Below are 57,671 nucleotides of genomic sequence, written 5' to 3'. Positions count from 1 at the left end.
TCCCCCTTCCCGCCAGGCCGTCACGAGCCCGTCCGCGTAAGTTTTTCGCCCCTGTACGGGGGCGAATCATTTGCTAATGAGTGTTGATCAAGGATAATAAAGAGCATTGCTTATCAGTCATATGCCCCCATAGTGTGGTGTATACCCAAAAGAGATCCTGACAACCGAATGCCTGAACAACAACGTTATACTCTGCCGACGAAAGCCGGCGATCAGCGCCAGTTGGGTGAGCTTACCGGCGCTGCTTGCGCCACACAGGTCGCGGAGATTGCCGAGCGCCACGCGGGCCCCATCGTGCTCATTGCGCCGGATATGCAGAATGCCCTGCGCCTGCATGATGAAATTAGCCAGTTCACCGATCAGATGGTGATGAATCTGGCAGACTGGGAAACGCTCCCCTACGACAGTTTTTCGCCGCACCAGGAGATCATCTCCTCGCGTCTCTCCACGCTGTATCAGCTCCCGTCGATGCAACGCGGTGTATTGATTGTGCCGGTCAATACCCTGATGCAGCGCGTCTGCCCACACAATTATCTGCATGGTCACGCGCTGGTGATGAAAAAAGGCCAGCAGTTGTCGCGCGATGCCTTACGCGCGCAGCTGGAGAGCGCCGGGTATCGTCATGTTGATCAGGTTATGGAGCACGGAGAATACGCCACCCGCGGCGCGTTACTGGATCTGTTCCCGATGGGCAGCGAGCAGCCTTACCGTCTCGATTTCTTTGATGATGAGATTGACAGCCTGCGTCTGTTCGACAGCGACACCCAACGTACGCTGGAAGAAGTTGCGGCGATTAACCTGTTGCCTGCGCACGAATTCCCGACGGACAAAGCGGCCATTGAGTTGTTCCGTAGCCAGTGGCGCGACACCTTTGAGGTGAAGCGCGACCCTGAACATATTTATCAGCAGGTCAGCAAAGGCACGTTACCGGCGGGAATCGAATACTGGCAGCCGCTGTTTTTCAGCGAGCCGCTGCCGCCGTTGTTTAGCTACTTTCCGGCGAATACGCTACTGGTGAACACCGGGAACCTGGAAAACAGCGCCGAGCGCTTCCAGGCCGATACCCTGTCACGTTTCGAAAATCGCGGCGTTGACCCCATGCGTCCGCTTTTGCCGCCGGAATCGCTCTGGCTACGCGTTGATGAACTCTTTTCCGAGCTTAAACGTTGGCCCCGGGTACAACTCAAAACCGAACATCTGCCGGAAAAAGCCGCCAATACCAATCTGGGTTTCCAGAAACTTCCCGACCTGGCGGTGCAGGCGCAGCACAAAGCCCCGCTGGATGCCCTGCGTAAGTTTCTGGAAGCCTTTACCGGTCCGGTCATTTTCTCCGTAGAAAGCGAAGGTCGCCGGGAAGCCCTCGGTGAACTGCTTGCCCGCATCAAGATTGCGCCTAAGCGAATTTTACGTCTGGATGAAGCGAGCGATTCAGGTCGCTACCTGATGATTGGCGCGGCGGAACATGGATTTGTCGACACCCAGCGTAATCTGGCGCTGATCTGCGAAAGCGATCTGCTCGGCGAGCGCGTCGCGCGGCGTCGCCAGGATACCCGCCGGACTATCAACCCGGATACGCTGATCCGCAACCTGGCGGAGTTGCATCCGGGTCAGCCTGTCGTCCACCTTGAGCATGGCGTCGGTCGCTATGCCGGTATGACCACGCTGGAAGCTGGCGGCATCACCGCTGAATATCTGATGCTCACCTACGCCAATGACGCCAAATTGTATGTTCCGGTGTCGTCGTTGCACCTGATCAGCCGTTACGCAGGCGGTGCGGAAGACAATGCGCCGCTGCATAAACTGGGCGGTGACGCGTGGTCGCGCGCCAGGCAGAAAGCGGCGGAAAAAGTACGCGATGTGGCGGCAGAGTTGCTGGATATTTATGCCCAACGCGCCGCTAAAGAGGGCTTCGCCTTTAAGCACGATCGTGAGCAATACCAGTTATTCTGCGACAGCTTCCCGTTTGAAACCACGCCTGACCAGGCGCAAGCCATCAACGCGGTCCTCAGTGATATGTGCCAGCCGCTGGCGATGGACCGTTTAGTCTGCGGTGATGTCGGTTTTGGTAAAACCGAAGTGGCCATGCGCGCTGCGTTTCTGGCGGTGGAAAACCACAAACAGGTGGCGGTACTGGTCCCCACCACCCTGCTTGCCCAGCAGCATTTCGACAACTTCCGCGATCGCTTTGCCAACTGGCCGGTGCGTATTGAAATGCTCTCTCGCTTCCGTAGCGCCAAAGAGCAGACGCAAATCCTTGAGCAGGTCGCCGAAGGTAAGATCGATATTTTGATCGGCACCCACAAACTGCTGCAAAGCGATGTAAAACTGAAAGATTTAGGCCTGTTGATTGTCGACGAAGAGCACCGTTTTGGTGTCCGTCACAAAGAGCGCATTAAGGCCATGCGCGCCGATGTAGACATTCTGACGCTGACGGCAACGCCGATCCCACGTACGCTGAATATGGCGATGAGCGGTATGCGCGATCTCTCTATCATTGCCACCCCGCCCGCCCGTCGTCTGGCGGTCAAAACCTTTGTCCGTGAATACGACAATCTGGTGGTGCGTGAGGCGATCCTGCGTGAGGTGTTGCGTGGAGGCCAGGTGTATTACCTGTTCAACGATGTGGAAAATATTCAGAAAACGGCGGACCGGCTGGCGGAACTGGTGCCCGAAGCGCGTATCGCGATTGGGCACGGACAGATGCGCGAACGTGAACTGGAACGCGTGATGAATGACTTCCACCATCAGCGCTTTAACGTCCTGGTCTGTACCACGATTATCGAAACCGGGATCGACATTCCCACCGCCAACACCATCATTATCGAACGCGCCGATCACTTCGGTCTGGCGCAATTACACCAGTTGCGTGGCCGTGTTGGTCGCTCGCACCATCAGGCGTACGCCTGGCTGCTGACGCCGCATCCAAAAGCCATGACCACCGATGCGCAAAAACGCCTTGAGGCCATCGCGTCGCTTGAGGATCTGGGGGCGGGCTTCGCGCTGGCAACGCATGATCTCGAAATTCGTGGCGCGGGGGAATTACTCGGCGAAGACCAGAGCGGCTCGATGGAAACCATCGGTTTCTCGCTGTATATGGAACTGCTGGAAAACGCCGTCGATGCACTGAAAGCCGGGCGCGAACCGTCGCTGGAAGACCTTACCAGCCAACAGACAGAAGTCGAACTGCGTATGCCGTCGCTGTTGCCGGATGATTTTATCCCGGATGTGAACACCCGTCTCTCGTTCTACAAGCGTATCGCCAGTGCGAAAAGCGAAAACGAACTGGAAGAGATAAAAGTCGAACTGATCGACCGCTTTGGGCTGTTGCCTGATCCCGCCCGCACGCTGCTGGAGATTGCCCGTCTGCGCCAGCAGGCGCAAAAACTCGGCATTAAAAAGCTGGAAGGCAACGAGAAAGGCGGCATCATCGAGTTCGCTGAGAAAAACCACGTCAACCCGGTCTGGCTTATCGGTCTGTTGCAGAAACAACCGCAGCACTTCCGTCTGGACGGGCCAACCCGACTGAAGTTTATTCAGGAACTGGGAGAACGTAAAACCCGCATCGAATGGGTACGTCAGTTCATGCGGCAACTGGAAGAAAACGCCGTCGCGTAATCACTGTGCCGGGTGAGGTCAATCTTCACCCGGCGCAGGATTTACAAACTCTTTGCATTTCCCTGCACTTCCCGACATAGCCAGCCGTCATAATCCTCGTTTACGTTATCGCAACAATAACCCTGTGATTTACATGGATTTATAGTGATGAGATTACACATGCGTTTTTCTCGCTGGCTGGCATTTTGTGCCCTCGCCGCGACCGAGGCGGTTGCGCTGCCTGCCAAAGCGAACACCTGGCCACTGCCTCCGGCGGGCAGCAAGCTGGTGGGCGAAAACAAATATCACGTCGTTGAAAACAACGGCGGCTCGCTGGAATCGATCGCGAAGAAATACAACGTCGGTTTTCTGGCGTTGCTACAGGCCAACCCAGGCGTTGATCCTTATGTTCCACGCGCGGGCAGCGTACTGACTATTCCGTTGCAAACCCTCCTGCCAGACGCGCCGCGCGAAGGGATCGTTATCAACCTGGCAGAGTTACGTCTGTACTATTACCCGCCGGGGAAAAACGTGGTCACCGTCTACCCGATCGGTATCGGTCAGTTAGGCGGCGATACGCTGACGCCAACGATGGTGACAACCATCTCTGACAAACGCGCCAATCCTACCTGGACTCCGACGGCGAATATTCGCGCCCGTTACAAAGCGCAAGGGGTTGACCTCCCTGCCGTGGTCCCTGCCGGACCGGATAATCCTATGGGGCATCATGCGATTCGCTTAGCTGCCTACGGCGGGGTTTATCTGCTGCATGGCACCAATGCCGATTTTGGTATCGGCATGCGCGTCAGCTCAGGGTGTATTCGCTTACGTGACGGTGATATTGAGACATTATTCCGCCAGGTCACGCCTGGGACAAAAGTGAATATCATCAATACGCCAATCAAAGCCTCTGTAGAACCAGGCGGTGTGCGTCTGGTGGAAGTGCATCAGCCGTTGTCGAAGAATCTGAACGATGACCCGCAGGTATTGCCCATTAACCTGAACAGCGCCATGCAGGCATTTAAAGCCTCAGCGCAGACCGATGCGGCGGTCATGGAACATGTTATGGAAGTGCGTTCCGGTATGCCGGTGGATGTCACCCGCCATCAGGATGCCACACCACAGGCGATGTAGAGACTCAGCATATAAAAAACCCCGCAAACATCGCGGGGTTTTTTGTGGCAATTAAACAGGCATTGATGAGGGAGTCATGCTTATTTGTAAATAACCGCCGTTCCGTGAAGAGTGTTAGGACCGGTAACGGAAGTAATACGGAAGGATTTCGCCCCCATCTCATCCGCTTTCTGCGCCAGTTGATCTTCCAGAGAACCCAGGTTAGTCCCTGCATTCGCAGAGATGGTGCCCACTTTTTGTTGACCGGCAGGCGTAGCCTGAACTTCAACGGCCGCAAAGCTGGCGAAAGAAAGTGAGCTCAGAACAGCGGCAGCGATAAGGGTTTTTACGTTTTTCATGATAGTGACCTGTAGCAGATGAATGATGTCGTTAGCATTAACTTAACGATCGATAGGTAAATCATAGATGTGATCCAGGTCACACGTCAATGTATTTTTATAATGGTCGTTACTTTAATTATAAATGCCTTATTTTTCAGCACCGTAAGATTAATTTATTTTTATCCTGAATACGCTGGAGACTGAGCGGGTTTATTTTTATAATGGTTGTTCAATAAACCCAACCTGGTACAACGGCACCATGACAACTACCCCGACAAGTTGCGCAAAAAAAAGCCGTGGCCGACCAAAAGTGTTCGACAGGGAAGCCGCGCTTGATAAGGCCATGACACTCTTCTGGCAACATGGCTATGAAGCGACATCGCTCTCCGACCTCGTAGAAGCAACCGGGGCGAAAGCGCCGACGCTGTATGCGGAATTTACCAATAAGGAAGGGTTATTTCGCGCCGTGCTGGATCGCTACATTAGCCGCTTTGCGGCAAAGCACGAGGCGCAGCTCTTCTGCGAAGAGAAAAGTGTTGAATCGGCACTCGAAGATTATTTCACCGCCGTTGCGACCTGCTTCACCAGTAAAGAGACCCCCGCCGGATGCTTTATGATTAATACCTCCGCGACGCTGGCAGCCTCTTCTCGTGATATTGCGCATACGGTCAAATCACGCCATGCGATGCAGGAACAGACACTGACCCAATTTCTGCGTCAACGACAAGAGCGCGGCGAAATTCCAGCGCACTGTGATCCGCAGAGTTTGGCGGAGTTTCTGAACTGTATATTGCAGGGGATGTCGATAAGCGCCCGCGAAGGTGCAACATTCGAGAAGCTGATGTTGATCACCCACACCACGCTAAAACTGTGGCCTGAGCTGCTGAAATAGTTTGTCGGACCTGGGCGTATCGTGATGCCGATAGAGTATCGGACTCACTCGCCCGCTCCTGATAGTCATCGCAGACATAAAAAAGCCCCTCAGCCTGAGCGAATGAGGGGCAAGTGTGCAGAGTAGAGCTATTTTTACGCTTTGTTAGTCAAAATGAGCTGGCCGTTGTTATCCAGAGGGATCTGCGCACCGGGATCTTTATCCATGCGAATCTTGCCCTGCTGGTCGCCAATTTTGTAAGTGACATCATAACCCAGCATTTTTTCAGACTTGTCATACACCGTTTTGCAACGCTGCTGGGTTGAGGTGTAGGTGTCATTGTTCTGCATTGAGCCCTGGATCTGGTTGCCGGCATAACCGCCACCCAACGCACCCACGACCGTGGCCACATCTTTACCGCGTCCACCGCCAAACTGATGACCAATAACCCCACCGGCAACCGCGCCAAGTACGGAACCGGCGATACGGTTTTCATCCTGGACGGGTTTACGGTGCGTGACCGTGACGTTATGGCACTCCTGACGCGGAGTTTTAACCGTTTCCTTAATCGGTGTTGCAGAAACAACCTGAGCATACTGCGGGCCACGCTCTAAGACATTAAGACCGGCGACAGCCGCGACGCCCAGCGCAGCCGCTACGCCAATCCCGATACCCGCCAACATTGATTTATTCACGGGAACTCCTCCTTTTTTGCTATTAGTAACAATTTTGCAACGGGTGGGGAAGTAAGCAAATCAGACAACGGATGAAAAGTAGGGGTTTGAGTGGCGAAACAGGAGGATTCGGAGTACTCCGAAGCGCATAGCCAGGACTGACGGGATAACGCCGTTAGTTTAAAACCGAGATATCCGGGGAAACACCGGGTTTGGCGTCCCTCCGGGAACCCAATCCCGGTGTTTCCCCTCAGTCATTAGCTTAAATGGCCGGTGTTAACTGATGGGAGGATTTTCTGTAAAAAACTCACCGGCACGAATGGCCGGTGAGTAAAGAGTTTATTAATGCAGTTTCAGACGTGGGCGAATCACACGGTTAATGCTGCCAACCAGCATCATCAACCCGGTTTTGAAGTAGCCGTGCAACGCAATCTGGTGCATACGGTACAGCGAAACATAAACGAAGCGGGCGATACGCCCTTCCACCATCATTGATCCGCGCGTCAGATTCCCCATCAGACTCCCCACGGTAGAGAAGTTGGAGAGAGACACCAGAGAGCCGTGATCTTTGTACTGGTACGCTTTCAGCGGTTTGCCGTTCATCTGCGCCAGGATATTGTTCATCGCGCAGGTTGCCATCTGGTGTGCCGCCTGAGCACGCGGCGGTACAAAGCCCCCTTCCGGACGCGCACAGGACGCACAGTCGCCAATGGCATACACGTCAGGGTCACGGGAGGTTTGCAGGGTCGGTTCCACCACCAGTTGATTGATACGGTTAGTTTCCAGACCGCCGATATCTTTCATAAAGTCTGGCGCTTTAATACCTGCCGCCCACACCATCAGATCGGCTTCGATATATTCGCCATCTTTGGTGTGAAGTCCGCCGGCATCAGCACTGGTCACCATCGTCTGCGTCAACACCCGCACGCCCAGTTTGGTCAATTCGCTATGCGCTGCGCCAGAAATACGCGGCGGCAATGCTGGCAGAATACGTTCACCGGCCTCGACCAGCGTCACATTCAGCGCTTCGTTGGTCAGCCCTTTGTAACCGTAACTGTGCAGTTGTTTCACTGCATTATGCAGTTCTGCCGAGAGCTCAACGCCCGTTGCGCCCCCGCCCACAATCGCGATGTTAACCTTACCGTTCGCTCCCAGGTTAGCGGAGTATTTCAAAAACAGGTTCAACATTTCGTGATGGAAACGGCGCGCCTGATGTGGGTTATCGAGGAAAATGCAGTGCTCTTTCACGCCTGGCGTATTGAAATCATTGGAGGTACTTCCCAGCGCCATCACCAGCGTGTCATAGGCGATTTTACGCTCCGGCACCAACAGCTCCCCTTTTTCATCACGCAGTTCGGCAATGGTTATCGTTTTTGCTTCACGATCGATATCCATCACAGACCCAAGCTGAAACTGGAAGCCATGATTGCGCGCATGCGCCAGGTAGCTCAGCGCATCCACACCTTCATCCAGCGAACCGGTCGCCACTTCGTGCAACAGCGGTTTCCACAGATGGCTGTGGTTTCTGTCCACCAGCGTGATTTTCGCTTTTTTCTTGCGGCCCAGTTTTTTGCCCAACTGCGTCGCCATTTCCAGCCCGCCAGCACCACCGCCGACAATCACGATTTTTTTCAATGGTGTAGTCAAGGTGACCCCCTTAAATTTATTAACCAATTGTTAATTAAACGTTATAGGCATAGCCTTTAATTAACAACAAGTTACGACAATGAAAAGCGACTTCGAGAGTGAGAATAACACGAACGGTGCATTGGTCATACCAAAATTGATGTGCATCAAGTTTTCTCGCTGAAAAGTTAGACAACACTGGCAATATGCATAAAAAAACCAGCCCGAAGGCTGGTCTTACAAAACAGTCTGACCCTGTTAACCCAGGGTTTTAAAGGCTTTAATTCGCTGCAAATGAGACGAGATATTCTTGAACTTATGGGTTTGCTCCTCATCCCACACAATTTCGTAGAAATGGTGCAACTCTTCTGACGAACGTTGGCTGTTCAAGGCTTCATCATGGCGAGAAAGGATCACCAGGCAACGATCGCGGTTCTTTTCCCGAAAGTTGGTAACGCACTTGGTGGCGATATCGGCGTACTCTTCCGGACGGTCGATTTTGCCTTCCATGTTCTCATAAGGGAACAGATTCGGATTAAACACCACCTGGCGAATGTCACAGAGAAAACCGATTCGTTCCGCCCAGTAGCCGCCAAGACCCACACCACAAATCAACGGGCGTTCGTCCACGTTGAGCTGCAACATTTTGTCCACTTCTTTCAGCAGATGCTGCATATCATGTTTAGGATGCCTCGTGCTGTAGCTGATCAGCCTGACATCCGGGTCAATAAATTGCAGTTGCAGCACTTTCTCGTGGTTACCCGGACTGTTAGAGTCAAAACCGTGTAAATAGATAATCATCGCATCCTCACCAAAACCCGACTCCCCTGACGGGAGTGTTATTGACCTGCTTTCTCTTCCTGCCAGCGTTCATGCAGTTGGATAAGCTGGGCGCTGACGGTTTTCCAGCGCTCAGAATCCATGAGTTCCTGGCGCGAAAATGAACCTTTATGATACAAACGTGTAACACGTTCTGCATTGATCGGCGACAGATTATCTAACACGCTGACCGCACCTTTACGATTATTGCAGACCAGGATCATATCGCAACCTGCATCCAGTGAAGCCTGACCACGTTCTGCGTAGCTGCCCATAATCGCCGCGCCTTCCATCGACAAATCGTCAGAGAAAATCACGCCGTCAAACCCCAGCTCACCGCGCAGTACTGTTTTCAGCCAGTGCGCAGAACCGCTCGCCGGACGCGGATCCACATCGCTGTAAATCACATGCGCAGGCATAATGGCGTCGAGCTTGTTCCCGGTGATCAACGCCTGGAAAACAGACATGTCTTTGGCGCGGATTTCCGCTTGTGGACGCGGGTCGCGAGGCGTTTCTTTGTGTGAGTCCGCCGTAACCGCCCCGTGGCCCGGGAAGTGTTTGCCAGTGGTTTTCATGCCCGCGGCATGCATACCGTCAATGAAGCGCGTGGCCATGATCAGCGCTTTTTGCGGATCGGCATGATAAGAACGCTCGCCAATGGCCGCGCTGATATGCCCGACATCAAGAACCGGCGCAAAGCTGATATCGATATCCATGGCGATCATTTCACTGGCCATCAGCCAGCCCGCCTCCTGAGCCAGCTTTCCGCCCTCTTCCAGCCCCTTCAGCGCAGCAAAAGATTGCGCGGCCGGTAAGCGAGTAAAGCCTTCGCGAAAACGTTGTACGCGTCCGCCTTCCTGATCGACCGCCACCACCAGATGATTACGCGACGCCGCCCGAATTTGGCGTACCAGTTCACGCAACTGCTCCGGATCATGGTAATTACGGGTGAAGAGAATGAGACCGCCTACCTGCGGATGCGCCAGAATCTCGCGCTCTTCGGCATCCAGTTCAAATCCTTCAACATCCAACATTACTGGGCCCACACTGCTCTCCTTATTTTTTCGTTGTTAGCTGACGCCAGGTTTCATCGGCCAGCCTGATAAATTGTTGTTCGCCGGTCTGCTGCCAGCGGTACTCAAACCATCCCGCTTTCAGCATCATCACCCAGGGATGCCATAACCGGACCTGTCGCCAGAGGCGTCGGGGATCGATATGCGCACGCTTAGCGTAGGCGGAGATCAACTGCTGATGCTGTGACGCATCATCCACCCACACCGCCGCCAGTTCCAGAGCAATATCGCCGTCTCCGGCATATTCCCAGTCAATCAATCGTAACCCTGACGCCGTGTGCACCAGATTGCCGCCATGAACATCCATATGCAAAGGCCCGAGACGCAGAGGGCGAGGTTCACGCACTGTTCGCAGCCGTTTTAACCGTCGTAACCAGTCCGGCGTGCGACGAGCAGGATCGCAACACTGCCAGTATTGCTCCAGCAACGGCAGCAGCGTGACCCGCCAGCCAAAGCACGGTTGCTGATGCAGATGATACAGCAAGCCCGCCAGCGCGTCGGCGTCCGGTAATCCGGATTTTACGTCGCCCGCTAAATAGTCCACGGCCATCCAGCCTGGCGTATAGAATCGGGGACGGGTCACAAGCGTGTCGGGCAAGTGTGAGAGCGCCCGGTACTGCCGCAAAAATTGCGACTCCGGCGCCTGAGGATCATGATGACAACGAAGAACCAGACGATGGGTCGCATTTTCAATGATGACGCTCCCGCCGCTTAATCCGTGGTTGTTCGCGGCGACGGGATGATATTGCGGGAAATAGCGCGACAACACGTCGTCGCGCGTCAGTCGGTTATTTTTGCTGGACTGCACCTTTACCCGACCAGATTATCTCGCCAGTTTGTACCAGCATGAGCTGCATTTGCAGCGTAGGGGCATTGACGTTACCCGTCGCACTGGAATAGAGCACATATTGCGCGCCCACGTTACGGGCGATCCCGATGGCTTTACTGCGGGTTCCCAGACTGTCTTGCGGAGACAACCCTAACTGTTGTTTTGCCAGCGACAACTGCTGCACCGACACCAGCGTAAATTTGCCGTTATTCGCCAGCGCATTGCGTAACGTATCCGTCGCTTCACCCGCATTGAGGGAGCCATTGGTACGGTTGTTTACGCTGTCGACCAGCAGGACATTCCCTGCCGCAATCCCCCCCGCCTGCAACATTTTTCCGACCATCGGTTGCATGGCGCCGTTCCAGTCATAGTGACGGACGCGCGGTGCGGGTTGCGCAGTCTGATCTTCATGCTCAATGGGACCCGGTTGCTGAGGAACCGTCGGCACCGTCGGTACGACAGGCACTGGTTGCTCCGGCTGAACAGGCTGTTCAGGTGTCGGTTTCGCTTCATCGACCGGCGCGGGTTGTTCTCGTTGGGTCACACATCCCGAGAGGAATATCGCCAGCGCGGCTACCAGTGCGTAGCGATGTATTTTAGTTATCAAGATTCACCTCTTACAAATAAAGATAAAGTCTAACTTTGTGCGCCCCCAGATAATTGGCGCTTCCGTATAACGTAACCGACGAGTGCGCCGGAATTGTTACGCTACGCGGCTTCTCCAGAGGGTGCATTTCCAGTCCTCTGGCGTCATACCAATAAAAGCGATAATGAACGGTAACGGGTTCTTGTCTTTCGTTATAGAGTCGCGAGGAGGCAGAAGTCTGAATATCGGACGTCGTCAATGCCGGAGGCTCAGCGGTGATCCCCGCCGCCAGTAGCGTTGATTCCATGACCAGCGTCTGCTCATCACTCACCGGTATTTCAGGATGTGAACGGCAGCCAACGAGCAACAGCACCGCCAACGACAGCGCAACGCATCCTCTCGTCATCATCAAAGACCTTTATGCGCAAGCATTGGACCCAGTGCGCGACCGCCTAACAGGTGCATATGGATGTGATACACCTCTTGTCCGCCATGGCGATTGGTATTCATAATTAAACGATAACCGTCAGCAGCAATACCTTCCTGTTCGGCGATTTTCGCCGCCACTGTGATCATCCGACCCAGCGCCTGCTCGTGCTCAGCCGTCACGTCATTGACGGTGGGGATCAGAATATTAGGAATAATGAGGATATGTGTCGGCGCCTGGGGAGAGATATCACGAAATGCAGTGACCAGATCGTCCTGATAAACGATATCCGAGGGAATTTCACGACGGATGATTTTGCTGAAAATAGTTTCTTCTGCCACGACGTTTTCCTTTTTCATAATTAGCTCTTACGTTTCACCATGCTACGCTGAGCCGCATTGCGAGTATAGAGTATGAGCGAGTTACTCACGCTCTTTCAACTTTAACCCGCGATTTATTCAGTAAAAGCTTATCTGGTGCTGCGCTTATCGCCATTTCCCCCTCCCGAAGCAAGCCTATCGTTTCGGGTGAGCGCCTTACAGAAACAAAAAAGCCGGTACACATTGTGTACCGGCTTTAGAGGAACATGCTAAACGGGTTAGTCGAAGCGCAACTGCGGCAGGACGTCTTTCACCTGGGCCAGGTAATCACGGCGATCCGATCCGGTCAGCCCTTCCGTACGCGGCAGTTTCGCCGTCAACGGGTTCACCGCCTGTTGGTTGACCCACACTTCATAGTGCAGATGCGGACCGGTTGATCTTCCGGTATTCCCTGAAAGCGCGATGCGATCGCCACGTTTCACTTTTTGCCCCGGTTTCACTAACAGTTTACGCAAGTGCATATAACGGGTGGTGTAGGTGCGTCCATGACGGATCGCGACGTAGTAACCCGCCGCACCGCTGCGTTTTGCGACCACCACTTCACCGTCACCTACCGACAGTACCGGCGTACCTTGCGGCATGGCGAAATCGACGCCTTTATGCGGCGCAACACGTCCCGTAACCGGGTTCAGGCGACGAGGGTTAAAGTTGGACGAAATGCGGAACTGTTTCGCCGTCGGGAAACGCATAAATCCTTTGGCAAGTCCGGTACCATTGCGATCGTAGAACTTACCGTCCTCAGCGCGAATCGCGTAGTAGTCTTTACCGTCAGAACGTAACCGCACGCCCAACAACTGGCTTTGTTCGCGTTTGCCATCCAGCATCTCACGTGACATCAATACCGAGAATTCATCGCCTTTTTTCAGTTTGCGGAAGTCCATCTGCCACTGCATGGCTTTGATCACGGCGCTGATTTCCGCGCTGGTGAGTCCGGCCTCTTTCGCACTGGAGACAAAACTGCCGCCGACGGTGCCTTTCATCAGGCTGTTAACCCAGTCACCTTGCTGCATCTCGCTGCTCATCTTGAAGCCATTGGCAGCCGTGCGATCGTAAGTGCGGGTTTCGCGGCGGGAAACTTCCCAGGTCAGACGTTGTAAATCGCCGTCGGCAGTCAGCGTCCAGGAGAGTTGCTGACCAATTTTCAGATTACGCAGTTCTTTGTCTGCGGCGGCAAGCTGGCTGATATCGCCCATCTCAATGCCGTACTGATTCAGGATGCTGCTCAGTGTATCTCCGGTAGAGACAACATATTCGTGGACACCCACCTCACCTGAGGTTTTGTCATCCAGTTCATCCTGAGGAATCTCTTCATCTTCCTGCGCAGCCTGATCGATAGGTTCGCTCGCCTCAGGTAACAGCGACCGAATCTCACTTTTTTCCAGTTCGATGGTTTTGACGATCGGCGCGGACTCTGGGTGATAAACGTATGGGCGCCACACCGCGACAGCAAGTGTCAGAACAGTAAGGGACCCCAGCATGACGCGATGGGGTCTGGGCAGATTATTAAATGCCAGAGCGACAGAGCGGGCTATCTGTTGCACGTATTCACTTCCTCGTTAATCTCCTTTCAGGCAGCTCGCATACTGGTTCGCTAATTGAGTCAGAAACGCTGAATAGCTCGTTTTACCCAGTGCAATATGCGTTCCGAGGGGATCCAACGTTCCCATTCGAACGGATGTCCCTCTCGCAACGGCTTCAACGACCGCTGGCCTGAACTGTGGCTCAGCAAAAACGCAGGTTGCTTTTTGCTCAACCAACTGTGTTCTTATTTCATGTAAACGCTGCGCACCAGGTTGAATCTCAGGGTTGACGGTGAAGTGACCAAGCGGCGTCAGTCCGAAGTGTTTTTCGTAGTAACCATAAGCGTCATGAAAAACGAAGTACCCTTTCCCCTTGAGCGGTGCGAGCTCGTTACCGACCTGTTTATCGACCTGGGCTAATTGTGCCTCAAAATCCTTCAGGTTGGCGTCAAGTTTGGCTCGACTTTGCGGCATAAGTTCCACTAATTTATCATGGATTGCAACCGCTGAAGACCGCGCTATCTCTGGGGAAAGCCAAAGATGCATGTTGTAGTCGCCGTGATGGTGATGGTCGTCACCTTTTTCATCATGAGCAGGGTCGTGATCATGCCCGTCATCGTCGTCGTCCCCCCCTTTCATGAGCAACGGTTTCACCGACGGAAGCTGCGCAATCGTTACCTGTTTTGATTCTGGAATGTTCTTTACTGACTTTTCCATGAACGCTTCCATCTCTGGACCAATCCAGACAACTAAGTCCGCGCCCTGTAAGCGTTTTACGTCGGAAGGACGCAGTGAGTAATCATGTTCCGAGGCGCCATCCGGCAATAAAACCTCGGTCTCTGTTACACCATCAGCAATCGCGGAAGCAATGAACCCCAGGGGCTTAAGGGAGGCAACGACAGCGGCATTTGCGGCGTGTGTTGCACTCCCCCAAAGAGCAGCGGATAATGCTGCGAAAAGAAGCGTATTTTTATGTAACATAATGCAACGAATCATCGTAATGAATGTGTGAAATGTGATATTATAACATTCTATAACTTCTGCAAGCCTAAAATTGACATGACGACTTTGGTTTCACTGGAAAATGTCTCGGTCTCTTATGGTCAACGCCGCGTCCTTTCTGACGTGTCGCTTGAACTCAGACCCGGAAAAATTTTGACTCTCCTTGGCCCTAACGGTGCCGGGAAGTCCACCCTGGTACGTGTGGTATTAGGGCTCGTAACACCTGATGAAGGCGTTATCAAGCGTAACGGCCAGCTACGCGTCGGCTATGTCCCGCAGAAACTGTATCTCGATACCACGCTCCCACTCACCGTAAACCGTTTTTTACGCTTACGTCCTGGCACGCATAAATCAGACATTCTGCCTGCTCTTAAACGCGTTCAGGCTGGCCATCTGATTAACGCGCCCATGCAAAAGTTATCCGGCGGGGAAACGCAGCGTGTGCTGTTGGCGCGCGCGTTATTAAATCAACCGCAGTTGCTGGTGCTGGATGAGCCAACGCAGGGCGTCGATGTCAACGGTCAGGTGGCGCTTTACGATCTCATCGACCAGTTGCGTCGCGAACTCGACTGCGCGGTGTTGATGGTGTCGCATGACCTGCATCTGGTGATGGCCAAAACAGACGAAGTGCTGTGTCTGAATCACCACATTTGCTGCTCCGGTACGCCGGAGATTGTCTCAATGCACCCGGAGTTTATCTCCATGTTTGGGCCGCGCGGCGCTGAGCAGTTAGGCATTTATCGCCATCATCATAATCACCGCCATGATTTACAGGGCCGTATTGTATTGCGCCGGGGAAATGGTCACTCATGATTGAATTTTTGTTACCCGGCTGGTTCGCCGGGATCATGCTGGCCTGCGCTGCAGGTCCGCTGGGCTCGTTCGTGGTCTGGCGTCGGATGTCCTATTTTGGCGATACGCTGGCGCACGCTTCGCTGTTAGGCGTGGCATTTGGTTTACTGCTGGATGTCAATCCGTTTTACGCGGTCATCGCCGTCACGCTGGTGCTGGCGGCAGGTCTGGTGTGGCTTGAGAAACGCCCTCACCTGGCGATCGATACTCTGCTGGGCATTATGGCACACAGCGCCCTGTCGCTGGGTCTGGTGGTGGTCAGTCTGATGTCGAACATCCGTGTCGATTTGATGGCCTATCTGTTTGGCGATTTACTGGCAGTCACGCCTGAAGATCTGATCTCCATCGCCATTGGCGTCGTCATTGTTCTGGCGATTTTGTTCTGGCAGTGGCGCAATTTGCTGTCCATGACCATCAGCCCGGACCTGGCGTTTGTTGATGGGGTGAAAATTCAGCGCGTGAAACTTCTGCTGATGCTGGTGACGGCGTTAACGATCGGGGTGGCAATGAAGTTTGTCGGCGCGCTGATCATCACCTCATTGCTGATAATCCCGGCAGCCACGGCGCGTCGTTTTGCCCGTACGCCAGAGCAGATGGCAGGTGTTGCGGTGATTGTAGGAATGGTAGCGGTTACAGGTGGGCTGACCTTTTCGGCATTTTACGACACGCCAGCCGGCCCTTCGGTCGTTCTGTGCGCTGCGCTGCTGTTTATCCTTACCATGATGAAAAAACAGGCCAGTTGAGGCCTGTTTTTTTACCGGATCGCACTGTCTTCCCTGGCCGGATAAGATGCGCTCGCATCGCTATCCGGCGCTACGCTCAGGGCATTTCCGGCGGAGTGATCCCAAAGTGATTCCACGCACGCACCGTTGCCATACGACCACGCGGGGTACGCTGTAAAAAACCCTGCTGAATCAGATACGGTTCCAGCACGTCCTCAATCGTTTCGCGCTCTTCGCCGATAGCCGCAGCCAGGTTATCTAACCCAACAGGCCCACCAAAGAACTTATCGATCACCGCCAGCAACAGTTTGCGGTCCATATAGTCGAACCCTTCCGCATCGACATTAAGCATATCCAGCGCCTGAGCGGCAATATCCGCCGAGATAGTGCCGTCGTGCTTCACTTCGGCAAAGTCACGCACGCGGCGCAGCAGACGGTTGGCGATACGTGGCGTGCCACGCGCGCGACGGGCGACTTCCAGGGCGCCTTCATCGCTCATCTCCAGTCCCATATAACGTGCGCTGCGCCCGACGATATGCTGTAGATCGGCAACCTGATAAAACTCCAGACGCTGAACGATGCCAAAACGGTCGCGCAACGGCGAGGTTAATGAGCCCGCGCGGGTGGTTGCGCCAATCAGCGTAAAGGGCGGCAGATCGATTTTTATCGAGCGCGCTGCCGGACCTTCACCAATCATGATATCGAGCTGATAGTCCTCCATCGCCGGGTACAATACTTCTTCAACCACCGGAGACAGGCGATGAATTTCGTCGATAAACAGAACGTCGTGCGGCTCGAGGTTAGTGAGCATCGCCGCCAGATCCCCTGCTTTCTCCAGCACCGGACCGGAGGTGGTGCGCAGGTTCACTCCCATTTCATTGGCGACAATATTCGCCAGCGTGGTTTTACCCAGACCCGGCGGGCCGAAAATCAGCAGGTGGTCAAGCGCATCACCGCGCAGTTTCGCCGCCTGGATAAAAATCTCCATCTGCGAGCGCACCTGCGGCTGACCAACGTACTCCGCCAGCAGTTTGGGACGAATCGCCCGGTCTGCCACATCTTCTGGCAACGTGCTTTCTGCTGAAATCAGGCGGTCTGCTTCTATCATCCTCTACCTCACAGCGCGGCGCGGAGCGCTTCGCGGATCAATGTTTCGCTGCTGGCATCCGGGCGGGCAATTTTGCTGACCATCCGGCTGGCTTCCTGAGGTTTATAGCCTAGCGCCACCAGCGCAGCAACCGCTTCCTGTTCAGCATCATCCGTTGCCGGGCTGGCCGGTGAGGTCAGCACCAGATCGGCGGCAGGGGTAAACAGATCGCCATGCAACCCTTTGAAGCGATCTTTCATTTCAACAATCAGACGTTCGGCGGTTTTCTTACCAATGCCCGGTAGTTTCACCAGGGCGGCGGGATCTTCACGCTCGACAGCATTAACAAACTGCGGTGCCGACATGCCGGAGAGGATCGCCAGCGCCAGCTTCGGGCCGACGCCATTCGTCTTAATCAATTCTTTAAACAGGGTACGTTCCTGTTTGTTGTTAAAGCCATACAGCAGTTGGGCATCTTCACGCACCACAAAATGGGTGAAGATAATTGCCTCCTGCCCCGCTTCCGGCAGCTCATAGAAGCAGGTCATCGGCATATGCACTTCATAGCCGACGCCGCCCGTCTCCAGCAGTACCAACGGGGGTTGTTTTTCGAGAATAATGCCTCTGAGTCTGCCTATCACATGACGCTCCTGCGTTAATGGCTCTTGATACAAAGGTGTATCATAAAAAAATGCTGGATAGATATCCAGCGGGGATGAAATTAAAATCCAGAGTTCGCACAGCGTGCTAACGGAGCAGGGCTGCGACAAGCCGTTATCTTCAGGACGCGCGTTTTCCATGGCGATGCTTTTCTGCCGTGGAGAGTGAATGCTTCGACATCCGGCGTAATTTAAACCTGTGCAAAGCCAGGGTAAGAAAAGCGAATGCGCTTATCGCCCAAATGGAGATCAGCACCGGCAAAGGACTGACGTTAAAAAACACATTTTCGCAAGGTTTGCCGACCGCAGGTTTCTTTTTAACGATATTTACGCACATTGTGCTGGCGGGTTCTGTACGCGCGCCCTCGACATGGTAAGTCCAGGCTTTGTATGCCCCCCACCCGCTCAGGTCATAATCATATAATGCAGAACAATCTGTTCTGCCACCCCGGAGGTGGCTACAGGTGTTGGTTGTCCGACGTTCAAAACTGCTGGTGTAGCGCACGGCAGAAACGTTGGCTGTGGTGGTGATGCTATTGCGATGGTAATAGTATTCCATGAATGCCGCATAACCCGTATACAGTAGCAATAGCGTATAAAAGAACGCGATCGGTTTTCTGTACCGTTGGTAGTGCGTAATGAGGGCCCAGCAGGCAAATAGCAGTACCAGTGCATAAATAATTGGCATGAGGGTCTGGTTATCCATGTTGAAATGACTCTTCCGTGTCGCTTAACACGCGCGCATAACTACAAAACATAGTTTCCTTCAACGCTAATTGCACGCTATTTACCAGACTGATTCGTCATAAAGACCATACCTTCACCTGGCGAGTTGCATGCGTTTTTGCTCATCGCTGCCGCGACCAGACTTTACCCAATCTGCATACTTTTCATCTAAAGACGCCCAAGGAGATACATCTCTTTCCATTATTAATTACAGCCAAATAATATTTTTGTTTTATATCATGGTGGCGTCTGCCCATCATTAATTCGTTGCTAAACCCGCGTTATTATCAATTTCAACCGAAACCTGGTTAGCGTAAATTGGGTATTCATTATAATCATTTCTATCGAGGGAACTCGGTAATTCAAAGCATCGCATAAAACATTCCTTGTCATTATTTAAATACAATGCTAGTTCTTTATCAGGATGAAAAAAGACGTTGTTCCACATATCAATAATGGATTAGAACCGTGAAAATTAATTACCCTGCCAAATACGAGACCGGCGATATCGTATTTACCTGCATAGGTGCTCGTCTGTTTGGGCAGATCTCCGCGGCATCACAGTGCTGGTGTAATCATGTAGGGATTATTGTGGGACATAATGGCGATGATTATCTGGTGGCGGAAAGTCGCGTGCCGCTCTCGACGGTCACCACGATGTCGCGTTTTATTCAGCGCTCTACCGATCAACGTTATGCCGTCCGTCGTCTGGCTGGCGGATTAACGACAGAACAGAAACTTTCGCTGGTCGAAAAGGTCCCTGGCCGCCTGCATAAACTCTATCACACCGGCTTTAAATACGACTCTGCACGTCAGTTCTGCTCCAAATTCGTCTTCGATATTTATAAAGAGGCATTATGCATTTCGGTCGGGGAAATAGAGACATTTGAAAATCTTTTGCGCAGCAACCCGAACGCAAAACTTGCCTTCTGGAAGTTCTGGTTTTTAGGTTCAATTCCGTGGGAACGTAAAACCGTAACGCCTGCCAGCCTGTGGCATCATCCGAATTTAGTACTGATTGATGCGAGTGGGATAGAAACGTCTCAGCCAGCAGAGGCTGAGACGGTATAACTAGCGCAGTCGTCCACGCGCCAGATTGAGTCTGGAGTCGCTCATTTGCATCGCGTTTTGGCTTACATGGCAATGGGTGATGGCAATCGCCAGCGCATCGGCGGCATCCGCCTGCGGGTTAGCGGGGAGTTTAAGCAAGGTACGCACCATATGCTGAACCTGACTTTTCTCCGCGCTGCCTATCCCGACGACGGTCTGCTTGACCTGACGTGCCGCATATTCAAACACCGGCAGATCCTGATTTACGGCAGCGACAATCGCCACACCACGCGCCTGACCCAGTTTGAGCGCGGAATCCGCGTTCTTCGCCATAAAAACCTGCTCAATGGCAAAGTAGTCCGGCTGAAACTGGGTAATGATTTCCGACACGCCCGCATAAATCAGCTTCAGGCGCGACGGTAAATCATCCACTTTGGTACGAATACATCCGCTGCCCAGGTAGGTCAGTTGCCGACCGACCTGGCGGATCACGCCATAACCGGTGATGCGTGAGCCCGGGTCAATGCCGAGAATAATGGACATCACGCATCTCCTGTTATGTTATCGCTTAACCACGTCATTCTAAGGTAGCGGCAACCTCATCGGAGATTTCACCGTTGTGGTAAACTTCCTGCACATCATCACAATCTTCCAGCAGGTCGATCAGACGCATCAGTTTAGGTGCGGTTTCCGCATCCATATCCGCTTTGGTCGACGGGATCATTGAGACTTCAGCGCTGTCGGCTTTCAGACCGGCGGCTTCCAGTGCATCACGCACTTTGCCCATCTCTTCCCATGCGGTATAGACATCAATCGCGCCGTCGTCAAAGGTCACAACGTCTTCAGCACCGGCTTCCAGCGCCGCTTCCATGATGGTGTCTTCGTCGCCCTTTTCAAAGGAGATAACGCCTTTTTTGCTGAACAGATACGCCACGGAACCGTCGGTACCGAGGTTGCCGCCAGTTTTGCTGAATGCGTGACGCACTTCCGCTACCGTACGGTTACGGTTGTCGGACAGACATTCAATCATCACCGCGGTGCCGCCAGGACCATAACCTTCATAGATGATGGTTTCCATGTTCGCGTCATCATCACCGCCCACGCCACGCGCGATTGCACGGTTCAGCGTGTCACGCGTCATGTTGTTTGACAGTGCTTTATCTATAGCTGCACGCAGACGCGGGTTAGCGTCCGGATCGCCGCCACCCAGTTTGGCCGCCGTCACCAGCTCACGAATGATCTTGGTGAAAATTTTGCCGCGCTTAGAATCCTGCGCTGCTTTGCGATGTCTGGTGTTGGCCCATTTACTATGACCTGCCATAAATAGTATCTCCAAAAAGCGCGCCTTCTCAGGCGACGTTAATAACAAATTCTTCGATCGCCTGCCGATTACTCCACGACTTGGTTAACTGTGCAGCCTCAGCCGCATTAACCCAACGATAGGTCAGATGTTCGGTGAACACGATCTCTCGTTCTGAGGGAAGTGCCAGGCAAAACCAGGATTCGGTATTACGTTCGATTCCCGGCGCATAGCGATGACGTAAATGGCGAAAAATCTCAAACTCCACCGTGCGCTGGCAGTCAATTAAGGTCAGTTGCTCTGTCGCAACATCAATGGTGACCTCTTCCTTTACTTCGCGCATGGCGGCTTGCGACGCGGTTTCACCCTCTTCCAGACTGCCGGTAACCGACTGCCAGAAATCGGGATCGTCGCGTCGCTGTAACATCAGCACCCGCTTCGTATCTTGGGCAAAAATAACGACCAGAACCGAAACGGGACGCTTATACACTTTATCCTTCACGCTGCCTCTTTGTTGGCTGCCATCGTTCATCCCATTCACATAGTTCTCTATGCTCATGGGTATTCACTCAGTTGCCGCCGCGATGCAACGCGAATGATTTCGTGTACAGCAGCCATATCAGTTATTCTCGGCCTTCTTCACAACCTGAATGCTCAGTTCTGCCAGCGCAGCTTCATTAGCAAAGCTTGGCGCTTCAGTCATCAGGCAGGCAGCAGCCGTGGTTTTCGGGAAGGCAATAACGTCACGAATGTTATCAGTTCCGGTCAGCAGCATGGTCAGACGATCCAGACCAAACGCCAGGCCTGCGTGCGGCGGCGTGCCATATTTCAGCGCATCCAGCAGGAAGCCGAACTTCTCACGCTGCTCTTGTTCGTTGATGCCCAGAATACCAAACACGGTTTGCTGCATTTCGCCGTTGTGGATACGAACGGAACCGCCGCCCACTTCGTAGCCGTTGATCACCATATCGTACGCGTTGGCAACAGCATTTTCAGGCGCAGCCTGAAGCTCAGCAGCAGTCATGTCTTTCGGTGCAGTAAACGGATGGTGCATCGCCGTCAGGCCACCTTCACCATCGTCTTCAAACATCGGGAAGTCGATAACCCACAACGGCGCCCATTTGGTTTCGTCGGTCAGGCTCAGATCTTTACCCAGTTTGAGGCGCAGTGCGCCCATAGAGTCGGCAACCACTTTCTTGCTGTCAGCGCCGAAGAAAATCATATCGCCGTCTTGCGCAGCGGTACGATCCAGAATGGCTTCCACGATTTCAGCATTGAGGAACTTGGCAACAGGGCTGGTGATCCCTTCCAGACCTTTCGCACGCTCGGTGACTTTAATGTAAGCCAAACCTTTCGCACCGTAGATCTTAATAAAGTTACCGTAGTCGTCGATTTGCTTACGACTTAAGCTGGCACCACCCGGCACACGCAGAGCAGCCACGCGGCCTTTCGGATCGTTCGCCGGACCGGAGAATACGGCAAAATCGACGGATTTCAACAGATCGGCAACATCCACCAGTTCCATCGGGTTACGCAGATCCGGCTTATCGGAACCGTAACGACGCTCAGCTTCGGCGAAAGTCATGATCGGGAAATCACCCAGATCCACCCCTTTCACTTCCTGCCACAGATTACGCACCAGCGCTTCCATCACTTCACGCACCTGCGGTGCCGTCATGAAGGAGGTCTCCACGTCGACCTGGGTAAATTCAGGCTGGCGGTCGGCACGTAAGTCTTCGTCGCGGAAGCATTTTACAATCTGATAATAGCGATCAAAGCCAGACATCATCAGCAGCTGTTTGAACAGCTGTGGAGACTGCGGCAGCGCGTAAAATTTACCTTTGTGAACGCGTGAAGGCACCAGATAGTCACGCGCACCTTCTGGCGTGGCTTTGGTCAGCATCGGGGTTTCGATGTCGAGGAAACCGTGGTCATCCATAAAGCGACGCACCAGGCTGGTAATTTTGGCGCGTGTTTTCAGACGCTGCGCCATTTCCGGACGACGCAGGTCCAGGTAGCGATACTTCAGACGCGCTTCTTCGGTATTAACGTGGTTAGAGTCCAGCGGCAGTGATTCTGAACGGTTGATGATGGTCAGATCGGACGCCAGTACTTCAATTTCGCCCGTCGCCATATCGGCGTTAACGTTTTTCGCGTCACGCGCGCGTACGGTACCCGTAACCTGGATGCAGAACTCATTACGCAGTTCGGAGGCCAGCTTTAATGCGTCCGCACGGTCCGGGTCGAAAAATACCTGCACGATACCTTCGCGGTCGCGCATATCGATAAAGATCAGGCTACCAAGATCACGACGACGGTTGACCCAACCACACAGAGTCACCTGCTGCCCCTCGTGGGACAGACGTAGCTGCCCGCAATATTCTGTACGCATGAGATATCCCTTAACTTTGCCGCAGGCGGAATGTCGCCTGCCTCGCAGGTGACCAAGTCGCAGCGTTAGCTGAATGTCACAACTGAATGAAAAAAGGCGGCTATTATACTGGAAATTCTGCCGCACGATAAGAGTCTATCCCATCAAGGTTCGATTACTTACCACTTTGAACCAGAACAGACTCCGAACCAGACACTGACTGTACGCATGTTTACGCCGCAGGTATTGCGTATACGCAAAAAAAAGACAAAATTTGTTGCCCCTCGCCTCCAGGACCGCGACTAAGATAGAGCGAAATAGCGTTGAAAATACGGGAGTCTTTATGCTGGAACTGAACGCCTCAACCACCGCGCTGGTGGTCATTGATTTGCAGGAGGGCATTTTACCCTTCGCCGCAGGCCCACATTCCGCACCAGACGTTGTGGATCGCGCTGCACGTCTGGCGGAAAAATTCCGTGTTCACGGTTCACCGGTGGTGATGGTGCGTGTCGGCTGGTCGCCGGATTACGCAGAAGCACTAAAACAGCCTGTCGATGCCCCATCCCCTGCAAAAGCATTGCCAGAAAACTGGTGGAATTACCCGGCGGCATTGGGCAAAGCCGACAGCGATCTTGAGGTCACTAAACGCCAGTGGGGGGCGTTCTACGGCACTGACCTGGAACTGCAACTGCGCCGTCGCGGCATTGACACGCTCGTCCTGTGCGGGATCTCCACCAACATCGGCGTGGAATCCACGGCCCGCAACGCCTGGGAACTGGGCTTTCGGCTGATCATTGCCGAAGATGCCTGTAGCGCGGCAAGTACCGAGCAACACCAGAGCAGCGTCACGCACATTTTCCCGCGCATCGCCCGCGTGCGTCGCGTGGAAGAAATCCTGAAAGCGCTATGATTTACATCGGCTTACCGCAATGGTCGCACCCAAAGTGGGTGCGTCTGGGGATAACCAGCCTTGAAGAATATGCCCGCCACTTCAATTGTGTGGAGGGCAATACCACCTTGTACGCGCTTCCTAAAGCCGAGGTGGTTGAACGCTGGCACGCGCAGACGACCGATGATTTTCGCTTCTGTTTTAAGTTTCCGGCGACCATCACGCATCAAGCCGCGCTGAAAAACTGTGACGATTTAGTGCTGGAGTTTTTGACCCGCATGTCGCCGCTTGAGGGGCGCATTGGTCAATACTGGCTCCAGCTTCCCGCCACATTTTCACCTCGCGAACTTCCGGCATTGTGGCAATTTCTTGATGCCCTGCCCGGGCGCTTCACGTACGGTGTTGAAGTCCGGCATCCGGGATTCTTTGCAAAAGGCGAAGAGGAACAACAGCTCAATCGTGGCTTACACGAGAGAGGCGTCAACCGGGTCATTCTCGACAGCCGTCCAGTCCATGCCGCCCGCCCTCACAATGAGGCGATACGCGAGGCGCAGCGCAAGAAACCCAGAGTCCCTGTACATGCGGTTGTCACTGCCGGTCACCCGATGGTGCGATTCATCGGCAGCGATGACATGATACAAAATCGTGATTTTTTCACCGCCTGGTTAAACAAATTACCGCTCTGGGAACAGTCCACGACGCCCTACCTTTTTTTACACACGCCCGATATCGCGCAGGCTCCGGAGTTAGTAGACGCCATCTGGCAGGATTTACATGCCGTTATTCCTGGTATTGGCGCCGCACCGTCTATTCCACAGCAATCTTCTCTTTTCTGAAAATGCCACCTATCATAGACAATGCCATCAGCCATTTTAAAGGGAGTTTGTATGGTAAGCGCGCTATATGCCGTATTGGGTGCGTTATTGTTGATGAAGTTCTCCTTTGACGTTGTTCGTCTACGGATGCAGTACCGCGTTGCCTATGGTGACGGCGGTTTTAGCGAGCTACAAAGTGCGATTCGTATTCATGGCAATGCGGTGGAATATATTCCTGTTGCGCTGGTACTGCTGCTGTTTATGGAGATGAACGGTGCGGAAACATGGATGGTGCACATCTGCGGCCTGATTCTCATTGCCGGTCGGCTCATGCATTATTACGGGTTCTATCACCGGCTGTTTCGCTGGCGGCGTTCCGGTATGAGCGCAACCTGGTGCGCCCTGTTGCTGATGGTGCTGGCAAATCTCTGGTATATGCCCTGGGAGTTGGTTTTCTCCCTGCATTAGCGCACAATACGCCCCTTTATTTTTCCCGGACTTTTACGTTATGTCTCACCGCGACACGCTTTTTTCTGCGCCTATCGCCAGCCTGGGTGACTGGACCTTTGATGAACGGGTAGCTGAAGTCTTCCCGGATATGATCCAGCGTTCCGTTCCCGGCTACTCCAACATTATCTCGATGATTGGCATGCTGGCTGAACGTTTTGTTAAACCCAACACACAGGTCTACGATTTGGGTTGTTCTCTGGGCGCGGCGACGCTCTCGGTGCGTCGCAACATCCATCATGACAATTGCAAGATAATCGCCGTCGACAACTCACCAGCAATGATTGAACGCTGCCGCCGCCACATCGATGCTTACAAAGCCCCGACGCCCGTTGAGATTGTGGAAGGCGATATTCGTCATATCGCTATCGAAAACGCCTCGATGGTGGTGCTGAATTTTACCCTGCAATTCCTTGAGCCGCCCGAGCGCCAGGCATTGCTGGATAAGATTTATCAGGGGTTGAATCCGGGCGGCGCGCTGGTGCTGTCAGAGAAGTTCAGTTTTGAAGATGTGCAGGTCGGCGAATTGCTGTTCAACATGCATCATGACTTCAAACGTGCCAACGGCTACAGCGAACTGGAAATCAGCCAGAAGCGCAGCATGCTGGAAAACGTCATGCTGACCGATTCCGTCGAAACTCATAAAACGCGTCTGCGTCAGGCCGGATTCGAGCACAGCGAACTGTGGTTCCAGTGCTTCAACTTTGGTTCTCTGGTGGCGCTAAAAGCTGAGGTTTCCGCATGATTGAGTTCGGAAATTTTTATCAGCTAATTGCCAAAAATCACCTTTCCCACTGGCTTGAAACCCTGCCCGCGCAAATTGCGGCCTGGCAGCGCGATCAGCATGGTCTGTTTAAACAGTGGTCGAACGCGGTTGAATTTCTGCCAGAGTTAACGCCGCACCGTCTGGATCTGCTGCACAGCGTCACTGCCGAAAGCGAAACACCGCTGAGCGAAGGCCAGCTTAAACGTATCGATACCCTGATGCGCAACCTGATGCCGTGGCGTAAAGGCCCGTACTCGTTGTACGGCGTCAATATTGATACCGAATGGCGTTCTGACTGGAAGTGGGATCGCGTATTGCCGCATCTGTCCGATCTTACCGGGCGCACAATTCTGGATGTGGGCTGCGGCAGCGGCTATCACATGTGGCGCATGATTGGCGCTGGCGCACATCTCGCCGTCGGGATCGACCCAACGCAGCTGTTTTTGTGCCAGTTTGAAGCGGTGCGGAAATTGTTAGGTAACGATCAGCGTGCGCATCTGCTGCCGCTGGGGATCGAACAACTGCCCGCGCTGAATGCGTTTGATACCGTATTTTCGATGGGCGTGCTTTATCATCGCCGCTCGCCGCTGGAGCATCTATGGCAGTTAAAGGATCAACTGGTCAAAGACGGTGAACTGGTGCTTGAGACGCTGGTCGTCGAGGGCGATGAAAATACCGTTCTGGTGCCGGGCGATCGCTACGCGCAGATGCGTAACGTCTACTTTATTCCTTCCGCGCTGGCGTTAAAAAACTGGCTGGAGAAATGCGGTTTTGTCGATGTGCGTATCGCGGACGTTTGTGTAACGTCAACCGAAGAGCAGCGCCGTACCGAATGGATGGTGACCGAGTCGCTGGCCGATTTCCTTGACCCGAACGACAGCAGCAAAACGGTCGAAGGCTACCCCGCCCCTCTGCGTGCGGTGTTGATTGCGCGTAAACCCTGATGAATTTCCCGGTGGCGCTATGCTTACCGGGCCTACAACGCTAATGAAAATTACGCACACTTCGAAAAAGATAAAAAAAGGCCCCTGTTGAAATTGCAGGGGCCTGGTACGAGCAAGCATCATATTGGGCGACATGATGCAACGGTAAAAATCAGTTGGCCTGATGACGAACAATGATTCCTTTCATCTCTGCAACCGCCGCCCCGTCAACCACACTGCGGGAATATTCATCCGCTTGCGTATCCGCTGACATCGACAGTCCCTGATTGCGATAACGCATTGGCGAGGCAACCTGGGTTCCGGCAGAACTGTGTACTTCCCTGACACCTGCATTCAGGAAATCCTGCAAATTTTTTGCACGAACCCCTGCTCCGGCCATAATTATTGGAGCACCGGCCTGTGCAATTAGTTCCATAATTATTGGTAAACCTTGCAGTGCGTCAGATTTTTGCCCGGATGTCAGCACTCTCGCAACACCCAAATCTGCCAGATTCTTAAGCGCATTTAATGGATTAGCGCACATATCGAAGGCACGATGAAACGTCACGGCTAACGGCCCGGCAGCGGCCATTATTTTTTCCATTCGCGGCATATCCACGTTACCGTCCACGTCCAGAATGCCCACCACCAGTCCGGGAAAACCCAATTCCCTGACCGTGCGCACATCGTCCAGCATGGCGGCAAATTCACCGTCGGTATAACAAAAATCACCGCCGCGGGGGCGAATAATCGGATGCACGGGAATCGTTACGTGTTGACGAACCGAACGCAGCACACCCAGCGAAGGCGTCAATCCGCCCTCTTTCGGTGCTGAACACAACTCGATCCGATCGGCACCGTTTTGCTGCGCGGTTAACGCGCACTCCATGCTGTAACAACAAATCTCGAGCAATGCCATACTCACTCCTTTTTCTGAATCGTATATCATGCCATGTCGGTTTGCGCTAAACGTCGCAGACGCTCACAAACTCATTGCCCTGACTGTTCGCTTGCCACAATGGCTTCAATCGACCACGGGTGAAACTTGATGGTGACCTTACCATCCGTCACCGCCAGCGTCGGGTTCGGCAGACGTTCGTGCTCGCCTTTAGGCGAACTGGTTTTCACAAAAATCCCCGGCTGGCTTAAACCATCGTCAGAGAGCAGCGCCAGCGCCCGGGCGTTCAACGTTTCCGGCTCGCCAGGCAACACAATTTCAATATGTTCCCAGCCTTCGTGCGGGTAGCGCTTTTCGCCCGGCCACGGCAATTCCACAACGCTGAATTGCCAGTGTTCAACACAAACAGGTTCTTTCAATTTGAACAGACAGATCGGTCTGCCATTGATGATATTTTCCGACAGGAGTTCGCCGCACTGCTCAAAGCCACGGCGCCACCGTTCTGCGGTCGCATTCTGATGGCAGCGAAGAGAGATATGGTCGGCCTCAAGGGGGGCCAGATCCAGACCGAGGCGAGTAGAAAGCGCCGTTAACGCCAGCGCAAAACGCGGCAAATCCGCGGAAATATCATGCAGTTCGTCAATAGATTGCCAGTTCGCCATTTTGGATACTCTTCTTCATCTTCAAAGCCGCTAATTTACTCTGTTGCGGGGCGGCAACCAACCGCTGATTGTGGTCAACGCGCCGTGAACAGTGATGCCTCATTCTATTGAGGCGATTTCAGAGCAGCGACGACATGCGCCAGTGCTGACGCAAACGGGCATTTGCAGTATACTCCCGCCCTAAATTCTTAAACTGGTGCGGGCACAGTCAACTCGCGTCTTAAACGTAAGGTATTCCGGTGAATATTCAGGCTCTTCTCTCAGAAAAAGTCCGTCAGGCCATGATTGCTGCAGGCGCGCCTGCAGATTGCGAACCTCAGGTTCGTCAGTCAGCAAAAGTACAGTTCGGCGACTATCAGGCTAACGGCATGATGGCAGTTGCTAAAAAACTGGGTATGGCGCCGCGACAACTTGCAGAGCAGGTGCTGACTCATCTGGATCTCAACGGCATCGCCAGCAAGGTTGAAATTGCCGGTCCGGGCTTTATCAATATTTTCCTCGATGCGGCGTTTCTCGCCCAAAACGTACAGCAGGCGCTGACCAGTGACCGTCTGGGTGTCGCTCTCCCAGAAAAGCAGACAGTTGTTGTGGATTACTCTGCGCCTAACGTCGCTAAAGAGATGCACGTCGGCCACCTGCGTTCGACCATTATCGGTGACGCGGCCGTGCGTACCCTGGAGTTTCTGGGCCACCACGTTATTCGCGCCAACCACGTCGGCGACTGGGGCACACAGTTTGGTATGCTGATCGCCTGGCTGGAAAAACAGCAGCAGGAAAACGCCGGTGAAATGGCGCTGGCTGACCTGGAAGGATTCTATCGTGATGCGAAGAAGCACTACGATGAAGATGAAGTGTTTGCCGAGCGCGCACGTAATTACGTGGTGAAACTGCAAGGCGGCGATGCGTACTTCCGCGAAATGTGGCGCAAACTGGTCGACATCACCATGACGCAGAACCAGTTAACCTACGATCGCCTGAATGTGACGCTGACGCGTGACGACGTGATGGGCGAGAGCCTGTACAACCCGATGCTGCCGGGTATCGTCGCCGATCTGAAAGCCAAAGGCCTGGCCGTTGAAAGCGAAGGCGCGACGGTGGTGTTCCTTGATGAGTACAAAAACAAGGAAGGCGACCCGATGGGCGTCATCATTCAGAAGAAAGATGGCGGCTACCTCTATACCACCACTGACATCGCCTGCGCCAAATACCGCTATGAAACGCTGCATGCCGATCGCGTGCTGTACTACATCGATTCCCGCCAGCACCAACACCTGATGCAGGCATGGACTATCGTGCGTAAAGCGGGCTATGTGCCGGACTCCGTACCGCTGGAACACCATATGTTCGGCATGATGCTGGGTAAAGACGGTAAACCGTTCAAAACCCGCGCGGGCGGCACGGTGAAACTGGCTGACCTGCTGGACGAAGCGCTTGAACGCGCACGCCGTCTGGTGGCAGAGAAGAATCCTGACATGCCTGCCGATGAGCTGGAAAAACTGGCAAATGCCGTCGGCATCGGCGCGGTGAAATATGCGGATCTCTCCAAAAACCGCACCACCGACTACATCTTCGACTGGGACAACATGCTGGCGTTTGAAGGCAACACAGCGCCTTACATGCAGTATGCATACACCCGTGTCCTGTCCGTATTCCGTAAAGCAGAAATCGATGAAGACGCGCTGGCGGCGGCACCGGTTATCATCAGCGAAGATCGCGAAGCGCAGTTAGCCGCTCGCCTGTTGCAGTTTGAAGAGACGCTGACAGTGGTCGCGCGTGAAGGTACGCCGCACGTCATGTGCGCCTATCTGTACGATCTCGCCGGTCTGTTCTCCGGTTTCTATGAGCACTGCCCGATCCTGAGCGCAGAAAGCGAAACCGTGCGTAACAGCCGTCTGAAACTGGCGTTGTTGACGGCCAAAACGCTGAAACTGGGTCTGGATACGCTGGGTATCGAAACCGTAGAACGTATGTAAGCCCGTACGCTTAACATTCAGGCCTGAGTTCGCTTGCGGACTCAGGCCTTTTTTATGTCCGGCGTTCGCACTCTGTAACATGCCACAAGGAATGACACATTTCTCTGGAGGGATGGTACATTTTTTGTCTGTCATCGCGTTGACCTCTCCGTATCATTAGGCGGCTAATTAATCAGGTACGGGTCAATGACGTTTAAAGATTTCGCAGCAGAAGAGAAACTCTTTCTGAGACGGGTAGTGGTGGCGTTCGGCCTGGTGGTTATCTGCTTTGGGATCCTTCTCTTCAATCTCTACAATTTACAAATTCGCCAGCATCAGTACTACGCGACCCGCTCGAATGAGAACGACATTAAAATGCTGCCGGTCGCACCTACCCGGGGCATGATCTATGACCGCAACGGCATCCCGCTGGTACGCAACGTGACCTGGTACGATATCGCGGTTACGCCCTACAAAATCAGCAATATGGATACGCTAATCCAGCAGTTGACGCCCATCGTTGACCTGACTCAGGAGGATATCGATGCCTTTCGCCATGCGCTGAAATCAGGCAGTCGCTATCGACCGGTGGTGCTTAAAAATGCCCTGACCGAAGTCGAGATTGCGCGCTTCTCAGTGAACCAGTTTCGTTTCAGCGGCGTCACCGTCAACAGCTACGAAGATCGGGAATATCCCTACGGTGCGGAACTGGCGCACGTGCTTGGCTATGTCTCAAAAATTAACGATAGCGATCTAAAAACACTCAGCAAAGAAGGGATTGCGGAAAACTACGCCGCCGACCATAACATCGGCAAACAGGGTATTGAACGCTACTACGAAAACGAACTGCACGGCAAAACCGGCTATCAGGAAGTGGAGGTGGATAATCATGGACGGATTGTCCGTCTGCTGAAGGATGTCCCCCCCGTCGCCGGGAAAAATATCCACCTGACGCTGGATCTCCACCTGCAGGAATATATTGAGAGTCTGGTTGCCGGACAACGCGCAGCGGTACTGGTTGAAGATCCGCATGACGGCGCGGTACTGGCGATGGTCTCGAATCCCAGCTATGACCCCAATCCCTTTGTGAAAGGCATCAGCTATCAGGCGTACGATAAACTGCTGAAGGATAAAGATCTGCCGTTGATTAATCGCGTCACCCAAGGGCTGTATCCACCGGCATCCACGGTAAAACCGTATATGGCGATGTCGGCGCTGTTAAACGGCGTGATTACACCGCAGACCAGCTTCTTTGGCGCGCCAACATGGACGCTCCCCGGCACCGAACGCCGCTACCGCGACTGGAAGAAAACCGGCCACGGCATGCTGAATGTCACCAAAGCGATTGAAGAGTCGGCTGACACTTTTTTCTATCAGGTCGCTTTTATGATGGGTATCGACAGGATCGACAGCATGTTGTCGCAGTTTGGCTACGGTAAACCGACCGGTATCGACCTTAACGAAGAGTACAACGGCCTGCTGCCGAGCCGCGACTGGAAACAGCGGGTACATAAAAAGACCTGGTATCAGGGAGATACCATCTCGGTCGGCATCGGCCAGGGGTACTGGATCGCCACGCCGATTCAGATGGTGAAAGCAATGGTGGCCCTGCTCAACAATGGGAAAGTGATCGCCCCTCACCTGTTGCAGGAAGAAGATAACGGCAAAACCCGGATTCCTTACCACGCCGCCACGCCACCGACACAAATCGCCAACGCCGCATCACCGTATTGGGGACTGGTGCGCCAGGCGATGTTCGGTATGGCCAATTCCCCTAACGGTACCGGCTATAAGTTCTTCCACACCGCACCTTACGGTATTGCCGCCAAGAGTGGTACGTCTCAGGTGTTCAGCCTGAAAGAGAACCAGACCTACAATGCGAAAATGATCCCGATTCGCCTGCGCGACCACGTGTTCTACACCGCGTTTGCGCCCTATAACAACCCAAAAGTCGCCATCGCATTGATTCTGGAAAACGGTGGCAGCGACGGTGTGACCGCCGCGCCGGTGATGCGTCAAATACTTGATCATCTGTTTGTGTCGCAAAACGCCGTTGCCCAGCCCGTTCACCGCCAGGCGGAAGGCGCGTCCCCGGTAGCGAAACCGACACCGGGGAGCGTTTGAGTGGATTAGAAGTACTTACGCAGATACTCGGTGAGGCACAGCATCGCCATCGCCTGGCCGTACGGCATCGATGTCAGCGGGATCTCGCGATAGAAATCAAGGTCATGGCCCATGCCGGTACCAAAGGACGTTTGCAGCAACTCACCTTGCGGTGAAATGTGCGCTACGATGCCTTTAATGGCCTTCTCGGCAACCACCGCATACTCCTGACCAACATAGCGTTTACGTACCGCTTTCAGAATACCGTAGGCAAATCCCGCCGTGGCCGACGCTTCCAGGTATGATTGCGGATCGTCCAGTAAGGTATGCCACAACCCGCTCTCATCCTGACAATTCGCCAGTGCAGCTATTTGCGCATTCAGCACCTGCACAAGATAACGGCGGACGGCGTTGTTTTCAGGCAGATCCAGTAGTTCCAGAAAATCCGGGATCACGATGGTCAGCCAGCTGTTGCCACGCGCCCAGCGGGCATTGGCAAAGTTATGGTGCCCATCATAGTTCCAGCCGTGGAACCACAGCCCCGTCTCTTTATCCATCAGATTCTGCACATGCAGCAGGAACTGATAGGTCGCTTCTTCTACATACGCCGGACGATTGAGGAGTTTGCCAATTTTCGCCAGCGGCAACACCGTCATCATCAGCGTGTCGTCCCACATCTGCTGATGGTTTTCTTCCGCCAGCGTGATGTGTTGCATACCGCCGTGATCGGTGCGTGGCATCTCATTCATCGCCCACTCCGCCCAGCTATCAAGCCACGGCAGATACGCCGGGTTGCGGGTTTCTTCGTAGCGGTAGGCCAGCGTTAAAAACGGTGCCATCGTATTGACGTTTTTGGTGGTTGCGCCCTCGGCGAAACGGTCGGCAAACCAGCTGTCGATGGTGTCGCGCGTCGCCTCATCGCCGGTCTGCTGGTAGTACTGGTACATCCCGTACAAGCCGACGCCGTGGGTCCACTCCCATCCGGCCCAACCTTTGGTGTCAATTACCCGGCCATCATCCAGTCGTAGCAGAAATTGACCTGTCTCATCCTTGATATCCACCAGGTTTTTAGTCACCGTCTGAATCAAGTCTTTCAGCGCTTCCCGTGAGATAAAACGCTCCGGTTGACGTAATAATGGGCTGTGTTTGACGGGCCAAACTTTCATATCTTAACCTCTATTGTATGTCGAATTCATTGCCGCGCCTTGCTTAAGAGACGGCGCAGCCGGTTTATTACGGTTCAGGTAACCAATATTGTTGTTACCCCAAAGTGATTCGTACGGTATGCCTGCAAGCATCTCGACGGTGGCGCGTGCCTGCGGCGTAATCTCTTCTGGCAGTGCCCGGCCCGAGTTACGCATTTTGGCGGTCTCTTCACGCAGAACACTGTGCGTTTGCAGATTCAGCTTGAAGCGCAGGGAAACCAGGAAGCCCAGCGCCAGTACGATTAGCGTGCCGCAGCTCAGAATCAACAGAATAGTGTGGCTGACGGCTTCAGGCTGCGTACTCTGCCCTGACACAAAGCCCGACAGCTGCATCACAATCCCCACCAGCATCACCGCTCCCGCCTGAGACGCTTTACGGGTCAGCGTCATAATGCCTGCGAAGATCCCTTCACGACGCTGTCCGGTAATGACTTCATCGACATCGGCAATGTAGGTATAGGTGTTCCAGGGTACATAGTTGATACCGCCGCGTCCCAGACCCGCAATCGCAGAAACCAGCAGTAACAGCGTGTACACATCGCTCATACCGGCATAATAGAGAACGGCATACGACAGCGAACTCAGGCCAAACAGGACGACCACCATCCGGTAAGACGGTGCAGGTCCAAAACGGATGCACAGCGGGATCATCCCGATAACCGCAATGAACTGGAATATCGCCATCGTACCCAGCAGATTCGACGCCATTGAGGCTTCCTGCATGAGAACGAAGACCACGTAGTAGGTAAAGACCGCGTTAAAGACGTCCTGGGCGATGTATCCGCCAAGGTACATCCCCAAATGCTGACGGAAAATTTTGATGCGCAGCGTCGAACTCAGTTCAACGAACAGACGACTCATGCTCTGGCGGAAGTTCAGATTCTTCTTCTCTTCCTCGGCACGCAGAGCCGCTTCCGTCCACTCTTCACGTGGACGCTCCCAGGTAAAGAACCATACAAACGTCAGCATCAGCGCGCACAGTACCGAGAACACCATGCTGGCATAGAAAAAGGAGACCGGGTTGTCTTTACCAAAGGTCGTCAGAAGAATGCCCGGCAGGAAGGAGGCCAGAATGGCGGACATTTGCGCCATTGCAATACGCGCCCCGGAGAACTTGGTCTTCTGCTTGAAGTCATCGGTCATCTCCGGCACCAGCGTCTCGTAAGGCACCAGGATCATGGTGTAAACGACATCAAAGATCAGATAGGTCAGCAGGTAGTACCAGAAACTCATGTCGCCAACCCACATCAGTGAGTAGCTGAATACGCAAGGGATCCCGAGCAGAATAAAGAACTTACGACGGCCAAAACGTTTACCGAGCCACGTAGAGCCGAAGTTATCGGTTAAAAAGCCCATCAGCGGGCTCACAACGGCATCAAGTACCCTTGCAGCAGCAAAAATGAACGTCGCCTCGATCGGCGTTAACCCGCAAAACGTCGTATAGAAGTAAAGAAGCCAGGCAGCTGTTAGCGCGGTCGTTCCGGCACCTAAAAAGTCACCAGCCCCATAAGCAAAATAATTCACCAATCCAATTTTACGTGTATTCATTGCCGTTAACCCTGCAAAGATGAAGAGATCGCCAACGCTGGACCTCACCAGCCCCACCAGACGAACGGAGGAGTAAGTGAAAAACCAGGGGGAGTTCATACACGGCTACAATAGAAGCTTACAGGAAGTGATACCTTTTTGTTTCTGCCACCGCATTTCGTGTAGTGGCAGAAACACAAAGAGTCCGGCAACACGTGTCACCGATTTATAAAACAGCGTTTCCTACAAATCAAAAAAGAGGTCGAATAATTGCGAAGCGGTTTGCATTTTCACCTGCCAACCGCCTGAAATAGAGACAATTGACAATTAGCGGTAGTTAACAATCACCTGGTTACTCTGGACCTTAAGCGCCGGGATCAGGCGTCCTCCACCCGGCACTTCCCAGACGAAACGCAGCGGTTCGATAGCGGGCACATTGGTGAATCCGCGCGTGGTTCCGCTTTGTCCTTCTAACTCTACACAACGAGATTGCGAGCACAAACGTACCAGCAGACCCGCCGGCGTAGGGCCGTCCAGGGTATAACGCCAGGCGACCAGAGTCATTAAGCCGGAAACCGGTTGTCGCGAGGACAACGGCGATGAAGATGCGGACTCACCGCGATAATTCAGGGTAATACCGGTACTGCTGTCCTGCCACGCCCCTTCTCCGGCAGCCAGCGCCATCGACGGAAGCAGGCACAGCACGCTGAGTAATTTACGCATTATTTTCCTCCAATGGTCGCGGTCATGCGAATGTTACGGTTATCCGAGAGTTCCAGGTTCGAAAGCACCACCAGTTGCGGCAAACTGCGACGTAAAAAACGTGACAGCAGCGGGCGCAATGCATGATTCACCAGCAGCACGGGCGGCGCGCCCAGCATCTCCTGGCGTGACAACGCCTCTTGCGTCTGCGCCAGCAAACGATCCGCCAGACCAGGCTCAAGTCCGCCGCCGCCCTGTAACGCCTGCAATAACAAACGTTCAAGCGGGGTATCAAGACCAATGACATGCACTTCATCATTGCCCGGGAACCACTGCTGAGTGATAGCGCGGCCCAATGCCACACGTACCACGGCGGTGAGTTCCTGCGCATCGCTCTGTATCGGGGCATGTTCGGCCAGCGTCTCGAGGATGGTGCGCATGTCGCGAATCGGCACTTTCTCATCCAGCAGGTTTTGCAGCACTTTATGTAGCGTGGTGAGTGTGACCACGCCGGGTACCAGATCTTCTGTCAGCTTGGGCATCTCCTGCGAGACGCGATCCAACAGCTGTTGCGCTTCCTGGCGGCCAAACAATTCCGCCGCAAACCGACCGATCAGATGGTTAAGGTGCGTAGCTACAACAGTGCTCGCCTCCACAACCGTAAAGCCCTGAATCTGCGCCTGCTCTTTCAACGCGCTTTCAATCCAGATAGCCTCCAGGCCAAAAGCGGGATCCACCGTCGGTTCACCGGGCAGCGTCCCCGCCGCCGTCCCAGGGTTAATGGCCAGCCAGCGGCCAGGGTATGCATCGCCGCTGCCGATCTCCACCCCTTTCATCAGAATTCGGTAGCGGGCAGGCTGCAGATCCATATTGTCGCGGATATGCACCACTGGCGGCAGGAATCCCATCTCCTGGGCAAACTTTTTACGAATACTGCGAATACGTCCGAGCAGCTCCCCGTCCTGTTGAAAATCCACCATCGGAATCAGCCGGTAACCGACCTCCATGCCCAGGGAATCTTCGAGCTGCACATCATTCCAGGTCGCTTCCACCACCGAATTGTTTTCCGGCATCTTCACCGGCTGCGGTTCAGCGGGCGCTGCTTGCTCTCTGCCCCGCATCCACCAGGCAAGACCCAGTAACGCCGCCGTAAACATCAGGAAGACCAGGTTCGGCATCCCGGGCACCAGACCCAGCAGCCCCAGCACCGCCGCACTGAGCAGCATGACACGAGGGTTGCTGAACAGCTGGCCGACCATCTGTTCACCGACATCCTGGTCAGTACTGACGCGGGTAACAATGACGCCCGCCGCCGTTGAAATCACCAGCGCCGGGATCTGCGCGACCAGACCGTCGCCGATGGTCAGCAGGGTATAACTTTCCGCCGCGTGCCCCATGCTCATGCCGTGTTGCAGAACCCCCACCAGCAGTCCCCCCACCACGTTGATCACCATAATCAAAATACCGGCGATGGCATCCCCGCGAACGAACTTACTCGCACCGTCCATCGAACCGTAAAAATCGGCTTCCTGCGTCACTTCCGTACGCCGTTTTTTCGCTTCGTCTTCGCCGATCAACCCCGCATTTAAGTCGGCATCAATCGCCATCTGCTTACCGGGCATCCCATCCAGCACAAAGCGCGCGCCAACCTCAGCGATACGCCCTGCCCCTTTGGTGATAACCATAAAGTTGATGATGACCAGAATCACGAACACCACGATACCAATGGCGAAGTTCCCGCCCACCAGGAAGTGACCGAAGGCTTCAACCACCTTGCCCGCCGCCGCTGCGCCAGTATGCCCTTCCATCAGAATGATACGTGTTGATGCCACGTTCAGCGCCAGGCGCAGCAGCGTGGTAAACAGCAATATGGTCGGGAAAGCGGCAAATTCCAGCGTACGCTGGGTGAACATCGCCACCAGCAGCACCATGATCGACAGCGCGATATTAAAGGTGAACAGCAGGTCGAGGATGAACGCGGGCAGCGGCAGCACCATCATCGACAAAATCAGCAGGATGAGGATCGGCCCGGCAAGGATTTGCCATTGGGTGGACTTCATAGAGTTGGGCAGGCGCAGCATCGCAACCAGATTAGCCATCGGTATTCTTCTCGTTCATAAAATCCAGTGCGTCAGGCACCGGTAGATTTTCAGGTTGTGGCGGACGCTGCCCACCGGCAAGGCGCCAGCGTTTAAGCTGCCAGACCCATGCCAGGACTTCCGCCACAGCGGCATACAGTTGTCCAGGAATTTGCTGACCAATTTCAGCATGGCGATACAACGCACGCGCCAGCGGCGGCGCTTCCAGCGTCGGCACGCGATGTTCAGCGCCTATTTCGCGAATGCGCAGGGCCACAAGCCCCGCCCCTTTGGCAACCACTTTGGGCGCACTCATTTTGTTTTCGTCGTACTGCAGCGCCACCGAGTAGTGCGTGGGGTTGGTGACAATGACATCGGCTTTCGGCACATCGTCCATCATGCGGCGACGCGCAGCCGCACGCTGCATCTGGCGAATGCGCCCTTTAACATGCGGATCGCCTTCGCTTTGTTTGAACTCATCGCGAATATCCTGGCGCGACATACGTAACTTTTTCAGATGGCTGAAAATCTGGAAGAAAACGTCAAAACCCACCATCGGAATCACCCCCAGCACCACCAGCAGCGCGCAGAGCCCGACGAGATCCAGCGCGTTGCCCATCGCCGTCACCGGCGACTCAGCCATCAAACGCATCATCTCCGGCCAGTTGTGCCAGAGATAAAACCCCGTCACGCTGCCCACCAGGGTGGATTTGAGTATCGCTTTCAGCAATTCTGCCCCCGTCTGTGCGGAGAACATGCGTTTGATGCCTGGCAAGGGATTCAGTTTTGAGAACTTGGGCTGCAGTGACTTGCCGCTAAAAACCAGTCCCCCCAGCATTACCGGAGAGATAAGCGCCACCAGCACCACGCCGGTGATCAGCGGCAACAGCGCCCACATCGCCTCTTTGATCAGCAGAATAATTTGCCCGAGTATCAAATTGGGGTCGTTCACCATGCTGTGATCGAAACGTAATCCCGCCGAAAGCATGTTTGATAACCGCCCCGCCAGCGACTCGCCGCCAATCCAGATAATGCAAACGCCTACCAGCAAAATCAGCATTGAGGTGAGCTCTTTGGAGCGGGGGATTTGCCCTTCTTCCCGCGCTTTTTCGAGTCGGTGGGGTGTGGGAGCTTCTGTTTTGTCTTCGGTATCGCTTTCGTCTGCCACAGCACGCGCTCACGCCAGGTTGTCTCTGCGTTATGATGACAGAACGCGCCCCTGCCAATGGCGCGAAAAGACCCCGTAAAGCGCTCTTTTTAGACCATTGATTTACGTTTAGGGCGAGGTTTTCAGCGTGGAGAACTGACATTATTACGGAACATTGTGCTATTAATTGCTAACGCTTATTTATTGAAAATAAATATACCTTCACTGGCATTTATAAAAATCAAAAACACTTCCCCACGAAATTAATTAAACATGAAACCTATAATAACAACGCAAATACAAATAACAGAACACCTACAACAGCACTCATACACGGCCTAAAACACCTTTATTTTATTATCTGGAAAATAAATTCACAGGGATACATATAAATCAAGAATAAATAAAAATGACAAACATCAAAAAACTACGACCCCGCTCCATGAAAAAATAACAGCCGCTTCCGAATAAGAAACTTCAGTGTATACTAGCGACACTCATTTAAATGGAACATCCCTGAACTATATTTTTATTTAATATATTTACCGGCTTTAATTGTTCTGGAGAATAATAGCGTGAAAAGGAATATTTTTGTTTGTTTGCTTTTGGCCCTGTCAACGTCAACCGCCATTGCGGCTCGGGGAAACGTTGCTGCGGAAGATAATGCCGGGAAAATCCACTTTACCGGGGAAATTATTGCGCCAAGCTGCGTGGTTGTAGGCGATGGTGGTACAACAGAGTATAAAGTGCCATTGGGGACTTACCCTACGTCGCTATTCAAAACGGTGGGAACGGAAACACCTCTCACACCGGTTCCCATTGAGCTTAAGGACTGTCCGGTGAAAAGCGATGGGCTTGCAGCGATTCAGCTCACCTTTTCTGGCGTCACAGTCGCGGGGTCACCAGACGAACTGGCCGTTTCAGAAGCCGAAGGCGTGGCTATCGTCCTCAGCGAGTTAGACCATGATACCACTCTGATCAAGTTTGATAAGTCAAGCGGGCAAGTTTATATCCCATTGTCAACCAGCGCAACAGATACCATTTCCACCATGCTGAATGCCCGCTATAAGTCTATCTCATCAACGGTAACCGCGGGTGAAGCCAATGCCGATTTAACAATTAATATTCTATATGAGTAAATCTGGAGTCTTTTCCGGCGTGTTATTAGCGATGCCGTTAATAACACGTCAGGAACTATTTTATAACACATTTGTTTATTAAAGGTTTTTATATGCGCCTTCTTCTGCTCATCATTTGTATCACCCCTTATGCATTTACCACTCTCAGCCACGCGGCAGGGATTCAGGTGGGGCGTACGCGTGTTATTTATGATGCAAGCAAAAAAGAAGTGGCGCTGGCGCTCACCAATACAGAAAAAGAGCTCCCCTGGCTTATTCAGTCATGGACGGATACCGGCGATGGAAAAACCCGGGGGCCGTTTATTGTGACCCCCCCGCTCTTTCGACTCGATCCGCAAAAAGAACAAAGCCTGCGTATTACCTGGTCCGGGCAGGCGCTCCCCACCGATCGTGAATCCCTGTTTTATATGAACGTTCGCACCATCCCGGCCATCGCGAAAGACAACAACCAAAATAATGTCTTACGCCTTATTTACAAAACCAGATTAAAACTGTTCTGGCGCCCGGAAGGACTGAAAAACGCCCCCATGGATACCTGTAAAAATCTGCGTTTTAGTCAGCGTGGGGGGCAGGTTTTCATTACCAATGACGGCGACTATTACAGCGTTTTCGATACCCTGCGAATAAATGGTAAGTCGATAACCCACGTTGACATGGTTGCCCCGAAAGCCAACGCAACATTCCCCCTCGCTAACGCCGTGAATGGCGCGAAGGTGAGCTGGCGCTGCATTACCGACTACGGCAATGCAAGCGCGGAGTTTACCGCCAGTTTAAACCAGAAATAGTGGTGCTCAATGGCTGCTAATGGATTGCGCCTGTCCCTCTTCCGCCCTTTGAAACGACTCAATCCTCTCCTGAGAGGTTTGAGCAGCTTGCTCCTCGTCGCGGTGAGCAACGTCAATGCGCGGGAATATTACTTTGCCCCTTCATCACTTGAGGGAGACGGGCTATCGCAGCAGGATATCGATCTCTCCTTGTTTTCAAAAGAAAACGGGCAATTACCCGGCACATATCACACCAAAGTGATCATGAATAAACAGTACATCGACGATAAATCGATTACCTATATCAATGATAAAACAGGGGCATTGCAGCCGCAGTTAACCCCTGAGCAGTTACGGCAATGGGGGATTCGTGTCGAGGCTTACCCTGAACTGGCGCAGTTGCCTGCCAATGAGCCGCTGGGAAAGCCGCCTGGCGATTACATTCCCTTTGCGGCAGTGACGTTTGATTTTAATGCCATGACGTTACGCATCAGTATGCCGCAAGCGGCTATTGATGAGCATCATCGCGATGAGATTGCAGCGTCATCCTGGAACGACGGCGTGCCGGTACTCTTTACCAACTACGCGTTCTCTGGCTCAGAGCGTAGCGGTGGGGATCAAACCCACGGTTCCAGCCAGTATCTTAACCTGCGTAGCGGCGCCAATCTCGGTGGCTGGCGGTTACGCAACTATTCAACCTGGAACCAGTCCGATGAGACGCAATCCTGGCAAACCATTAATACCTGGCTCCAGCATGATATCCGTTGTTTAAAAGCCCAGTTTATCGCTGGCGAAAACAGCACCCGTGGCGAGATCTTTGACAGCCTGCAATACCGCGGCATCAACGTGGCATCTGACGATCAAATGCTGCCCTATAACCAGCGGGGGTTTGCCCCGGTTATTCGCGGTATCGCCAGTTCTAATGCCGAAGTCTCGGTGCGACAAAATGGGTATGTCATCTATCAGGCCAACGTCGCACCCGGTCCTTTTGAAATTACCGATCTCTACTCCACCAGCAATAGCGGCGATCTTGACGTAACAATTAAAGAAGCCGACGGGACCGAGCATCATTTCACCCAGCCCTATTCAAGCGTCGCCATCATGCAGCGACCCGGCAATATCCGCTACGAAGTGACTCTCGCCCGCTATCGTGCAGACGAGAGTCAAGCCGCCAGAGAGCCCCTTTTCGCTCAGGCCAGTCTTATTTATGGTCTGAATAACTTCCTGACATTTTTCGGCGGCGTAACCACGTCTTCGGACTACCAGGCGGTGAATGGCGGTACAGGAGTCATGTTGGGGGAACTGGGCGCCATCTCAACCGATGTAACGCTGGCCCGTACTCAACTGGATAATAACGAACGGCACGACGGGCAGTCCTGGCGTCTGATGTATTCCAAACAGATCGAGGCAACAGACACCAAATTCAGCCTTGCGAGCTATCGCTACTCGACCGGCGGTTATTACACGTTTGCCGATGCTAACGAAAAGCACGATGCGAACGATAGCGACTGGTCTTACAACTACAACAAACGCAGCCGACTCCAGCTCAATATAAGCCAGACCGTACTCGACAGCAGTGTGTACATTTCCGGTTATCAACAGGATTACTGGCAAACCAACCACAAAGAGCGAAGCATCACGTCAGGCATCAATCGGATGATTGGCGACGTCAGCGTCAACCTGGCTTATACCTATAGCAAAACCAGCGACGAACCCAGCGATCAGATGCTATCACTGGGTTTTAGCCTGCCGCTCTCCCGATGGCTACCTAAAAGTTGGGCCAGCTACAATCTCAGCACCAGTAAGCAAGGGGATACTTCGCAGAATGTGGGGCTTAGTGGCACATTGCTGGATGATGATCGGCTCAGTTATTCACTCCAGCAGAGCCGGACTAACCATGGCGGCGGCGACAGCAGTAGCGTCTATAGTAGCTATCGTTCGCAATATGCCAATCTTAACGCCGGATACGCCTCCGCCTCCGATAGCTCACAGCAGCTAAGTTATGGGATCAGCGGTGGGATAGTGGCTCACCCTGCAGGCGTCACGCTTGCTCAGCCCTTAGGCGATCAATTCGCCATTGTCAGTGCCAAAGGCGCGCCTGGCGTGCATTTTGCCAACCAGCGGGGCGTGCAAACCGATCTTTTTGGCAACGCGGTCATCCCTTCACTGACGCCTTACCAGGAAAACGTGATCCGTATTGATACCACCAGTTTGCCGTCTGATGTAGATACGGATGCCACCGCGATGACCGTGGTGCCGTCCCGTAACGCCGCCGTCAGCACGCACTTTTCGGCACATGTCGGCTACCGGGTTCTGGTGTCTCTCACCCGCCCTGATGGCCGGGCGATCCCCTTTGGCGCCATCGCCAGCGTCGATGACCTCTCTCTCAGCGGTATTGTCGACGACCGCGGCGTGCTGTATCTCGCCGGGGTCGGCGAAACTGTCCCTCTGACAGTGAAGTGGGGAAACGCCGCAGAACAGCGTTGCCATGCTGACATCACGCTTTCATCTTCTTCCGACACGGCCCCCGGCGGTATCCGCCAGGTCAGTGCGCTCTGCAAGCCGGAGACAACTCATGCAGAATAAACATCTCACCCGCTTACTCTACAGCGTCGGACTCGTTATGGTCCTGTTGGCCTTACCGCTCGCGACTCGCGCCGCTACCGTCATACTAACCAACTGCTTCCCGCCGCCGGTGGATTACACCACCACCATCAATACGGAACTCACCTCTGAGAATAATAAGGATGGGCAAATTATCAGCAATCCGGATTACCATTTTGTCGCCGTAGGGCCGTCGGTCGTCGCCAACTGCGATTGCCCGAACGGGATGAATACGGGCACCCCGGTCTATGAACTCACCGCCGCCGGCAGCCCGTTACCTGCGGGTAAAGCGGGATACGGCTCCCTGACCGATCATTTAGATATTGATGTCACCGCCTACGCCGATGCAATAAACTCACCCGATGGCATTAACTTAACGCAAATCAACATTGATAGTTACCCCACCCCCTTCGCCAGCATGCAGAAGAAGACTGAATCGATAAAACCGACTGAGGCAACCAGCGATGTTTGTAGCGATGCATCGCGCCCTTCCACTGGAAGCAGCATTAAGCGAGAATTTAAGTGGAACGTTGTCCTGATCACGCTCTACGTTAAGCAAGCCATTTTAGGCGAAGAGATCATCCCACTGACCGTTATCGCGCAAAACTATTCCTGCCTCTCTACCGGAAACTATTGTGCCGTCACCAACACCCAACATGTTTCCGATTTTCACCTGACGGGAAAACTCAGCGCCCCGCTCAGCTGTACGATTAACGCCGGCAGCACCATCGAGGTTGAACTCGGCAATATTGTCACCTCACAGTTCGTTGCGCAGGGTAAGCCTCCGGCAAGCTATACGCTCAGAGACGTCAATATCTCTTACCATTGTGACGATCCGGCGGCCGCTAACACCGGGAAAATTCAGCTGACACTCAGTGCCGATCAGGGGGTCGTTTCAGGCAGCAACAGTCTGATTGCCAAAATGGAGGGCAGGGATGACATTGGGGTGCGGATGTTTGATCAAAACAACGATGACGTCGTACTGGACGGGTCGCTGGACCTACCGGTGACGATGGATGGACAGGGCAACGGCAACATCGTCATGAAAGCCGCCCCGGTTGGCACCACCGCGAAAAAACCGGAACCGGGTAAATTTGAGGGTAACGTAACGGTGAAAATGGAGCTTCGCTAGTAGAAAAGCCGCCCGGTTTGCACTGGGCGGCGCGAGTTATCAGAAGCCTAAACTGTCCAGCAGATCATCCACCTGGTCCTGGCTGGCAACTACGCCAGCCTTCGAGGTGTCGACCTGTGGGCCATTCAGCAGGCTTTCATTTTCGCGTTTCGGACGCGCGCCCTGCTCCGGAATGTTTTCCAGCAAGACCATCAGCAATTGACGCTCGATCTCCTGAATCACATCCATCATGCGCTTGATCACCTGACCGGTAAGATCCTGGAAATCCTGCGCCATCATGATGTCGAGTAACTGCGCATTGGTAAAACTGGTATGCCCCGGCACGTCGCCAAGGTATTTTCGCGTATCGGTGACCAGTTCACGCGCGTCAGAAAGTTCGATCGGGTTTTCAAACCACGCATCCCAACGCTCGGATAGCGCTTTCGCCCCTTTCTCCATTTCATCCTGGTGCGGCTGAGACGCTTCAACGCTGTTCAGCGCGCGTTCTGCCGCCTGCGCCGTCATCTGCACGACATAATCCAGACGGTCGCGCGCGTCCGGAATCGCTTCCGCCGCTTCCGCAATAGCCTGATCCAGCCCCAGTTCCCGCAGGCTGTCGCGCAACATTCGGGTCAGGCTGCCGATGCGCGCGATGATATCCCCTGCCGAGTGATCATCCGCAGGTTTGATTGATGGTTGCATCATCGTCACACCCTCACATACCCAGTTTCTCAAAGATTTTGTTGAGTTTCTCTTCCAGCGTCGCGGCGGTGAACGGTTTCACCACGTAACCACTCGCCCCTGCCTGAGCCGCAGCAATGATGTTCTCTTTCTTGGCTTCCGCCGTCACCATCAATACCGGCAGCGAGGACATTCCGCCATCTGCACGGATTGTTTTCAGCAGCTCAAGACCGTCCATATTGGGCATATTCCAGTCGGAAATGACAAACCCATACCCACCGGCCTGCAGTTTGTTCAACGCATCCACGCCATCCTCGGCCTCTTCGACGTTGTTAAAACCCAGCTCTTTTAGCAGGTTGCGCACAATGCGACGCATGGTGGAAAAGTCATCCACAACCAAAAACTTAAGCTCTTTATCCGCCATAAAAATTTGCTCCTGATTCAAATACGTATTGCCTGTCCGGCACTGATTTTCGCCAGCATCTGCTGGCTTACCTGGCTGAGATCGACCACTTCGCTCACGCCACCCATATTGATGGCCTCGCGCGGCATGCCGAACACCACACAACTTGCTTCATTTTGCGCAATGGTCCAGGCGCCTGCCTGGTGCATCGCTAACATCCCCGCCGCGCCATCGTTGCCCATCCCCGTGAGGATCACCCCCACGGCGTTGCGCCCCGCATGAATCGCCACCGAATGAAACAACACATCTACTGAAGGTCGATGCCGGTTAACCGGCGGACCGTCATGAATTTTGATTTGATAGTTTGCCCCGCTGCGCGCCAGCTCCATGTGCTTGTCTCCCGGCGCGATATAGGCGTGTCCGGGTAACACTCGCTCGCCGTGTTCCGCCTCTTTCACTGCTATCTGACACAGTTTGTTCAGGCGCTCAGCAAAGGAACGGGTAAATCCGGGCGGCATATGCTGCGTGATAATCACCGCCGGGCTGGAGAGCGGCAGCGGCTGAAGCACATGGCGTATCGCCTCGGTTCCCCCGGTTGAGGCGCCAATGGCGATCAATTTTTCCGAACTGAGTAGCGGCCCGGCTTTCAGGGTGACAGGCGCCGCCAACGGTTTATGGGCAGCCAGACGCGCGCGCGACGCCGTCCGCACTTTTTCCGCAATCATCGCGCTGTAGGCCAGCATGCCTTCACGAATACCGAGCTGCGGTTTGGTCACAAAATCAATCGCCCCCAACTCCAGCGCACGCAGGGTCACTTCGGAGCCTTTTCCGGTCAGGGAAGAGACCATCACCACGGGCATTGGCCGCAGCCGCATCAACTTCTCAAGGAAATCGAGACCGTCCATCCGCGGCATTTCGACATCCAGCGTCAGGACATCGGGGTTATATTTCTTGATTAAATCCCGGGCAACCAACGGATCGGGCGCCGTCGCCACCATCTCCATGTCGCTATGGCTGTTTATAATCTCGGTCATGATTTGGCGCATAAGCGCGGAATCATCAACTGACAATACCCTGATTTTACTCATACTTTATCCTTACTTAGCGCATACACCGTTTGTCCGCGTAGGCAAAAATCGCGCACGAGGTGGCTAAAGTTTTCTGAGTGACCGGCAAACAGCAGTCCATCAGGCTTAAGGAGTGGAACAAAACGGTGCAAAATGTCCTGCTGCGTCGTTTTATCAAAATAGATCATTACGTTACGGCAAAATATGGCGTCAAACGGCTCCGGTACGTTGTACTGCTTATCCAGCAAATTAACGCTGGAAAACTCGACGTAATTGGCCAGTTCCTGACGCACGCGCACCAGCCCTTCATGGGGGCCAGTTCCCCGCATGAAGTAACGCTGCAACTGCTGTGGCGAGAGCGTTTTGAGTTCATCAAGGCGATAAATCCCGCTTCTCGCCTTTTCCAGCACTTCAGTGTCGATATCGCTGGCAAACACTTTCCAGCGTCCCGGCGCGGTGCCCAGCGTGTCCGCCAGCGTGATGGCGATACTGTAAGGCTCCTCTCCGGTGGAGGCCGCCGCGCTCCATACCCGGTATTCACCGTTACGACGACGCGCATGCTCCGCCAACACGGGGAAATGATGACCTTCACGAAAGAAAGCGGTCAGATTGGTGGTCAGTGCGTTAATAAACGCCTGCCACTCGGCGCTGTTTTGGTTGGCCTCCAGCGTACTGAGATAGCGACCAAAGTCGTCCAGTCCCAGCGTACGTAAGCGGCGGACCAGACGGTTATAGACCATATCCCGCTTGTGGTCCGCCAGCACGATACCCGCGCGCTGGTAGATTAATTGACATATCCGACGAAAATGCGCGTCAGACAGCGCGAGGCGCTGTGTCATCTGTAACAATAATGACGTTTGCCCAGCGGGCAGAGATGATGTCATAGCGCCTTCTCAATCACATTCAGGATGCAACCGACACCGCTTTTCGCGGTGCCGGTGCTTAGGGTGGTACGATGTGCAATTCAGGTTTAAACGACCATCAGAATGTTTCCCAATGGGTGTCCGGTTCCGTTGTCAGCGGACGGGATTGTGCGGCGTGAGGCGTATTGCCTGAGCGATGCGCATCACGCGATTTTGGTGCAAGGGGGCGTGACGCCAGACGGAATGCCGAGACGGCCATATTTAAACGACTGGCCTGCTCTTCGAGCGCCGCCGCGGCCGCCGCAGACTCCTGTACCAGCGAGGCGTTTTGCTGCGTGACGCGATCCATTTCAGACACCGCCAGCGCCACCTGATCAATGCCGCGGCTCTGCTCGTCGGACGCGGAGGCAATTTCCCCCATAATGTCGGTGACGCGCGTGACGGCATTGACGATGTCATTCATCGTCTCGCCCGCACTTTCCACCAGCACCGAGCCGGTATCGACCCGCGACACGGAGTCTTCAATCAGTGCTTTAATCTCTTTCGCCGCTTGCGCGCTGCGGCTGGCTAAATTGCGCACTTCGCCAGCGACCACCGCGAACCCACGCCCCTGCTCTCCGGCACGAGCCGCTTCCACGGCGGCGTTCAGCGCCAGGATGTTGGTCTGAAAAGCAATACCGTCAATAACGCTGATGATGTCGGCGATTTTCTTGGAGCTGTCGGCAATCTCGTGCATCGTTTTCACCACGCCGTCGACCACTTTGCCGCCGTGCTGCGCCGTATCAGAGGCGCTTTGCGCGAGCTGCGACGCCTGACGCGCATTGTCGGCGTTCTGTTTCACCGTTGCGGTAAGCTGCTCCATGCTGGCGGCGGTCTCTTCCAGCGCCGACGCCTGTTGCTCGGTGCGTGAGGAGAGATCGGTGTTACCAGTGGCGATTTCGCTGGTGCCGGAATAAATGGCGTCAGAACCTTCGCGAACCTGGGTCACCGTGTCAATCAACGAACGCTGCATGTGATCAACGCTGCCTGCCAGCTCGCCAATTTCGTTACGCCCGGCGACGGTTAATGTCTTTGTCAAATCGCCACCGGCAATTTCGCGAATATGGCCAATCACCTTTGCGAGCGGATTCAGTAAGGTATGGCGAATGCCGTACCAGACGACGACCAGAATCAGCACCAGGACCACCGCAAGAATGGCAAGTTGCCATTGCGCAAAGTGATAATCACGGGCGCTTTCGTCGAACGCCTGGCGATACAGTTTCTCGCTGACGCTGGCATATTTACCCAGCGCCTCGCCCAGCGCGTTTTGCATCCCCTGGGTCGGTTGGGCAAAGTACGCGTCCATGTTGCCGTGTTCCAGGAACTGAATCAGTTCTGCCAGCGCCGCATGGTATTGCAGGTATTTCTCATCCACATTGCCGCTGGCCTCCGCCATTTCAGGCAAAGGCGTAATATTTTTGAACGTGTTGTAATGCGCCGCCGCCTGCGCCAGAACGTTTTTGGCATTCTTCAGCAGATCGCTTTTTGCGCTGCTCTGCTGGTTGCTGGCATCCATCATCATGCGCGCGGCAGAGCGACTCAGGTTAATACGCGTCTGCAGCATGAGGTCCCATGTCGAGGTAAGTTCACTCTGCTGCTGGCGTAAATCGTTAGAAATAACAAAACTTTGCTGATTCTGCTGCAATGAAGAAAACAACAGACCACCGGAAACAAGCTGTAGCAGTGCGAAAACCCCCAGCACCATCATCAGCATTGTGACAACGCGGATACGGTTAAACATAAGGCACCTTCCTGAAAACGAGTTATCTCCGTTATCGGCACCCCGGGGCAGAACTTTACATTTGCGAAAAGGAAAAAATGGGCTAGAACGCAATATCGACAACAACGGTGTCGGTATACGTCCCTGCGGGCGGCGTCGTTTGCGTATTCAAAATTTTGGCCGTGTAGTTGTAAGTTCGCAGTAGTCCGTCGGAACTCAGTGAGGACGAGGCGCTGCTGGCCCAGCGTTCCGTCCCGCTGCTTCCCCATCGCTCAGTGGTGCTGCCTTTGTAAATCTCATAACTCAGGCGATTAGCGCCGCTTGCCATATTTCTGACATTCCCGCTCGCGTTGCTGCCATTATTGATACCGACGGTGTATGTACTGCCTTTAGTGCACGTGACTGAAACGGACTGGGCGATCGCGGGAAAGTTTTTCACCAGCGGCGCGCTGCCAAAATTGACGTTCGGCGCGGTAATGGTGATGCAGTCGTTGGTGACCGTCAGGGTCAATGGTAAGGTCGTCGCCACCGTATTGGTTTGATTGGTAATACACAATCCCAGCGCGCCAACCTGGCAAATATTGTAGTAAACGTTGAAATTGAAGATGAGCTGATACGGTCCCGCGCTGACGTTTTGCCCCGTTACCGTGCGAAAATAGAGCGGCAGAGTAAAGCGCTTTGAACCCAATAACGCCAGCAGCGTACTCCCGCTCCAGGTGTAGCTACCGTTAATGGCGATTTCACTGTTATTGGCGCAATTGGATTGGCCGCACAGCCGAACCGGAATGGCATCCGCCAGGGTAGCGTTATCCACGCGCTTTAATGCCCCCCGATTGCTGACCGTGGCGGATGCTCCCGTGTAGGTCAGCGTGACCGTGTCGTTATTGAGCAATCCCAGTACCACATCGCATTGCACCAACAGATCGGCGCTGCTCGTTTGTTCGGTATTGTTCACGGTAAAAGAAGAGACGCTGCCTAATGCGCCGCTGGTCGTCGCAACCGAGCACGCCGCCCGAACGCCCGGTGCTATCACCAATAACGCTAACAGCCACAGCCCCCGAACGATCACCCTGGGTCGCTCCGACAAATAAGCGGGCCATAGGTTTGCAGTTTATGCTGAGGATTCGCGGCCAGCGTAAGCGTTGCCTGACAATGTCTGCCGTCCGGCGTCGTCGCCTGCAAGATCGTGACGTTCTCTAAATTTTCCAGCCAGACGATGCCGTCGTACCCCACCACGGCAGATTTCTGTTGCGATCGCATGACCTGGCTTGCCACAGGCAACGGTTGAGCGTTCTCATCGTGCAGAATCACGCTGGCCACGCGCTCCTGCTCCATGGGGAAATCCACCAGATAACCGCTTTGGCGCCGTAACGCCACCTTGCGTTCAGTTTCCTTCAGCTGGATATCCGCCGGTAAATTCAACGTATTGATGCTGTAATTCGCCGGGTAATAGGCCGAAACGCTGCTGATCAGCAAATACCCCTTCTCATTGGTTTTCCCGATGGGCTGATTTTCATAATTGACCGGAACATCGGCATGCCCGTCAGTGCTGACCACCACAAAAGCATCGTTGATCTTGTTGGCGGCAAACAATTGATTGTCCATCAGCACCAGGGAACCCATTGCTTCGCCCCACCAGGTCATTTCATCACTCTCGCCGTAGGTTCCGCCCTGCAACTCCACGTTGTTATTCCGCCAGCCCAGCGTCGCCTGCTGGTAGTCACTGTCTTGCGATTGTCGCGCCCATGCCAGATTCCAGCTAAATCCTCCGTCGGTCGGCATCGAATGGGTGTAATTAATGCGTTGCGTTTGCCCCGCATCCGGCGTCTTCTCCATGCTGAAAGCGGCGCTGTCTCGTTCACCCAGCGGAATTTGCACCGACATCGCCAGTGTCCAGTCACCCTGTTGTCGGTCCCGGCTGGCGGCAAGATACAGGCTGCTGCTCCCCCACAAATTGCGGCTCCAGGAGAGGTTGAGCAATTCCGTTTTTTGCGCATCAAAGCTACGGATATCGATCCATGCCGCACCGACATTCCCGAACGTTCCCATATTGAAGGTAAGCGAGTATTGATCGCTGCGCTGACTCAACGACGCCAGCGGTTGATTATCATCATCCGCATCGTCAGACTGATCGTACAGCGCCAGATTGCCAAACCCCCGTTCACGCCGGGAGTGCTGTGTAGCGAGACTGAACGCCGCGGTACTGTACTGATACCCCCAGTTGATCTGATGACCGCTTTTATCCCGCATACGGCTTTCCGTCCATGCGCCATTCACCACCCCAAAACGCCCCAGTTTGACCAGTGCTCCTGCTCCCGCCAGTGCCAGTTCTTCGGCGGCTTCCCCGTGTCCTTCCAGCGTCAGAAAATCGGTGGCGCCATATCGGTATGTCGCACTCCCCACTGCCGGACCGTAGTCAGCATTGTCGATACCGTAGTTACGCCGCAGGCTCCCCAAGGTCGCCGCCCCATCACTCATACCAGGTGCCAACAGTTCACTGGCAACATAAAACGGTAATGTCGTGCTCACCTGCCGACCCAACGCATCACGCGTGACCAGTACCGCATCGCCCGCGCCGTTAATGTAGGGCAGATTGGTGAGCGTAAACGGTCCCGGCTGGAGTTGCGTCGACCCTGCCCGATAACCATCAATGAACAGGTCAACGGATGTCGGAACAGCCGCTTCGCCGGAAAATTCCGGCAGAGGCCAGGTCACAAGATCGGGACGCAGAGAAAAATCGCGCCCCCAGTAAAGACCGCCCACTCGCACACTGTTGCTCCAGCTCAGGGCATCGCTGATCACATCCCCGATGCGCCACTGGGTGGCATCGTCTTCGTGAGTGGCCGTGAACACTGTGTCATAACGAACATAGCCCTCTTGCTGATCGTGGCTTCCCGCCATATTCTGGCGCACATAGCCTGTCGAAGAGAACGATCCCGCATCATTAAAAAAGCGAAGTTCATGCCAGACCGAGGCCTGCCCACCGCCATGTTGAGAATCGCTTGCGTAAAAATCATAGTTAAGTAACGCGCCACGCCCATGATGCGGCGTACTCTGCGACGACTCACCGCCAAAATGCATGATCCGTTCAGGCACCCAGTCGCGAGGAACCGTCAATAGCAGGCGCTGCCCGCTGCTATCGTATTCGGTTTGCACCTGCGCTAACCGTGACGTGTTGACATCCCCGTGCGGAAGTTTGTCAGGCGGGAGCCCGGCACGCTGTAAATCGGCGCTCGCAACATAAAAGTCCCCCTGTCGCCGGGTCACTGGCACCACCTGTTGTGTATCGTAGTGATTAACGATCAGCGCCAGATGGAAGACCGCGTCGGTATTCATCGCGCGGGCATCAGGCGGCGGTGGCAGTGAGTCATCCCCCGACTCCGCCCGGCAAAGGGAGGGACTGGCCAATAGCGCCGTCATCACCACACCACTCAGTTGGCGGGACCAGACTGCCATTGACCACCCTGCGTGTTGGCTGCCGAGGTTAACTCTGCAGGGTGAGAAACACCTGCGGGTAGCGGCCAGCGCCGATAACTGCCAGGCAGAACATAACCCAACAGACCTTCAGCCACGGTATACTTCGCCCCCCCTTGCTGCAGCGACACTTTACTGAGCCGGACATGCACATCGCTCTGATTATGCACTTCCAGTTGTGGTTTGCCCTGCTCCTGCACCACCCGCCAGTTGAGCTGCTGCACGTTTACACGCGCGTGATATTCCCCTTCAGGCGAGGTAGCGACGCCCTGCCCGTAAACAAAGAGCGGCAATGAATAACGCATCTGTACGTTGAGCCCCATCTGCGGCGCACTGACGTTCTCTGGCTGCGGGATTTCATCGACAATGATGCGGTAAGCCTGCTCAACCCCGGCGGGCACGGTGGCCTGCTTAATCAGACGGATGAGCTGTTTACTCCCTTTCTCAATACGCACAATGGGAGGGCTGGCGACCACATCCTGCTGTTGCTGATAACGTTCGAATCCCCCGTCCTGGTGCCAACGCACGATACGTACCTGCATCATCATCGGTGAATCGCCCTGATTCTGGATCCACAGTTCGGTGGCCTGACTGTCGGCGGCAAGCCAGGGATCGATGGGCCAAAGCAAAATAGTCCCTGCGCTGTGTGCCCCCGGTGCCATCAGCATCGCCGTCAGGGCAAACAGTCGCCCCGGATTCAAACGCATCTTCATCACATCACTCCCTTACTACCACGACAGCGTCACGGTAAGTTGATCTGAATAGTTTCCCGCCGGGCTGAATCCGGTCAGAAATGCAACGCCAAATAACGGCAGTGCAATGTTATTGCTATCGCTGTAAGCCACCGACACAGGCTGATTAACGCCGATTTCACTGTTCGCCCCCAGAGAAGAAGAGCTGTAGAGACGATAGGCCACGCGCTGGGTGCCTCCCGAGCGCTGCATATTTCGCACTGAAGCAAAATTGCGTCCTCCATCAATGCTCATACTGAGCGACACTCCCGGCGTGCATGCCAGCGACAGCGCTGCATTCGGCACAAAGCGAGTATTCACCTGCCGCGTTTCTACCCCGCTGTAGGTACCAAAATCGAGTGCGCCCAGCACGCCTCCGCTGCCGGTGATGACGGAACAGCCCGGCGTTACGGTAGCGCTAAGCTGAAAAGACTGAGTGGTGACGGCCTGCGCCGCCCCCCACATGCTGGCCAACAGACCCAAAATCAGGCGTAACAGCCCCCCGCTCCCGATACAGGAGTGTGCGTATGAAAAACCCATTTTTTGATTTATCAGTAAATTACGCTGACATTGATGGTGTCGGTATAGGTTCCTGGTACGACGGTGACGCTGTTGCCACCGCCCTGAATACGCCCGTACAGGGTGTAGTTATCGACACCTGCAGTGGTCGATGTTTTCGGGATAGGGGTGTTGTTGTCGATGACATTACTGAATCCACTGTCGCTGTACAGGCTGTAAGCGACGCCCTGCGTTGTGTTTGCCGCGTTGATGAGATAACGAGCGGGCGTGCCCGGCGTCCCCACCACATTTCCCGGTGCGGAGGAGTTCGTGTTGCCGGTGATTTGTACCGTGTAATCCGTCGTGGTGCACTGAATGCCAAAGCTGTTGCCCCCTCCCGCCCCCGTCAACTGGGTCGTCAATTCTGAAAACGTCGCCGGATGCGCGCCAAAATCGAGCGTACCGAAATTGATCCCGTTCTGGCTGGGCGATCCGTTGATCAAGCAGCCGTTAGTCAGCGTCAGCGTCGCGCCTATCGTCCCGTTGCTCGAGAGCGCGAGGACGGAAGGTACAGGCAACAAAAACACGCTAACGGTGCCCAGGATCAGATACATATTGTTCATCACTTCACCTCCAGAAATCGCTATCCTCGACGTTTTTCCCACCAGACCGGGATGGCAGGAACAGAAGACGCGGAAAAGATCTAACGAACTGATAAACTGAAATTTAGTTTATGTATGAGAAATCAACCACCAGCGCAGCGCATGGTCATGCTTATGACCTATTGACATAAAAACATCATAATTATCAAAAAATTAACATTTGGTCGCATCATGAAAAATGATGTATCAGAAGGATATATTCATTCTTATGCGATCAGGATCACATAATCACGCCCAACAGAACGCAACAAAATGGATAAATACTAAAAAATAGTTGTATCCCACCTCGCTTTACTCCAATTTAGGTAATGAATATTTCAGTGCCTCTAAATAAATAAAAGACATGCGTCACTGAAAATAAAATGTTAAATCAAGCTGGGAGCTTTTTAGTGGCAAACGCAAACAAACTCACGTTATTTATCGTGATCTTCATGCTGGCTGGCATTCTGTCGGGGGCGGCGATTCATTCATACACCAGTCAGGACACCATTGCCGCATGGTCTGACAACATTACTCTCCTCACCGATATCTTCCTTAGACTTATCAAAATGGTGATTGCGCCGCTGGTATTCAGCACGTTGACCGTAGGAATTATGCGTTTGGGTGAAACCGCCACCATTGGCCGTGTGGGAGGGAAAGCGATGATCTGGTTTATCAGCTCTTCCGTCCTGTCCATTCTGGTGGGGCTTTTTATCGTGATGATTGAGCAACCGGGCGGCGGGTTAAATCTGGCTATCCCTGCGGAATCGGTGGATACCGGTCTTGCGGTGGGCGGCATGAGCTTAAAAGGCTTTTTGTCTCATACCATTCCAACCAGTATTGCGGGGGCGATGGCAGATAATGAAATTTTGCAAATCGTCGTGTTCTCGCTGTTTTTCGGTATTGGTGGCGCGTCGCTGGGTGAAAAATTTAATGCCCCGCTGGTTGCCGCGCTGGACGTGGTTTCACACATTATGCTGAAGGTCACGGGCTACGTCATGTACGTCGCGCCGCTGGCAATTTTTGCGGCCATTTCATCGGTTATCGCCAATGAGGGGTTGGGCATTTTACTTCACTACGCCTCCTTTATTGGCGGCTATTACGCCGCTATCCTGATGACCTGCCTGGTGTTGTTAGCGGTGGGATACCTGGTGCTGAAAAAAGAGGTGTTCCGCCTGCTCAGCATGCTGAAGGACCCTGTGCTGGTGGCGTTTACAACCAGCAGCTCGGAAGCGGCCTACCCGAAGACCCTCGAACAACTGACCAAATTCGGCTGTTCGCGCAACATTGTGTCGTTTGTGCTGCCGATCGGTTACTCCTTCAACCTGGTCGGCTCGATGGTGTACTGCTCATTTGCCTCGATGTTTATCGCGCAGGCCTACAATATTCATCTCTCTTTTGCCGAGATTACCGTGTTGATGCTGACGCTGATGCTGGCGTCGAAAGGGATCGCGGGTGTACCGCGTTCCGCGCTGGTGGTCCTGGCGGCCACGATCCCGAGCTTTAATATTCCTGTCGCCGGGATCCTGCTGTTGATGGGTATCGACCACTTCCTCGATATGGGGCGTTCCGCCATTAACGTGTTAGGAAACGGGATCGCCACGGCCATGCTGGCGCAGGACGAAGGATTACTGGAAGAAGAAGATGTCCGCGATACGGGGACAGAGCAGGTGGAGGCCTGATAGTCATACGCTCTGAGGAGTCATGCTTTTTTTTGGGAAATTTTTGACTCCGGAACAAGGTTCCGTTCACCTTATGTTTCTCGCTTCTCTGGCATTTCATGTCCCGTGAACGGGTTAAGGGGGCTATCGCCGCGCCCTGAACCCGCATCCCTGCGGGTTCCCCCGGCCTTACGGAAACACGTCGGCAATTTTCGGCCGGACTCTCCCCACACCTGACCACCTGAGTGTCTGTTTAAACAGCCAAACGGAAATCACTGAAAGTCAGAATGCGGAAGCGACACCACGGTCCGGCTGAAAATCGATGAGACGTTGACGGCTGACCGGGGCCGCCCGCAGGGACGCGGGCGGAGGGGACGGCCTGCAGGGATGCAGGCTCGACCCTGAAGTGGTTTAATAGTTTTAGACACGCTCAGAGGTTATATATTACATAACTGATGAGGTGAAAAATGAATTCACGC

General features: G+C 53.9%; 54 protein-coding genes (1 of these 54 running past the window's edge). 19 read left to right on the top strand and 35 right to left on the bottom strand.

All coding sequences use genetic code 11. The features are described from left to right. The 3 genes from AC07NP_RS10805 to ldtC all read left to right on the top strand — a co-directional run. On the top strand, window positions 1–40 hold the end of the coding sequence (locus tag AC07NP_RS10805; RefSeq protein WP_494660473.1) for an acyltransferase family protein. The gene continues 1,034 nt to the left of window position 1, outside the view; only the last 40 of its 1,074 coding nucleotides appear in the window; its start codon lies beyond the left edge, outside the window; it ends in the stop codon at window positions 38–40. A gap of 128 nt (window positions 41–168) precedes the next feature. Beyond that, a complete protein-coding gene (mfd, locus tag AC07NP_RS10800) occupies window positions 169–3,615 on the top strand; it encodes a transcription-repair coupling factor (RefSeq protein ID WP_494660472.1) in 3,447 nt (1,148 codons plus the stop codon). Between the two features lie 147 nt (window positions 3,616–3,762). Next, the gene (ldtC, locus tag AC07NP_RS10795) at window positions 3,763–4,728 is read left to right on the top strand and encodes a L,D-transpeptidase LdtC (protein ID WP_494660521.1); all 966 of its coding nucleotides are present in this window, start codon (window positions 3,763–3,765) and stop codon (window positions 4,726–4,728) included. Window positions 4,729–4,808: 80 nt separating this feature from the next. Here ldtC and bhsA read toward each other — a convergent pair whose 3' ends face one another. Beyond that, window positions 4,809–5,066 (bottom strand): multiple stress resistance protein BhsA, encoded by a 258-nt coding sequence (gene bhsA / locus AC07NP_RS10790; RefSeq protein ID WP_192612485.1) that lies wholly within the window; start codon window positions 5,064–5,066, stop codon window positions 4,809–4,811. A gap of 241 nt (window positions 5,067–5,307) precedes the next feature. Between bhsA and comR the strand changes: the two genes are divergently transcribed. Beyond that, window positions 5,308–5,940 (top strand): TetR family copper-responsive transcriptional repressor ComR, encoded by a 633-nt coding sequence (gene comR / locus AC07NP_RS10785; protein ID WP_494660471.1) that lies wholly within the window; start codon window positions 5,308–5,310, stop codon window positions 5,938–5,940. 134 nt (window positions 5,941–6,074) lie between these two features. Here comR and AC07NP_RS10780 read toward each other — a convergent pair whose 3' ends face one another. From AC07NP_RS10780 to znuA, 10 genes are all read right to left on the bottom strand, one after another. After that, complete coding sequence (locus tag AC07NP_RS10780) at window positions 6,075–6,614, bottom strand: glycine zipper 2TM domain-containing protein (RefSeq protein ID WP_192612487.1); 540 nt, start codon at window positions 6,612–6,614, stop codon at window positions 6,075–6,077. A gap of 321 nt (window positions 6,615–6,935) precedes the next feature. Further along, the gene (gene ndh, locus AC07NP_RS10775) at window positions 6,936–8,240 is read right to left on the bottom strand and encodes an NADH-quinone dehydrogenase (RefSeq protein ID WP_203360927.1); all 1,305 of its coding nucleotides are present in this window, start codon (window positions 8,238–8,240) and stop codon (window positions 6,936–6,938) included. A gap of 237 nt (window positions 8,241–8,477) precedes the next feature. After that, the gene (ycfP, locus tag AC07NP_RS10770; protein ID WP_192612489.1) at window positions 8,478–9,020 is read right to left on the bottom strand and encodes an alpha/beta hydrolase YcfP; all 543 of its coding nucleotides are present in this window, start codon (window positions 9,018–9,020) and stop codon (window positions 8,478–8,480) included. 38 nt (window positions 9,021–9,058) lie between these two features. Next, window positions 9,059–10,084 (bottom strand): beta-N-acetylhexosaminidase, encoded by a 1,026-nt coding sequence (nagZ, locus tag AC07NP_RS10765; protein WP_494660470.1) that lies wholly within the window; start codon window positions 10,082–10,084, stop codon window positions 9,059–9,061. A 10-nt stretch (window positions 10,085–10,094) separates the two neighbouring features. Further along, window positions 10,095–10,919, bottom strand: coding sequence for a thiamine kinase (gene thiK, locus AC07NP_RS10760; protein WP_494660469.1), 825 nt, complete (start codon window positions 10,917–10,919; stop codon window positions 10,095–10,097). Beyond that, window positions 10,900–11,544: a penicillin-binding protein activator LpoB gene (lpoB, locus tag AC07NP_RS10755; protein ID WP_203361263.1), complete on the bottom strand. Its 645-nt coding sequence runs from the start codon at window positions 11,542–11,544 to the stop codon at window positions 10,900–10,902. The genes thiK and lpoB overlap by 20 nt, the downstream gene beginning before the upstream one ends. Before the next feature lie 13 nt (window positions 11,545–11,557). After that, window positions 11,558–11,932 (bottom strand): YcfL family putative periplasmic lipoprotein, encoded by a 375-nt coding sequence (locus AC07NP_RS10750; protein WP_203361262.1) that lies wholly within the window; start codon window positions 11,930–11,932, stop codon window positions 11,558–11,560. A gap of 2 nt (window positions 11,933–11,934) precedes the next feature. After that, entirely contained in the window at window positions 11,935–12,294 is a 360-nt protein-coding gene (hinT, locus tag AC07NP_RS10745; RefSeq protein WP_061381942.1) for a purine nucleoside phosphoramidase, read from the bottom strand. A gap of 257 nt (window positions 12,295–12,551) precedes the next feature. Next, window positions 12,552–13,874 (bottom strand): murein DD-endopeptidase MepM, encoded by a 1,323-nt coding sequence (gene mepM, locus AC07NP_RS10740; RefSeq protein ID WP_203360924.1) that lies wholly within the window; start codon window positions 13,872–13,874, stop codon window positions 12,552–12,554. Between the two features lie 15 nt (window positions 13,875–13,889). Next, window positions 13,890–14,834 carry a zinc ABC transporter substrate-binding protein ZnuA gene (gene znuA / locus AC07NP_RS10735; protein ID WP_494660468.1) on the bottom strand — a complete coding sequence of 315 codons (945 nt, stop codon included), beginning with the start codon at window positions 14,832–14,834 and terminating at the stop codon, window positions 13,890–13,892. A 78-nt stretch (window positions 14,835–14,912) separates the two neighbouring features. Here znuA and znuC point away from each other — a divergent pair, with 78 nt between their 5' ends. Beyond that, window positions 14,913–15,668, top strand: coding sequence for a zinc ABC transporter ATP-binding protein ZnuC (gene znuC, locus AC07NP_RS10730; RefSeq protein ID WP_192612494.1), 756 nt, complete (start codon window positions 14,913–14,915; stop codon window positions 15,666–15,668). Further along, window positions 15,665–16,450, top strand: coding sequence for a zinc ABC transporter permease subunit ZnuB (gene znuB / locus AC07NP_RS10725; protein WP_203360922.1), 786 nt, complete (start codon window positions 15,665–15,667; stop codon window positions 16,448–16,450). Before znuC ends, znuB begins: the two co-directional genes overlap by 4 nt. Window positions 16,451–16,526: 76 nt before the next feature. On the opposite strand, the gene ruvB is transcribed toward znuB, so the two are convergent. From ruvB to AC07NP_RS10710, 3 genes are all read right to left on the bottom strand, one after another. Next, entirely contained in the window at window positions 16,527–17,537 is a 1,011-nt protein-coding gene (gene ruvB, locus AC07NP_RS10720) for a Holliday junction branch migration DNA helicase RuvB (RefSeq protein ID WP_192612496.1), read from the bottom strand. Between the two features lie 8 nt (window positions 17,538–17,545). Continuing rightward, complete coding sequence (gene ruvA / locus AC07NP_RS10715) at window positions 17,546–18,157, bottom strand: Holliday junction branch migration protein RuvA (protein WP_276294834.1); 612 nt, start codon at window positions 18,155–18,157, stop codon at window positions 17,546–17,548. Window positions 18,158–18,296: 139 nt separating this feature from the next. Then, on the bottom strand, window positions 18,297–18,863 hold the full coding sequence (locus AC07NP_RS10710) for a hypothetical protein (RefSeq protein ID WP_494660467.1): 567 nt from the start codon (window positions 18,861–18,863) through the stop codon (window positions 18,297–18,299). A gap of 506 nt (window positions 18,864–19,369) precedes the next feature. Between AC07NP_RS10710 and AC07NP_RS10705 the strand changes: the two genes are divergently transcribed. Next, window positions 19,370–19,972, top strand: a complete 603-nt coding sequence (locus AC07NP_RS10705) for a YebB family permuted papain-like enzyme (RefSeq protein WP_494660466.1) — start codon at window positions 19,370–19,372, stop codon at window positions 19,970–19,972. Here the strand turns inward: AC07NP_RS10705 and ruvC are convergent, their stop codons facing one another. The 4 genes from ruvC to aspS all read right to left on the bottom strand — a co-directional run bounded on the left by ruvC (window position 19,973) and on the right by aspS (window position 23,643). Continuing rightward, window positions 19,973–20,494, bottom strand: a complete 522-nt coding sequence (gene ruvC, locus AC07NP_RS10700; protein WP_203360920.1) for a crossover junction endodeoxyribonuclease RuvC — start codon at window positions 20,492–20,494, stop codon at window positions 19,973–19,975. A 34-nt stretch (window positions 20,495–20,528) separates the two neighbouring features. Beyond that, window positions 20,529–21,272 (bottom strand): YebC/PmpR family DNA-binding transcriptional regulator, encoded by a 744-nt coding sequence (locus AC07NP_RS10695; RefSeq protein ID WP_192612498.1) that lies wholly within the window; start codon window positions 21,270–21,272, stop codon window positions 20,529–20,531. 28 nt (window positions 21,273–21,300) lie between these two features. Then, entirely contained in the window at window positions 21,301–21,753 is a 453-nt protein-coding gene (nudB, locus tag AC07NP_RS10690; RefSeq protein ID WP_276295165.1) for a dihydroneopterin triphosphate diphosphatase, read from the bottom strand. Window positions 21,754–21,870: 117 nt separating this feature from the next. After that, complete coding sequence (gene aspS / locus AC07NP_RS10685; RefSeq protein ID WP_203360919.1) at window positions 21,871–23,643, bottom strand: aspartate--tRNA ligase; 1,773 nt, start codon at window positions 23,641–23,643, stop codon at window positions 21,871–21,873. 322 nt (window positions 23,644–23,965) lie between these two features. Between aspS and AC07NP_RS10680 the strand changes: the two genes are divergently transcribed. The 5 genes from AC07NP_RS10680 to cmoB are packed head-to-tail and all read left to right on the top strand — an operon-like array spanning window position 23,966 to window position 27,543. After that, window positions 23,966–24,532: a hydrolase gene (locus AC07NP_RS10680; RefSeq protein WP_494660465.1), complete on the top strand. Its 567-nt coding sequence runs from the start codon at window positions 23,966–23,968 to the stop codon at window positions 24,530–24,532. Beyond that, window positions 24,529–25,347: a DUF72 domain-containing protein gene (locus AC07NP_RS10675; RefSeq protein ID WP_494660464.1), complete on the top strand. Its 819-nt coding sequence runs from the start codon at window positions 24,529–24,531 to the stop codon at window positions 25,345–25,347. The genes AC07NP_RS10680 and AC07NP_RS10675 overlap by 4 nt, the downstream gene beginning before the upstream one ends. A 51-nt stretch (window positions 25,348–25,398) precedes the next feature. Then, window positions 25,399–25,794, top strand: a complete 396-nt coding sequence (locus tag AC07NP_RS10670; protein WP_192612502.1) for an MAPEG family protein — start codon at window positions 25,399–25,401, stop codon at window positions 25,792–25,794. Between the two features lie 40 nt (window positions 25,795–25,834). Continuing rightward, a complete protein-coding gene (gene cmoA / locus AC07NP_RS10665; protein ID WP_494660463.1) occupies window positions 25,835–26,578 on the top strand; it encodes a carboxy-S-adenosyl-L-methionine synthase CmoA in 744 nt (247 codons plus the stop codon). Further along, complete coding sequence (gene cmoB, locus AC07NP_RS10660) at window positions 26,575–27,543, top strand: tRNA 5-methoxyuridine(34)/uridine 5-oxyacetic acid(34) synthase CmoB (RefSeq protein WP_271446262.1); 969 nt, start codon at window positions 26,575–26,577, stop codon at window positions 27,541–27,543. The genes cmoA and cmoB overlap by 4 nt, the downstream gene beginning before the upstream one ends. Before the next feature lie 151 nt (window positions 27,544–27,694). On the opposite strand, the gene cutC is transcribed toward cmoB, so the two are convergent. Both cutC and AC07NP_RS10650 read right to left on the bottom strand, forming a co-directional pair. Further along, window positions 27,695–28,441: a copper homeostasis protein CutC gene (cutC, locus tag AC07NP_RS10655; RefSeq protein ID WP_494660462.1), complete on the bottom strand. Its 747-nt coding sequence runs from the start codon at window positions 28,439–28,441 to the stop codon at window positions 27,695–27,697. Between the two features lie 71 nt (window positions 28,442–28,512). Continuing rightward, a complete protein-coding gene (locus AC07NP_RS10650) occupies window positions 28,513–29,082 on the bottom strand; it encodes a VOC family protein (RefSeq protein ID WP_494660461.1) in 570 nt (189 codons plus the stop codon). Between the two features lie 239 nt (window positions 29,083–29,321). On the opposite strand from AC07NP_RS10650, the gene argS reads away from it, so the two are divergent. Then, entirely contained in the window at window positions 29,322–31,055 is a 1,734-nt protein-coding gene (gene argS / locus AC07NP_RS10645) for an arginine--tRNA ligase (protein WP_494660460.1), read from the top strand. 186 nt (window positions 31,056–31,241) lie between these two features. Continuing rightward, window positions 31,242–33,158 (top strand): penicillin-binding protein 2, encoded by a 1,917-nt coding sequence (gene mrdA / locus AC07NP_RS10640; RefSeq protein ID WP_494660459.1) that lies wholly within the window; start codon window positions 31,242–31,244, stop codon window positions 33,156–33,158. A gap of 5 nt (window positions 33,159–33,163) precedes the next feature. Here mrdA and bglB read toward each other — a convergent pair whose 3' ends face one another. The 5 genes from bglB to flhB all read right to left on the bottom strand — a co-directional run bounded on the left by bglB (window position 33,164) and on the right by flhB (window position 39,817). Beyond that, window positions 33,164–34,303, bottom strand: coding sequence for a beta-galactosidase BglB (gene bglB / locus AC07NP_RS10635; RefSeq protein ID WP_494660458.1), 1,140 nt, complete (start codon window positions 34,301–34,303; stop codon window positions 33,164–33,166). A gap of 3 nt (window positions 34,304–34,306) precedes the next feature. After that, window positions 34,307–35,890, bottom strand: a complete 1,584-nt coding sequence (locus tag AC07NP_RS10630; protein WP_494660520.1) for an MFS transporter — start codon at window positions 35,888–35,890, stop codon at window positions 34,307–34,309. A gap of 306 nt (window positions 35,891–36,196) precedes the next feature. Next, complete coding sequence (gene flhE / locus AC07NP_RS10625; RefSeq protein ID WP_494660457.1) at window positions 36,197–36,592, bottom strand: flagellar protein FlhE; 396 nt, start codon at window positions 36,590–36,592, stop codon at window positions 36,197–36,199. Then, window positions 36,592–38,670 carry a flagellar biosynthesis protein FlhA gene (gene flhA / locus AC07NP_RS10620; protein WP_203360908.1) on the bottom strand — a complete coding sequence of 693 codons (2,079 nt, stop codon included), beginning with the start codon at window positions 38,668–38,670 and terminating at the stop codon, window positions 36,592–36,594. The genes flhE and flhA overlap by 1 nt, the downstream gene beginning before the upstream one ends. Next, complete coding sequence (gene flhB, locus AC07NP_RS10615; RefSeq protein ID WP_494660456.1) at window positions 38,663–39,817, bottom strand: flagellar biosynthesis protein FlhB; 1,155 nt, start codon at window positions 39,815–39,817, stop codon at window positions 38,663–38,665. Before flhB ends, flhA begins: the two co-directional genes overlap by 8 nt. A gap of 554 nt (window positions 39,818–40,371) precedes the next feature. On the opposite strand from flhB, the gene AC07NP_RS10610 reads away from it, so the two are divergent. From AC07NP_RS10610 to AC07NP_RS10595, 4 genes are all read left to right on the top strand, one after another. Beyond that, complete coding sequence (locus AC07NP_RS10610; RefSeq protein ID WP_494660455.1) at window positions 40,372–40,935, top strand: fimbrial protein; 564 nt, start codon at window positions 40,372–40,374, stop codon at window positions 40,933–40,935. Between the two features lie 92 nt (window positions 40,936–41,027). Then, the gene (locus AC07NP_RS10605; RefSeq protein WP_494660454.1) at window positions 41,028–41,720 is read left to right on the top strand and encodes a fimbrial biogenesis chaperone; all 693 of its coding nucleotides are present in this window, start codon (window positions 41,028–41,030) and stop codon (window positions 41,718–41,720) included. Between the two features lie 9 nt (window positions 41,721–41,729). Continuing rightward, window positions 41,730–44,285, top strand: coding sequence for a fimbria/pilus outer membrane usher protein (locus AC07NP_RS10600; protein WP_494660453.1), 2,556 nt, complete (start codon window positions 41,730–41,732; stop codon window positions 44,283–44,285). Further along, entirely contained in the window at window positions 44,275–45,435 is a 1,161-nt protein-coding gene (locus AC07NP_RS10595) for a fimbrial protein (protein ID WP_494660452.1), read from the top strand. Before AC07NP_RS10600 ends, AC07NP_RS10595 begins: the two co-directional genes overlap by 11 nt. Before the next feature lie 39 nt (window positions 45,436–45,474). Here the strand turns inward: AC07NP_RS10595 and cheZ are convergent, their stop codons facing one another. From cheZ to AC07NP_RS10545, 10 genes are all read right to left on the bottom strand, one after another. After that, window positions 45,475–46,119 carry a protein phosphatase CheZ gene (gene cheZ / locus AC07NP_RS10590; RefSeq protein WP_494660451.1) on the bottom strand — a complete coding sequence of 215 codons (645 nt, stop codon included), beginning with the start codon at window positions 46,117–46,119 and terminating at the stop codon, window positions 45,475–45,477. A 10-nt stretch (window positions 46,120–46,129) separates the two neighbouring features. Then, complete coding sequence (gene cheY / locus AC07NP_RS10585; RefSeq protein ID WP_203360901.1) at window positions 46,130–46,519, bottom strand: chemotaxis response regulator CheY; 390 nt, start codon at window positions 46,517–46,519, stop codon at window positions 46,130–46,132. 17 nt (window positions 46,520–46,536) lie between these two features. Beyond that, window positions 46,537–47,586, bottom strand: coding sequence for a protein-glutamate methylesterase/protein-glutamine glutaminase (locus AC07NP_RS10580; protein WP_494660450.1), 1,050 nt, complete (start codon window positions 47,584–47,586; stop codon window positions 46,537–46,539). Continuing rightward, window positions 47,583–48,449 (bottom strand): protein-glutamate O-methyltransferase CheR, encoded by an 867-nt coding sequence (gene cheR / locus AC07NP_RS10575; protein WP_494660449.1) that lies wholly within the window; start codon window positions 48,447–48,449, stop codon window positions 47,583–47,585. Before cheR ends, AC07NP_RS10580 begins: the two co-directional genes overlap by 4 nt. Window positions 48,450–48,546: 97 nt before the next feature. Beyond that, on the bottom strand, window positions 48,547–50,208 hold the full coding sequence (gene tar, locus AC07NP_RS10570; RefSeq protein ID WP_494660448.1) for a methyl-accepting chemotaxis protein II: 1,662 nt from the start codon (window positions 50,206–50,208) through the stop codon (window positions 48,547–48,549). Between the two features lie 82 nt (window positions 50,209–50,290). Continuing rightward, window positions 50,291–51,256, bottom strand: coding sequence for a Csu type fimbrial protein (locus AC07NP_RS10565; RefSeq protein WP_494660447.1), 966 nt, complete (start codon window positions 51,254–51,256; stop codon window positions 50,291–50,293). Next, window positions 51,253–53,643, bottom strand: a complete 2,391-nt coding sequence (locus tag AC07NP_RS10560) for a fimbria/pilus outer membrane usher protein (protein ID WP_494660446.1) — start codon at window positions 53,641–53,643, stop codon at window positions 51,253–51,255. The genes AC07NP_RS10565 and AC07NP_RS10560 overlap by 4 nt, the downstream gene beginning before the upstream one ends. Then, entirely contained in the window at window positions 53,619–54,374 is a 756-nt protein-coding gene (locus AC07NP_RS10555; protein ID WP_494660445.1) for a fimbrial biogenesis chaperone, read from the bottom strand. The genes AC07NP_RS10560 and AC07NP_RS10555 overlap by 25 nt, the downstream gene beginning before the upstream one ends. A 15-nt stretch (window positions 54,375–54,389) precedes the next feature. Next, window positions 54,390–54,857: a Csu type fimbrial protein gene (locus AC07NP_RS10550; RefSeq protein ID WP_494660519.1), complete on the bottom strand. Its 468-nt coding sequence runs from the start codon at window positions 54,855–54,857 to the stop codon at window positions 54,390–54,392. A gap of 86 nt (window positions 54,858–54,943) precedes the next feature. Next, window positions 54,944–55,504 carry a Csu type fimbrial protein gene (locus tag AC07NP_RS10545; RefSeq protein WP_238929238.1) on the bottom strand — a complete coding sequence of 187 codons (561 nt, stop codon included), beginning with the start codon at window positions 55,502–55,504 and terminating at the stop codon, window positions 54,944–54,946. A 437-nt stretch (window positions 55,505–55,941) separates the two neighbouring features. Here AC07NP_RS10545 and AC07NP_RS10540 point away from each other — a divergent pair, with 437 nt between their 5' ends. After that, a complete protein-coding gene (locus AC07NP_RS10540) occupies window positions 55,942–57,213 on the top strand; it encodes a dicarboxylate/amino acid:cation symporter (RefSeq protein ID WP_494660518.1) in 1,272 nt (423 codons plus the stop codon). Window positions 57,214–57,671: the final 458 nt, after the last annotated feature.

It is taken from the genome of Citrobacter sp. GW821-FHT07H02 (genome assembly GCF_059418505.1).
Note: the sequence above shows the minus strand (reverse complement) of the source record. Positions and strands in the feature narration are given on the sequence as shown.

Bases quoted from the DNA above. Each gene is read 5' to 3' on its own strand.
- znuB (WP_203360922.1), top strand. From the start codon at position 15,665: ATGATTGAATTTTTGTTACCCGGCTGGTTCGCCGGGATCATGCTGGCC.
- cutC (WP_494660462.1), bottom strand. From the start codon at position 28,441: ATGGCATTGCTCGAGATTTGTTGTTACAGCATGGAGTGCGCGTTAACC.
- bhsA (WP_192612485.1), bottom strand. From the start codon at position 5,066: ATGAAAAACGTAAAAACCCTTATCGCTGCCGCTGTTCTGAGCTCACTT.
- AC07NP_RS10695 (WP_192612498.1), bottom strand. From the start codon at position 21,272: ATGGCAGGTCATAGTAAATGGGCCAACACCAGACATCGCAAAGCAGCG.
- AC07NP_RS10670 (WP_192612502.1), top strand. From the start codon at position 25,399: ATGGTAAGCGCGCTATATGCCGTATTGGGTGCGTTATTGTTGATGAAG.
- AC07NP_RS10555 (WP_494660445.1), bottom strand. From the start codon at position 54,374: ATGAAGATGCGTTTGAATCCGGGGCGACTGTTTGCCCTGACGGCGATG.
- ruvB (WP_192612496.1), bottom strand. From the start codon at position 17,537: ATGATAGAAGCAGACCGCCTGATTTCAGCAGAAAGCACGTTGCCAGAA.
- comR (WP_494660471.1), top strand. From the start codon at position 5,308: ATGACAACTACCCCGACAAGTTGCGCAAAAAAAAGCCGTGGCCGACCA.
- cheZ (WP_494660451.1), bottom strand. From the start codon at position 46,119: ATGATGCAACCATCAATCAAACCTGCGGATGATCACTCGGCAGGGGAT.
- AC07NP_RS10560 (WP_494660446.1), bottom strand. From the start codon at position 53,643: ATGGCAGTCTGGTCCCGCCAACTGAGTGGTGTGGTGATGACGGCGCTA.
- cheR (WP_494660449.1), bottom strand. From the start codon at position 48,449: ATGACATCATCTCTGCCCGCTGGGCAAACGTCATTATTGTTACAGATG.
- AC07NP_RS10600 (WP_494660453.1), top strand. From the start codon at position 41,730: ATGGCTGCTAATGGATTGCGCCTGTCCCTCTTCCGCCCTTTGAAACGA.
- AC07NP_RS10545 (WP_238929238.1), bottom strand. From the start codon at position 55,504: ATGTATCTGATCCTGGGCACCGTTAGCGTGTTTTTGTTGCCTGTACCT.
- aspS (WP_203360919.1), bottom strand. From the start codon at position 23,643: ATGCGTACAGAATATTGCGGGCAGCTACGTCTGTCCCACGAGGGGCAG.
- AC07NP_RS10595 (WP_494660452.1), top strand. From the start codon at position 44,275: ATGCAGAATAAACATCTCACCCGCTTACTCTACAGCGTCGGACTCGTT.
- flhE (WP_494660457.1), bottom strand. From the start codon at position 36,592: ATGCGTAAATTACTCAGCGTGCTGTGCCTGCTTCCGTCGATGGCGCTG.
- znuA (WP_494660468.1), bottom strand. From the start codon at position 14,834: ATGTTACATAAAAATACGCTTCTTTTCGCAGCATTATCCGCTGCTCTT.
- mrdA (WP_494660459.1), top strand. From the start codon at position 31,242: ATGACGTTTAAAGATTTCGCAGCAGAAGAGAAACTCTTTCTGAGACGG.
- ldtC (WP_494660521.1), top strand. From the start codon at position 3,763: ATGAGATTACACATGCGTTTTTCTCGCTGGCTGGCATTTTGTGCCCTC.
- bglB (WP_494660458.1), bottom strand. From the start codon at position 34,303: ATGAAAGTTTGGCCCGTCAAACACAGCCCATTATTACGTCAACCGGAG.
- AC07NP_RS10750 (WP_203361262.1), bottom strand. From the start codon at position 11,932: ATGACGAGAGGATGCGTTGCGCTGTCGTTGGCGGTGCTGTTGCTCGTT.
- cheY (WP_203360901.1), bottom strand. From the start codon at position 46,519: ATGGCGGATAAAGAGCTTAAGTTTTTGGTTGTGGATGACTTTTCCACC.
- AC07NP_RS10680 (WP_494660465.1), top strand. From the start codon at position 23,966: ATGCTGGAACTGAACGCCTCAACCACCGCGCTGGTGGTCATTGATTTG.
- AC07NP_RS10675 (WP_494660464.1), top strand. From the start codon at position 24,529: ATGATTTACATCGGCTTACCGCAATGGTCGCACCCAAAGTGGGTGCGT.
- ycfP (WP_192612489.1), bottom strand. From the start codon at position 9,020: ATGATTATCTATTTACACGGTTTTGACTCTAACAGTCCGGGTAACCAC.
- AC07NP_RS10710 (WP_494660467.1), bottom strand. From the start codon at position 18,863: ATGCCAATTATTTATGCACTGGTACTGCTATTTGCCTGCTGGGCCCTC.
- AC07NP_RS10605 (WP_494660454.1), top strand. From the start codon at position 41,028: ATGCGCCTTCTTCTGCTCATCATTTGTATCACCCCTTATGCATTTACC.
- ruvC (WP_203360920.1), bottom strand. From the start codon at position 20,494: ATGTCCATTATTCTCGGCATTGACCCGGGCTCACGCATCACCGGTTAT.
- znuC (WP_192612494.1), top strand. From the start codon at position 14,913: ATGACGACTTTGGTTTCACTGGAAAATGTCTCGGTCTCTTATGGTCAA.
- flhA (WP_203360908.1), bottom strand. From the start codon at position 38,670: ATGGCTAATCTGGTTGCGATGCTGCGCCTGCCCAACTCTATGAAGTCC.
- tar (WP_494660448.1), bottom strand. From the start codon at position 50,208: ATGTTTAACCGTATCCGCGTTGTCACAATGCTGATGATGGTGCTGGGG.
- AC07NP_RS10550 (WP_494660519.1), bottom strand. From the start codon at position 54,857: ATGTGGGGGGCGGCGCAGGCCGTCACCACTCAGTCTTTTCAGCTTAGC.
- cmoB (WP_271446262.1), top strand. From the start codon at position 26,575: ATGATTGAGTTCGGAAATTTTTATCAGCTAATTGCCAAAAATCACCTT.
- mfd (WP_494660472.1), top strand. From the start codon at position 169: ATGCCTGAACAACAACGTTATACTCTGCCGACGAAAGCCGGCGATCAG.
- AC07NP_RS10580 (WP_494660450.1), bottom strand. From the start codon at position 47,586: ATGAGTAAAATCAGGGTATTGTCAGTTGATGATTCCGCGCTTATGCGC.
- cmoA (WP_494660463.1), top strand. From the start codon at position 25,835: ATGTCTCACCGCGACACGCTTTTTTCTGCGCCTATCGCCAGCCTGGGT.
- AC07NP_RS10650 (WP_494660461.1), bottom strand. From the start codon at position 29,082: ATGGCGAACTGGCAATCTATTGACGAACTGCATGATATTTCCGCGGAT.
- AC07NP_RS10630 (WP_494660520.1), bottom strand. From the start codon at position 35,890: ATGAATACACGTAAAATTGGATTGGTGAATTATTTTGCTTATGGGGCT.